We start from the raw sequence: 57,671 nt of genomic DNA on the forward strand, positions 1-57,671 counted from the left end.
GATACGGTTATTGATGGAAAAAAAGGACAGGTGCTCTTGCTCAACGACCATGCCCAAATCTTTGTTGATAACAACGCAACACTCACATTGCGCAATGTAGTTGTACGCAACACAAAAAATAATCCCCTTAATCCCTGCTTAAAAGTTGGTGGTAATAGCGGCAAGCTGGCACTTGATAACGTCGTCCTTGCAATGGCAAATGATATTACTTTTGCTCAGGGGCAACTCTACATACACAATGATGTTCTTTTTTCCGGAACTTCCTCATTTATTTATCGTTCACCCGCTGCAAGCTTTGTCGCTCCATCTGGAATTTTAAAATTTGATATTAGGACGACATTTTCATTTGCACCAACATCGACAACAGACCATCTCTTTCAGTTACAAGACAGAACCTCTACCATCTACTTAAACGGCTGCACGCTCAAAACAACAAACTCTGGCATGCGCCTGACCAAAGGCAATTTAGTTTTAAATAACAAAGTAATCTTAGATAGTAACGCCGGCGGTGGCACATTACTTTCAACGCTTTCAACATTAACCAGCGCTGATTACTGTGATTCATCAAACAACCTTTGGCCTGTTTCATGGTCACCCGATGGTAAAACACTAGCAATTGGGGGAAGCGCTACGGCAAGCGGAATCGGTGGATTTGCTAATACCGACAGAGTTCGCCTCTACACTTTTAACGGTTCAACACTGACCGCGCTAACCAGCGTACAATATACCCCTGGTGGCGTTGAATCATTAGCCTGGTCACCTGATGGAAAATATCTTGCTGTATCTGGAAATATTGCGACATCAAGCACCGTGAATGTGATTATTTACAGTTTTAATGGTTCAACGCTGACACTTGAAGCTTCAGCTACCTATGGAAATAACAGCAATAACATTCTCATCGTCTCATGGTCACCTGACGGCAAATATCTTGCTGTAGGCGGCGATGGAGCTCAAGCTGTAGACGGTTTTGCCAACACCGATGTATTTAGAGTATACCAATTTACCGGTAGCTCTTTAACGGCGGTAGCAAGCCAACCTTATGGAACAACACTGTCAGGAGGTTTTGGTGCTCAAATATTTCAGGCATCTTGGTCTCCTGATGGCAAAGTAATTGCAATTGGAGGATATGCTCCAACCGCAGTTGGCGGTTTTAGTGCGACCGAAATGGTACGACTCTACAGCTTCAATGGCTCAAGCCTTACAGCACTCACGGCACTTGAATATGGAACTCCTGGTGGCATTATACGAGCACTTTCTTGGAATCCAAGTGGAACAGTTCTAGCAATTGGAGGTGCGGACCCTGTCAGTGGTTATGGCGGATTTGCTAATACCGATGAACTTCGACTCTATAAATTTAATGGAACAACACTATCCCCACTCATCAGTCAGGATTATGGAAGCCAAATTTATAGTCTTGCATGGAACCTCGATGGAACCATTCTTGCCGTAGGAGGAACTGGCGCAACAAGCAGTGGTGGTTTTGCTAACACTCATGAGCTTCGCCTCTATAGCTTTGACGGGTCTTCTTTAACACCGCTCACGAGTAAGGCTTATGGATTAGCTGGTGCTGGATTAATTTTCTCAGCTAAGTGGAATCCAAATAGCCAAGTACTGGCGCTTGGTGGATCTTCTCCTGCAAATGGTTCTGGTGGTTTTACCAATTCAGATGAATTACGCTTATACGGTGTTAACTATACGGCCACCACATCACCACAATCTTTTTCCCGCTCAATTGTTTTTGGCAATAGCGCAGTAGGCGCAAGTGCTAACTTGAATGTCGAAATTCTTGGCGCTGCGCACGTAACCATTAACGGTATTGTCAATGACGACTCGGTGTAGAAAATAATTTTTTAGGAGAATGGAATGACCCTTTGGATAAAAACAATGAGCACCCTGCTTTGCTTAATGCTTGCACCTTACGCATATCTTTCATGCTCAAACTTGGACGGTACATCGTCACTTGTATACAAAAATCAACATCACGTTTTTTCAGATGGTGAAAGTGCTCGTGGATATGTCCGCATGAATGGCGGCTTTACCATCAAGCCTGGAACAACAGCAACTCTTGATACGGTTATTTCTGTTTCAGGGAGCATCGATTTGCGTGAGACTGGCCAGATGCAATTGCTCACAGATTTAGAACTTGATTCTGGTTTAACATGGTCAAGTGGTGGCTCCATCAAAGGACGTGGCCATGCGCTCATTTTAAACGATACCCTCTCAATTCCAGCATCAAAAGTAATCTATATCTCGAGCGATACTGTTATTGATGGGAAAAAAGGCCAGGAGCTCTTACTCAACGACTATGCCCAAATCTTTGTTGATAACGACGCAACGCTCACGTTGCGCAATATAGTTGTGCGCAACACAAAAAACAATCCCCTTAATCCATGCTTAAAAGTTGCTGGTAATAGCGGCAAGCTCGCACTTGATAATGTTGTACTTGCAATGGCAAATGATATTGCATTTGCACAGGGACAACTCTACATACACAATGATGTTCTTTTTTCGGGAACCTCGGCATTTATCTATCAATCAACCGCGCCAAGCTTTGTCGCTCCAAGATCTAAGCTTCTTTTTGACATTGGAACAACATTTTCATTTGCTCCAACGACCACAACTGACCATTTATTTATCTTACAAGATCGAACCTCAACGCTTGCTTTGAACGGAAGCTCTCTCCTAACAACAATTTCTGGAATGCGACTTACTCAAGGAAATCTGCATCTCAGCAACAAAGTTATATTAAATAGTAATGCAGGGATTGGTAATCTTTCAACAATGTCAACACTCACAAGTGTTGCATACGGAAATTTATCACATATTTACCGATTGGAATGGAACCCTCAAGGAAGCTTTTTGGCTATTGGAGGCTCTTCTCCTGCAAGCGGAGCTGGTGGTTTTGCCAACACTGATGAGTTTAGAGTTTATTCATTTGATGGAAACAACCTCGCACCAATCGATAGTAAAGATTTTGGTACTGAAGTTCAATCACTCGCTTGGCGACCCGATGGAAAATTTGTTGCAATTGGAGGAACCGGTGCTGCAGCAGTTGGAGGATTTGCAAACACCGACGGATTTCGTATTTACGGTTTTAATGGAACAACATTAACCCCTGTAACAAGTGTTCCTTATGGTACAACGGTAACATTTATTGACTGGTATCCAGATGGATCAATCGTTGCCATTTGTGGAACAGGAGTAGCTTCTGGTGGTGGATTTGCCAACACCGACGAGATCAGGCTGTACTCATTTAATGGAGTAACACTCTCTGCTTTAACAAGTGTCGACTATGGATCAAACGTCGAAGCTATACACTGGAGTCATGATGGAAAATTTTTAGCCGTAGGTGGTTCTGGTCCAGCCGCAACCGGAGGCTTTGCAAACACAGATGAAATACGCATTTATTCATTTAATGGGTCAACATTAACCCCGGTAACAAGTCGAGATTACGGAAGTCGAGTTTTCTCTCTTCGCTGGTCACCCGATGGCAAAACATTGGCAATTTCTGGCGAAATTCCAAGTGCAACCGGTGGATTTGCGAATACTGACGAAGTCCGCATTTACTCATTCAATGGAACAACACTGGTTCCTGTAACAAGCCAAGATTATGGGTCAAGAGCACTGAGCATTGATTGGACCCCCGATGGAAGAATTCTTGCCGTTGGTGGAAGAGGACCAACCTCGGGAGCCGGTGGATTTTCGAATACTTATGAACTCCGCATGTATTTATTCGACGGAACATCGCTTATCCCTGTCACCAGCAAACAAATATCAGACGGAGTAACTGGATCGGTAGATGCATTAATTTGGCATCCCAATAACAACGTTATTGTTATTGGGGGTAATGCACCGGTATCAAACCCCAGCGGCGGTTTTAACAACACGGACGAAGTTCGGTTGTATTCAACAAATTATACCACCTCAACTAATCCTCAAGCCTACTCACGCTCTTTAATATTCGGCAATAGCACCCTGGGCGCAAGCGCCAACTTAAACGTCGAAATTCTTGGCGCTGCACATGTAACGATTAACGGGATTGTCAACGATGACTCTGTGTAAAAGTAATCCAATTTAAACCAACTCTTCGCAGCATCCATAACAAGCATACTTTTTTGACCCCAAGGAAAACAATCTCCTTGGGGTTTTTTTATACCCATTTATTTAATTATTGCAAAATTGAAAATATACAAATTACAATAATAATAATGAGTAAGAAAATATTATTTAAATATATAAAGCATTTGTAAAATGGAGCGTTTTATGAAATTTTTTAATACGCATGTAAAAAGTCTTTCGATTTTTGCAATCATACTAAGCATTGGGATTTTATCTCTTTATGCATTCGATCCATTTAATGCAATAAAAGAAGTATCCGATTCTGTTATAAAAACAGGTGGCGAACAGATAAGCGAATTAACCAAAATAGCAACTCCCGCTACCGAAATAGTCGGTAAAGCTGCCGATGAAATTGGCAAAATAGCAGCACCCGTTACTAATCTTGCGCTACAGATATCGAATGAGGCGATGGGTGAGCTGGCAAAGCTTGGACTTCCAACTGATCCACGAAAGCTGATCGAATTTCTCTTTAGCCAAATGTCAGACCTGCAAATTAAAGAACTTGCAAATAATATTATGAAAATTGTGATAGCTCAAATGAGTGATTTCTCAAAAATGCAAAGTATTATTTTACAACCTGTTCATGCGGTTACTGAGTTGATACCGCTTATTCCATCAACCGATATGATCTCTGATTTTGTCTTAGACTTTACAATTGCTAAGTACCAACTCCAAACATTTGCTCAGATCAAGGCATTTCATGAAACGACTAACTATCGATACGTCAGCGAGAAAGAACAAGAACTGATTAAGTCCCGTGAAGAATTTGAAAGCGCCAAGGGACTTGTTGGCCAAAACTTAGACCTCAATCAAGCTCGCGAGATTTCACGTCAAATATCTGATTTGATCAAAAAATTCATTAGTCCTCTTCAGCAACTCCTCAGAAAACTTGAAGATCTTGGTTCTCCTGTACTTAAGCCGCTTGAAGCACTTATTCGAGAGTTTAGACCAACACCATTTGCTTGCTTGGTCAATGGTGGATTCCTTTATAATCGCACCATTTTTATATGCCATATCAAAAAAATTGAAGGTTTATTCGAAGATAATCAGTTTATTTTTAACCGTAACCTTGATGACGTTCATCTGGATAAAAGCCGTTATGCATCGCTTGTTGATTGGGAAAAAGAACCTATCGCAAGTACTTTTATGAAAGTTTTGCGAACAACACTCTCTCCAGCCAACACACTCCTTGAACGTTTTGATAAAATGTTTGTTGACCCAATTGCCGACCTTCCATGGGGGCTTAAAAGCATCTGCACGATGACGGTAACACTCGCTAAACTTGGAACTAAAATTGCTGGATTTGTCATCAAAGAAATTATCTCACAAATGAGTTCTGCTGGAACCGGTGGAACCGCAGGTACTGCTGGAGGAACTGCTGGAAGCGCTGCTCCTGCTGCTGGAACAGCTGCTGGCGGAGGGTCATCTGGGGGCTCGAGCTATGCAACCGCTCAGGTAATTACCAAAGTGCTTTCTCAAATCATCAACGAAAGCTTTGTTGTTGATATGATTGCAGAAACCTTCTACTGGTCATGGATTCGATATATCGAAAAACGTTTTGATCGCATGAAAGAGTTGATTACTCAAGCTCGCGCCGATGGAGTTGCTTTCGACTCAAAGCGCTACAAAGAAGAGTTTAAAAAGATTATTGAGTTCAAAGAAGATTACATTACAGGCAAGCAAAGCCAACCAGCAGCTTTAACTCAACAACCTCCTGCAACAAGTGGGGATTCTGAACCTACTTCAACTGATCTATTCAGTGATGGCATGCAGGAAATTAATGAATTACTTGGGGATCTTAATTCTTAAATGTAACGCCAACTCAATGCTCTAAAGGGTTTGTCATTCCCGCGAAGGCGGGAAAAAATAAAAGATTCCCGACTTCAGCCGTCGCTAAAGCTCTGGCCGACAGGCGCCCTCTTAGGCTCCCTGCCTCGTCGTAGCCTTGGCGTAGACGGGTCGAGAATGACAAACCCTTTTAAAATCATTTTTTTATTGTGCAAGTAATTTGTCTAAGTACGCAGGTATTGCCTCAATTGCAATGCGCTCTTGCTTAAGCGTATCGCGATCACGCACCGTTACTTGGCCATCGTTGACACTATCAAAGTCAAACGTGAAACATGCAGGTGTTCCAATTTCATCTTGACGGCGATAACGCTTACCAATTGATCCTGATTGATCGAACTGCACGCTATAACCCTTTTGCTTGAGCTGGTGATACAACGGCAACGCTTGATCACTTAACTTGTTGCTCAACGGCAAAATTGCAGCGGTAATAGGTGCAACTGCAGGGTGAAATTTTAATGAAACACGTGTTTCACCTTCAACTTCATCTTCACAGTAAGCATCAAAAAGAAGTGTTAAGAAGAGGCGATCAACACCAACCGAACATTCTACAACATGCGGCATGAACGACTCTTTTGTTGCCTCGTCAAAAATAGCTAAATCTTTACCAGAATGTTTTGAGTGTTGCGAAAGATCAAAGTCTGCACGGTGTGCAATACCTTCAAGCTCTTTCCAGCCAAATGGAAATTCATATTCAACGTCGTAGCAAGCTTTGGAATAGTGAGCAAGCTCGTCGGACGCATGGGGACGAATTCTGATCCGTTCTGGCGTCAAGCCGATCTGCTTGAAAAACTCTTGACGGCGAGCAACCCAAACATCAAAAAATGCATCTGATTCATTTGGACGACAGAAAAATTCCATCTCCATTTGCTCAAATTCACGCATTCTGAATAAGAATTGCTTTGGCGTGATTTCATTACGAAATGCTTTACCAATTTGTGCAATACCAAATGGAATTTTTACGCGCGTACTGGACATAACATTTTTAAAATTAATAAAAATTGCCTGGGCTGTTTCTGGACGCAAGTATGCTTTGCTTGCAGCCTCGGTCATTGCACCCAAATTGGTTTCAAACATGAGCTGAAATTGACGTACATCAGTCCAATTTTTAACGCCACATGAAGGGCAGCTTTTTTCTAAATTGATATCGGGATCATCCGCACGATAACGCTTTTTGCAGTTCAAGCAGTCAACCATCGGATCACTAAAGTTTGCCAAGTGACCGGACGCTTCCCACACTTCTCGTGGTCCCAAAATTGAACCATCAACCAGCACAACATCTTCTGGGAAACTGGTCATGGCTTTGAGCCAAAGGTTTTTAATATTTTTTTTGAGCAGAGCACCCAATGGACCAAAGTCATATACCCCGTTCAAACCAGAGTAAATTTCTGATGATTGGTAGACAAATCCACGTCGCTTACAAAGCGCAACAATTTTATCAAGCGTCACAGTACTAGCCATAGATATCCTTTAAGCTTCAAAATTCAACGAGTATCCGTTCATAAGAACGAACACTAGTTTAGCCAAAGAATAGATTTTTCGGAAATGGGACCTCATATTTAGTCAGAAACAGTAACCAAATCTTCCAGGTGACCAAAAATAGTTGCCCAGGCAAGCAGACCGTGGTGAAAAAACTTATTGGTTATGCTTTCTTCAAAATGCTGATTTTTGAGAATATAGTCAAGCAACAAGTATCCCGATTGCCGAGCATACTGATTTGGAGATTTATTCTTATTATCAAGCGATGAATGAAAAAGCATTTTACTGATCAAAAATTTCATAATCTGAGCTCGATGAGAAATATTTAAGGTGTATTGCTTGGTCATTTGATTGACCACTACAGAGCTCAGTTCTATTGGTTTCCAAGGCGATAAAACAATAACTCGAGCAAATAAGTGAAGACCATTAATTATGGATAACGGCACGATTGTTTTATAGGAAAAATCCTTATGTTCTCTGACTTCTATAGTCGTAAAATCATGCTGCAAATTTTTTACATAATGGGGAACAAGCGTGCCATCGCATCCACAGGCATAATGGTGGGCATTTGCATTATTACTATCTACAGCTTGAACATGTGCACCAGCAGCAACAAGTTGATCAACTAGCCAAAAGTACCCATACCCCGCAGCATAATGTAAAGCGGTACGAAATAGCACTGGACCACGAGCATTAATAAAACTGCTCAAACGTTTTGCTTTGCCTCGATCCGCTTGATCATCCTCATCATCTTTCTTTTCAGGAACTTTTATCAACAGCTCAGCTGCCACACGCACCAGCTGTTCATGAGAACCACAATGGTGCAGAAGATACAAGAATGGTGTAAACCCATCAAACCGCTGCGTACAATCTTCTTGCTCAATTACCCGCCGAAGCTCTTCAAGCACTGCAGCTTTTTGATCTTCTTGATCAGAAGAATCAAGAACTTGATGACATCTTTCAATTTCTTGAAAAAGATGTGGTTTTACTGATAAGTCAGATTCCATACCCAAACAACATGAAATCTGACTTATCAAGATTACTAATAAATGATTAATGACTTTAATGTTCACAACTCCCCCCTTTTCCCCTTTACATTTTATTCAGTGTCATCACTAGCATCAGAAATAACAAGTGACTCAAGAGCTAAACATTCAGGCACAGAGACCAAACTTGAACCTCTCAGTTTTGAGCGACCAGGCGTTCGCGGTGTTCGAGGTGATATCAATTCCCCAGCAATCTCAGATCTAATTTCTTCATACAATCGCATATCGTGCTTTTTATCTTCTTGAGTAATGCCATCAAGAAACCTACATAAAAGATCATTTTGTGCATATGCTTGAGGAAACTTTCCATATTGATCATGAACACAACGAACTTGATTATCAATAAAAAATATCTTAAGCATTTCAAGGCGACTGATAATTGGATCTTGAGAGACGCAAAGTTGAACAGATTTCAAGACCGTTCCCTCTCCTAGATCAGCAGCCTTGAATATAGATAATCGCTCTTTTAAATCTCCTGAAGATCCTGAAAGACTTAAACTTTTTCTTCTTTTTTCTACATCACTAACAGGAGCTTGCTTCATATCTTTGTACATGCCAACAGCACAGTGAGCTACAGAAGCCCCATCAGGAGTAAGAGCGCTGATATCTGCTCCTGCTTGAAGCAACCGATTAAATAAATCAAGATATCCATACCCTGCCGCATAATGCAAAGCGCTAAAATTTTTATACAAACTAAGATCTGCCCCTGCACTCAGCAGCTCCTGCACCACACTGGCCATAAAAGACTTGTCTCCTCCATGGCATGAAAATGCATACTCAAGCGGGAATATTCCTGCCCCCGACTTCACTTCCTGATTAACGCAGGCTTGATTACGATTCAAAATTGTCAGAATTGCTTTTAAGCTCTTTCCTGAAATTGCTAAGCCCAAGTCAGTAAGCTCATCTGCAGAGTAACTCTCCCCTCTTGCACAGGTAAGATCAAAACTTTCCATGGGCTGAACAACACCATAACTCAAACTAATAACCAAAAACCCAACATAGAGCAATAACTTCATACAACTCCCTTTCACAAAAGTGTATCTGTAGTAATAATGGCAAAAATTACTCTTTTTTTTCAATACATTGCACGACGTACAGGCTTTAACGGCCTACGAAATAGGCTGGTACATTTACTGATCTCTTTGGAGATGTTAAGATATAGACTCTTATATCTATTGGTCAATATTTTAAAAAACAAGACAAGGTGTAAACCATGAACTCATTTGAAGTTAGAAAAAAATTTCTCGATTTCTTCGTTGAGAATGGGCATACCGCCGCTCCAAGCTCATCACTTATACCAGCTGAAGACCCGACTCTTCTCTTTACCAACGCAGGCATGAACCAGTTTAAAGATCTCTTTCTTGGCAAAGAAAAGCGATCATATGTTCGCGCCACCACAAGCCAAAAATGCGTTCGCGCAGGCGGCAAGCACAATGACCTTGATGCGGTTGGCTTTACCGAACGACATCTCACCTTTTTTGAGATGCTTGGGAACTTCTCATTTGGTGACTATTTTAAAACAGAAGCACTCCGCTTTGCTTGGGATTTATTGACCAAAGGATATAACATTCCTGCTGAAAAGCTCTTCGTTACCGTTTTTGAAACCGATGATGAAGCCTACGAAATTTGGAACAAAGAGATTGGCGTTCCTGCTGAACGTATTTTCCGTCTTGGCGAAAAAGATAACTTTTGGGCAATGGGCGATACCGGACCATGCGGCCCTTGTTCAGAAATTTATTATGACCGCGGACCTGAAAAACAAGGAGCTTTTGAGACCGCAAGCCCAGGTTCTGATAGCCCACGCTATATCGAAATTTGGAACAACGTCTTCATGCAGTTCAACCGAGATGCTAATGGCACGCTCAACCCACTCAAGCAAACGGGTGTTGATACCGGCATGGGACTTGAACGTTTGTGCATGGTATTGCAAGGCAAAGATAACGTCTATCAAACCGATATTTTCCAAACACTCATCCAAGAAATTGAGCGCTTAACGGGAGTTTCATACCAAAAGAGTACTCCTGACGTTCAAGCAGCATTTCATGTGCTTTCCGACCACATCAGATCAACATCACTCTTGCTTGCTGATGGCTGTTCTCCTTCAAACGACGGACGCGGTTATGTACTCAGAAAAATAATCCGCCGAGCTGCCCTGTTTGCACAAAAACTTTCTGATGATCAAAAACTTTTTTCAAAGCTTGCTCAAAAATTTATCGAGTTCATGGGCCCAGTATTTCCTGAGCTCGTCAGCAGCAGAAGTTTAATTCTTAATGTCCTTGATAGCGAAATCGAGCGATTTTCGGTTAATTTGATTCAAGGGCAAAATATTCTTGCTCGCTACATCGATGCTCACACCAAAGCGAAAAACTCAGTTATTCCTGGCGAGCAAATGTTCAAGCTTTACGACACCTATGGCTTCCCGCCTGAGCTCACGATGCTCATGGCACAGGAACAAAAGTTCACCGTCGACATGCAAGGCTTTGAAGAAGAAATGAAAAAACAGCAAGAACTTTCTGGTAAAAAAGCAAAAGACACAGAGCCTGATTTTATTGTGACAGAAAATCTGACCACTAAGTTTGTTGGTTACGAAACATGCACAAATGAAAGCACCATCTCGTTTATCAGCCCAACCGATACCGGTGCTTGGATTATTACTCACGAGTCACCGTTTTATGTTGAATGCGGTGGTCAAGTCAGCGATACCGGGCACATTGTGATCAATGGCTACATGTATGATGTGGTTGACTTACGCAAGACCGGTGAAACATTTGCTCCTGCAATTGCCGTTAAAATAAGACCACGTGATGCAGCGGCTGCAAAATATTTACCGTCAATTAAAGTTGGTGATGCGATCACAAGTGTTGTTGATGAGCTTGTTCGTATGGATACCGTACGCAACCACACAGCAACTCACTTGCTGCAAGCAGCACTCATTCAAGTTCTTGGACCTCAAGTTAAGCAAGCTGGATCATTGGTACATCCTGACTACTTGCGTTTTGACTTTAGCCATCATGAACCGATGACCAAAGAGCAAATTGAACAGGTTGAAGATTTAGTAAATGAAAAAGTCCAAGCAGCAATCCCAACCAATATTTTTCATACCACGCTCAAAGATGCAAAAGAAAAAGGAATTATTTCTTTCTTTGGCGAAAAATATAATCCTGAACAAGTTCGCGTTGTGCAAGTTCCTGGCTTTTCAGCTGAACTGTGCGGCGGAACTCATGTGAGCAATACCGGCGTTATTGGATTGTTTAAAATTACATCTGATGCGGCACTTTCAACCGGTGTACGACGCCTTGTTGCACTCACTGGACGCGGTGCAATGAAAAGCTTTCAGCAATCATTTACCACCACCAAAAAACTTTGTGAGATTTTTAAGGCTCAGCAGAATGAAGTTTTTGAAGCGGTTGAAAGACAACAAGAAAACCTCGGCACTGCCCTTTCTGAAATCAAGCAGCTAAAAAAGCAGCTGATCAAATTCCAGATCCCATCATGGGCTGGAGCATTTACCACCGCTGGCTCGGTACCCTTTTTATACAAAGAGCTTGATGATGTGAGTGGTGATGAAATTAAGGCGATCGTCAGCGAACTTGAAAAAATCAAGCCTGGCTTTTATCTGCTCATCAACAAAATGGCCGATCGCTTTGGCTTTATTGCTTACACGAGCAAAGATTTTGGAAGCAAGGTTGATTTGAAAGCGCTTTCTGCTTTCTTGAAAACTACTTTTGATCTGAAAGGTGGCGGAAGTGCTCAGCAAATTCAAGGCGGTGGCGTCAGCGTACCGACTAACTTTGCAGCTACTCTGCAAGAGTGGGTCAAAGCTCAGACAGCATAAGGCGCTTTAATATTTGAATGTAATGAGGGGCGGTAAATTACCGCCCCTCTCTGTATCCTACTCAACTCTATCTCTAAGAAAATAGTTCACGCGCCCACAACCGTGCTCAAATTCTTAAGGTTTCCCTGCAACTCTTTGACCTGCTTTTGGATAGACTTAAGCGCATCACCCACTCCTTTGAACTCTTTTTGAATATCTTCTGGCGCTGTAGGAATATCACCCTTGAGCAAGTCAACCATCTTTTGCGCCTGCTCAACAGCACTTCCTCGAGCAAGGCGAAGCTTTTCTTGCGCAAGCATAAGCGGCGTCTTTTTAAAGCTATCACCAACATCTACTCGAGCACCATTTTTCAGCAACACTGCAATGGCTTGAAAGAGCAACTCTTGCACATCAGAATCTTTACTCGTCGCCTTAAAATATTCTTCCACTCCGACGAAAAGAGCTGTTTTGTTTGCTTTATTTTGAGCATCAATATCTGGTTTACAAGCAAGCACGGCCTTAAGAATTTCAAGATCAGGATTGAGCATAACAGCATGAAGACACGTTGATTTTTCAGTTACATTTGTTTCAGAAGCAACTTTTGGCCGTATCGAAAGCAAATCTTTAATAAGCTCTCTTCTTTGAGCTTGCAAAAGTTTTTGAAAGCGATCGATGGTAATTGACGCAAACAGATCTTTAATATCAGCATTAGTTGTTAAATCAGCGGGTCTTTTTCCATCTGCATCCACCCAATAGCGAAGGCCAAGCCCACCTTTTTTAAGCAGCAATACCACTAAATCTCGATTGCCCACTTGAGCTGCGTAATGCAGAGCGGTTTTTTTATCACTACTTTGAATACCGATACTTGCACCATACTCCAAAAGCAAATCTACAACTTCAATACTCTGCTGCTGTGCTGCAACCATCAGTGGAGTAAGCTTGCTTTCACCGGCTGTTGTATCAAGAAAATCTGGTAACGCTTGCCCCTTACGACGAATAATTTTACAAGTTTCAACCGAATTTTGCGCTGCAGCATAATGCAAAAGCGTAAAATCTCTGGTATCAATTTGATCTTTTGCTGGAGGCTTCTGTTCATCTTGCTGGTCAGCAATGAGTGTTACATTTCGGTCAAGCAATCCTTTAAACTCTGTCAGCTCAGAAGAATCCTTTTGAGGATTTCTATCAATTAAAACAACTGCTCGTTTAAACTCGTTAGATGCACAAAATAATGGTTGCAAAAAAATTGCGCTCGCCAAAAGAGCTATCAGCCGATAATTCATATATTCCCCTTTCACAATAAATATATTTACTGTACCTGGCTCATTTAAGCAAGGTCAATAACTCATTCTAAAATGGGGACTATGTCTGAATCATCACGATCGTAATGACGAACACGCTTACCAGTAACCCAATCGATGCAAATTTCGTGCAACGAAGGGTCTTTGTAAAAATGTTTTGATGCATGAGTAAGCGATTTATTAAAACTCTTCCAAATAGGGAATGCTGTTTTGCTTGCAAATACTTGGCTACCAAGCGGCTTATTGTCGTCATATCCAAGATAAACTGCCGTTGTTAAGCTTGGCGTAGAACCAACAAACCAAACCGATGCAGCTCCGTTGGTTGAACCCGATTTACCAATTGTTTCCGCATCAATCCACTGCCGGGGGCTCTGACGACGGGTCAATTCCATCCGCTGCGAAAGTGCATTAACCATTTGACTACACAATCGCACAGGAATAGCACGATGCGTCACCTGCTCAACCTGCCATACCTTTGTACCATGACTATTTTTAACCCATTCAACCATCGTTGGCTGAATATAAATTCCATTATTTGCAAACACATTAAACGCAGCAGCATTTTCTTGGACCGTTGCTTCTGCAATTCCTAGTGCAAGCGAAGGATACTCAAGCAATCGCCGATGAATACCAAAGCGTCTTGCCCAATCACAAACACGAACAATGCCAACCTCCATCAGCAATTTAATTGAGACAATATTATTTGAGCGTGCAAGCGCACGGATCAGCGTCATTGGACCTTCAAATTTGCGATTCCAATTTCGAGGCTTCCACGATTGCTCACCTGGAAGTTCAATTTCAATCGGTTCATCAACAAAGACTCTATCCATTCCTATCCCCTGATTGAGCGCATAAGAATAAAGGATGGGCTTAAATGATGAGCCCATTTGTCGATATGCCTGAAACGCACGATTGAATTGAGACTGCTTAAAATCAAAACCTCCAACTGCAGCCTTAATAAAACCGGTTCCCACTTCAAGACAAACCATTCCTCCGTTTAAATTATCACCCATCTTTTCACGCATGGGGCCAACAACTGCGCTGAATGATTTTTCAGCTTTTTCTTGGGCCGCAGAGTCAATGGTTGTTTTAATTTTTAAGCCACCACGATACAGAGTGTTTTTTCCAAACGTTTGCTCTGCCCACTGACGAACCCATTCGTAAAGATATAATCGCATAGGGCTACCGGGCAGATGGTCATGCAAGATGAGCTCTTTACCTTGGGCTATTGCACATTCCTCTTGAGTAATAATTTTTAAGTTACACATGCTGCGCAAAATGACATTACGCCGCTGCTTTGAGCTGCGTGGTGCATTAAGTGGGGAATAAAAACGTGCAGATTTTGCAACTGCTGCCAACGTTGCTGCTTCTTCAAGGGTTATTTCGGTTACCGTCTTATTCCAAAAGCGACGCGATGCTGCTTCGACCCCATAAATGCCACGGCCAAAATAAATGTTGTTGAGATAGAGTTCAAGAATCTGCTCTTTGGTAAGCTGCTGCTCAAGCTGAAGCGTAAAAAAAAGTTCTTTAAGCTTGCGTGTTAACGTTCTCTCACTTGAAAGAAAAAGAAGGCGAGCAAGCTGCTGGGTAATGGTGCTTGCACCCTGAACAGCACGTCGATAATACAAATTCACCAGCATTGAACGAATAATTCCTTTGAACGATACACCAATGTGTTCAAAAAATTTGTGATCTTCTGCCGCAACAAATGCTTCAACTAAGTGTGGGGGAATTTTTTCGTAAGCTACCGGTTCACGCTTGTCTTGCTCAAAACGCATGAGTTCATGACCTTGATCATCAAGAAGCACCGAAGGGGTAACAATGCTCTGTTGTTCAACAACCGAAAAGTCGATTTGTGTCGCGTTGAAAAGGTAGAGAACTGTGCCGCAGGCAACTGAAAAAATAATAAAAAAAACTGAAATCAAATAGCGCACGAATTAATAACCCTGTAAGCTCAATAAACTGTTACCTCTTGAGCCTGCAGTCTACCAATAAATGAAAAATTTTGCTGATTACGTGCAAGAAATTCACCAAAAAGAGCTTAAATTTATCTTGAAACCCAATTATTTTCAGTGTTTTCTTGCGATTTTTTCTATGGTTATGCTATTTTAACATTAGATATTAAAATAGCATAACCATAGGATTTAGCCATGTTTAAAAGAGATCTTGAATCGACACTTCTAGAATATAGCCGCTTCCCGGTCATTGCCATTTTGGGTCCTCGACAATCAGGAAAAACCACCCTTGCTATTGAAACTTTTAAAAATCACAGGTACACCTCTCTTGAAGACTTGAAAACTAGAGAACTTGCACAAGATGATCCAGAAAAATTTCTGCGGCTCTATGAAAATGAGCATGGCATCATCATTGATGAATTCCAAAATGTCCCCAAAATACTTTCCTACATACAATTGGAAGTTGATACAAAAAAAAGGCCTGGATATTTTGTACTCACTGGATCCCAAAATTTTTTAATGAATCAAGCCATCAGTCAATCGCTTGCTGGGCGCGTTGGCATTTTAACACTTCTTCCGTTATCTGTTCACGAAATGGGTGTAAATAATCTAATCGGCAAGTCGGTTGACCAAGTTATTTTTAATGGATTCTATCCTCGTGTTTATGCTGAAAATTTTCCTCCACTCCAATTATATCCGTCATACATTCAAACGTATGTTGAACGTGACGTTCGTCAATTATCTAATGTTGGCGATCTGAATACATTCAAAAAATTTGTAAAATTATGTGCTGGTCGTATAGGACAACTGCTGAATCTTTCTGAACTTGCGATGGTATGCGGCATGAGCGTGCCAACCATGCAGCGTTGGATTTCAATTCTTGAAGCAAGTTATATTATTTTTCTTCTGCAGCCCTATGCAAATAATTTTAGTAGACGAGTAATTCGTCACCCAAAAATCTATTTTTATGATACAGGACTCGCTTGTAATCTGCTTGATATAGAATCTCCTGAACGACTAGCTATTGATAGACTTCGTGGCAGCATATTTGAAAATTTCATTGTAGCAGACCTTTATAAACAGTATTTCAACTTTGGTAAGCAGCCACCAATCTATTTTTGGCGTGATAAAAATGGAGCAATAGAAGTCGATTGCGTTATCGATGAGGGACGACGATTATTTCCTATCGAAATCAAATCGAGTGAATCGATAGCATTAAATTTTTTTACCAATCTTGAAAAATGGAATGCTCTTGCGCAAGCGGCCTCAATTCCTCTTGGTAAAAGCCACATCATTTATGCGGGTGAAAAATCACAAGGGTGGGAAGACTGGGGAACACTTGGATGGAAAGATATGGGATTATTTATTGAACAAATTCGAAAAGAAACGTAAGTTTTTTTAATCTATTGCCCCGGTGTTGATCGTCCAGATATGAACAATCAAACACTCGGGGCTCAATTTTGATTAAAAATTAAAAGCTATCTGTCCACCAAATGCATGAGGCTGAATAACGCCTTTACCTGCAAGCGGTAGCTTATAAAAAATGCTGAATTGAGGTTTTAAAACCCAATCGCGTGTTTCTTTAAACAGATCATAATTCACTTGAAAAACAAGGTGATGCATATTCCATTCAAGCAGTGAGTTTGCCGAATTCACCACGGTATAGCTAAAATCATTAGCTGATGGCAATAAACGATCATCATCATGTTTTACGTAATGATAGCCGGCTTTGACCGAAAGTCCGCGCCAGAAATGATACCACTGCGCATACAAATTAAATTTCCAGGTCAAGCCATGTTCTTTGGTTGCTTCACCTTTGTTGAGCAACAAAAATTCGGTTTGATGAATTTCTGTTTTTAATCTGCGGTTATGCGTGCGATCAAATAACACCAAAAATTCAGCGTCTAAACCGAGGTGAATGTTGTAAATAAATTCAAGACCAAGGCCTAATCCAAATGGAACACCCCACGCACCATCATTACCAAGCGACATGCTGAATGCATGATCTTCATCACGCATGCTGGCGGTTGGCAATGAAAGTCCAAGCTTGGTAAAGATATTCACATTTTTAAGATTCTCTTTTTCTTGTCGATAACTATTTTGCCACTCAAGCAGCAAAACTAAATCTCCAACACCTGTTCGACTCCAGGCACCAATATCAAGATTCCCCAGCTCCTTAAGCGTTTGAGCAAACACCGCCGCATCGGTAAGTCCTTGTTTGATATCAAGATCAACGGCAAAAATTTCTTTGGTTAAATCTTCAAAGCGAGGATGCTCAATTTGAGCCCGCCTGATGGGCAATGCAACGCTCAACGAAACATAGCCTGGAACAAAGTCTATCGGCAACCAGTAGCGACCATTCAGCGTGACATCGGCAATATCAAAATGACCAAAGAATTTTACATGTCCACGTGTACCATCATCAAGTGGCTGGCCAGGATATGCAGCAGTCAAAGATTGTAGAATAGCAGTTGCTGCAGAATTTTTTGAATTCATCAGCATAGGAATAACTGCTTGCGTTTGATCGTACAATTGCAAAACATTTGCTTTGTGGTCATCAAATGCTCGACCGTTGCTGGTGCTTCCAAACTCAAGGTTGGCACCCAAACGCCAGGCCGATTTTTTCCAAAAATTTCGATCTTCCCACGACGGCAACCGCAGGTTTGGATCGTACGGTGGAAACAAGTTATGTGGAGCAAAAGCTCGTGCAGCAGTTCCTGCCAAAGTTGCGGCAAAAACAAGCAGCGCAATTCGTCGCATATTCATGAATGTCCTTTCAAAACGATGAAGCTTTTTTTATAAATTCGCCCGCACGCCCCAGTCACCTGGTGCATACAATGCTCCGGATGCGCTGTCACGAACAACTGCACCGATGTTCGTATTAATTGCTGTCAGTGCAAGCTGCGGCGTAAGTGGTTTAGACGATTTAAAATCCATAGTTGGTATAGCAGCAAGATAATTGGTATCACCAAAATGTCTACCTCGAGTATGCAAAATTGTTGAACCATCTGCAAAAAAGTTACTTCGAAATTCACCCAAATCTACAACAAGTCCCGCAGGTGTTACATTGTTTGAAGGAATAGGAAGCACCGACAGAACAGGTGTTGTTGGATCAACAGCAAAGCGATATATTTTTGTTCTTGCAAGGCTTTTTGCGGTATCAGCAGCAAGAACATACAAATTTCCAAAAGCTGCAAAAGTAGCGTTACTTGACGAGATATATTGCATTTGAATAACAGGGCCCAGCGACTTACCACCAACTTGTATTTCTTGAGTTACATAATTAACTCCATCATGTGTTATGGTAAATAAACCATGAGTTGTTGCAATAAGCGCTTTGAAATCTGGCATGCCTGCTGTTCCATCGAGCATAATAAAATCAAGCAGCGTGGCCCCAGGAATAGTCGCAGCATTAATAACTATTTGCTCATCAAGGTCGACAACACCTGGAGCATCCTGAAATTTATTTGCTGCAAAAGCGACTGAATACAATGTATCATCGGTTAAAACATAGAGAAAACCGTTTAAGCATGCCACCTTACGAACATGGTCAAACAGGCCTCCGTTTGATGGCTCTAACTTTTTAAAGCTATAACCAGTACCCGGATAAGCTCCTGCTTCCAAATTATCCAGTCGAGCAGCTGAATCAAATCCTGTCCCATTAATTTTACGTAATACCGCAACACCAGCATATCCACCAACAAAAAGCCATCCTTCATTAAGTTTGGTAGATCGTGCAAAATCCGCAGTGCAGATTGGACCAATATCTGAAAGAACCTCACCTATGAATGAGAATACATTTTGTGTTGCACCAGCAGTTGCTATAAAATTTTTTTCTGGATGTAAAATTAGGCTTGTACTATCAGCTTTTCCACTTTGAATAAGAGCAACTCGATCAAGGCCAACCGCAAGCATGACATTTAATGAGTCATTCTTAAAACCAGGAACTCGCCGCTCAAAAGCAATAAGCTGATGAACTCCTCCAAGATTCTGCGGAAACAAAGCTTCAAGAACTTCAGTTAAATTATTGACCGTATCTGTTTTACCCCAACCAGATAAACGCACTGAGCTGATGTTTTCTGCTAATTTATTTGGATTTGCAGGATCAAAAAATGGTTTGGTACTATCAATTTCGTTTGTTTCAGTCACAAATAAATACTCACCTGTTCGACTATCAAGCCCAGCACCATAAACACGTTCGATTGAGCCCATAACTCGAGTCACTGCCGTCCAACTAACAATAATTCCATGGTGATCAAAGAGCGCCGTACTTTGAAATAATCCTAAAGCACTGCTAATATCATGACCATTCTGGAATAGTGAATAATAAACCGAATCACCCTGCACAAAAAAATCTATAAAAGTACCAGAATCAATAAATCGAACTGATGTATTTCGCTTCAAAAATTGCGGCATATCACTCATCACTGTCGGCGGGCCTGAAAAGTCCGGCTTCGCCAAAGTTCCAACAAGCTGAGGATTTTTACCATCAGCATTTACTGCGGTTCCAAGCAATGGAATTGCGCAAATATATTTGGTATTCAATCCTCCCGTTGCATAATCTAACCCACCGGCAACAATTAAATAATCCTTACCCGTTGACGTATGCATGGAACGAATCATATCTATTGCAAGCGATCCATCTTCGGGCGAATAAAGAGTGTTATGGTCATAGTAAAAACCAACCACATGATCAAGATTATTTGGATTCGCCTTGGTAACATCATAAAAAAGTTCTTTTTTTGGATTTGCAACAATTGGAGAAATCGTTAAAACGTCTGCTGTCGTAGCAGCGGGGATTGCAGGGTCTTTTTCCAATCGACCTACAGCAAGATTCAATACTCCTCCTGCCTTATTGGTCATATCGCGCTTTACGTTCAACCCAATAAATAAACGCTCAAGCGTATCATCCCAAAACATTGCTGCCGTGTTACCAACTTTGGCACCACCAATCGCATCTGCAGTATCTGCATGATCAACAAAAGCGAATTGTACATCTTTGAGATTTGTACTCAAATCGTACGCTTTGACATCAATTTTTGAGGCCTTGTTATTGAGCACAATCACATCATCAGCAGTAGGACGGAGTACCGCGATTCCACGATGATCGCCCGCAGGGCTTGCGGCATCAAAAGATTCCCCTCTTGCAGGAACTGCAGCGAAAATCTCCTGGTTTGAAGCACTCATCGCAACAATTGATGTATCAATATCATCGCCATCAGAATCTTTAATTGGTGTTTTGTTTTGAAGCAAAGAGCTTCCGTTTGCACTATCTGTTACCACAGTCACGTGAGTTGCTTCGGTTGTAACTACCGCATTCTTTGTTGCATCAACCACTTGAGCAGTCACAACAGGTATTCGATGCTTCAGTAAAGTTAAATTCGTGATATTTGTTCCATGTGGCATATTTGGCATAGCCTGTACCAATGGATTTTCTTGATCCTTCTGTCCATTGAGCGTCACCTTATCCGGAGCAAGTGATTGAATCATTGGAGCTACAGCACCAGCGCTGTTCATGCCAAGAATAGCACGCGCAAGAATAAAATTTTTCTTATCGGTTCCTAACACTTTTGATACAGCGGGTATTACCGTTGAATCGATACCTAAATTTTCAGCACCCAGGTACAAAACATTCTCATTTGCCATAGCCGCATACGCTGATTTGATAAACCGCACTTGATTTTTTGCCAAAGCAGCTGGGTCTGCAGCGCTCCCTTGCCCAGCTGGATCGGAGCTCAATGCACGCGCATACACATCTGATAGATCGCCGGTTACGGATGGCTCCATGTCTTGTTGCGCTTTATTACTTTCTTCTTTTTTTGAATGTACAACGAAAATCTTTTTATCGTCAAACCAATGGTCGCCTGTGGAAGCAGAGTACGCAACTGGCACACAACAAAATGAATAAAAAAAGAGACTACTTAACAAACTTTTTCGTACTTTCATCAATGTCCTTTTATACGTATACAGTTTTTATAAATTCGCCCGCACACCCCAGTCACCTGGTGCATACAATGCTCCGGATGCGCTGTCACGAACAACTGCACCGATATTCGTATTAATTGTTGTCAGTGCAAGCTGCGGCGTAAGTTGTGTAGACGATTTAAAATCGGTAGTTGGTACAGCAGCAAGATAATTCGTATCACCAAAATGCATACCGCGCGAATGCAAAATTGTTGAACCATCTGCAAAAAAGTTACTTCGAAATTCACCTAAATCAACAACAAGTCCCGCAGGAGTTACGTTATTTGAAGGAATAGGAAGAACGGCACCCGCGTTCACCGCAAAGCGATATATTTTTGTTTCTGCTGGGTTTTTTGTAATGTCAGCTGCAAGAACATACAGATTGCCGAATGCTGAAGGAGCACCTTTGGTTGAAGAAAGATACTGCATCTGAATCACTGGGCCGAGAGATTGACCTCCAACCTTTACTTCTTGTGTTACATACTTAGCACCACCGGGAGCAGCACCATCATACTTTACAGAAAATAAGCCCTTGGTTGTTGCAAGAAGTGCTTTAAAAGTATTTACTTCGGCTTTGCCATCCAACACAATAAAATCAAGCAGTGCAGCACCCTGCAATGCTTTCTCAGCATCAACGACAACCTTTTCGCCAAGGGGAGTAACTCCTGGTGCATCTTTAAATTTACCGGCCGCAAATTCAACTGAATATAAATTATCTTCGGTCAAAACATAGAGAAAACCATTCAGGCATGTAACTTTGCGAACGTGTTCAAACAGGCCGCCGTTGGATGGTGCTAATTTTTTGAAGCTATAACCAGTACCGGGATAACCAGCCGCAGTCAAATTATCAAGAAGGGGCGCTCCGTTTCCATTTGCCAAACTTAGCACCGCAACACCTGCATAGCCGCCAACAAATAGCCATCCTTGGTCTGCCATACCTGTTCGTGAAAAATCTGCCGTGCACAGTGGACCAACACCTGAAAGCGCCCCACCCGTGAATGGAAAGACATTTTGTGTTGCGCCTACTGCTACCGGAGGGGCTATAAATTTTGTTTCTGGAACAAAAAGACCATTAACTTTACCCGTCTGGATAAGTGCAACACGATCAAGGCCAACAGCAAGCATCACGCTCAGATGAGCAGCATTAAATCCGGGAGTCATTTCATCAAAAGTCATTAACTGATGCACGCCGCCTTGGCTTTGTGGAAATAAGTTTTCAAGCATTATTCCAAGATCATTTGCAGTGTCAGTTTTACCCCAACCGGACAACCGAACTGAACTGATGTTATCTGCAAATTTATTTGGATCTGTTGGATCAAAGAATGGTTTTGTGCTATCGCCTTCATTTGTTTCGGTAACAAATAAATACTCACCCGTTCTGTTATCAAGCCCTGCGCCAAAGACGCGTTCCATCGAACCCATAACACGCGTGAAGGGTGTCCATGCATTAATAGTACCATTTTCATTAAAAAGTGCTGTACTTTGAAAAAGACCAACTTCACCAGCTTGATCAGGATTAATGCCGTCTCGTCCTGCTAAACAAAGATAAACCGAATCACCGCTCACAAATAAATCTGCAATGTTTACATCTTCTTCAAAATCTCTTCCACCAACCAGAACTGAAGGATCAGCTTTACCGGGCATTTCACCAAGCGCTGTAGGCGATCCTGAAAAATCTTTTTTAGCTAATCTTCCAACACGCTCCGGATTTTTTCCATCAGTATTGACCGAATTTCCAAGTAATGGAATTGCATAAATTTCTCGCTTAACTCCAGCGCCCATGTTCTCATCAAATCGTCCTGCAATAATTAAATAATCTTTACCTGTTGTTGTATGCATAGAACGAATGATATCAGTTGCAAGAAAAACATCTGTAGCAAAAGTTGCATCAGAATAAAATCCGACAACTTTTTCTGTCTTATTTGCATCATAAAAAAGTTTTTTTTCGGGATTTTCAACAATTGGTAAAATTTTAAGCGCATCGGCTGTTGCCGCAGTTGCAGGATCTTTTACCAAGCTTGCCACCGCAAGATTCAATACTCCACCCGCTTTGCTCGGCATATTACGCTTTGCATCAAGCCCAATGAACAGACGTTGAAGGGTATCATCCCAAAACATCGCTGCAGTATTGCCAAGTTTGGCATTAGTAATGGGAGCAGCAGCATCTGCCATGACTGCCCCATCAAAAAAAGCAAATTGAACTAAAGGTTTCTTTACAGGATCGTTAAGGTCATACGCATTTACATCAATCTTTGCAGCCTTATCATTGTTAATTATCGTCAGATCATCAACCGCACGACGAAGTACTGCAATTCCACGGTTATCCCCCGCAGGACTTGCAGCATCAAAATCTTGTCCCATCGCAGGAACTACTGCAAACATTTCTTGTGTTGATGCACCTATTGCAATAATTGATTTATCAATGGCATCGCCATTTGCATCTTTAATTGGATTTTTATTTTGAAGCAAAGAAGTTCCATTTTGAGCATCAGTAACCGCAATCACTTCAGTTGCTGGCTTAATAGTTCCACTACCATCATCCGCCTCAATGGTCAGTACCGGCGTTGTTTTATTTTGCAAAATCAAATTCGTAACATTTGTTGCTTTTTGAACCAGTGGATTGTCCTGATCTTTCTCGCCATTGATGGTCACCTTGCTAGGAGCAAGCGATTGAACCATGGGAGCAAAAGCACCAGAACTGTTGTAACCAAGGAATGCTCGCGAAAGCGCAAAGCTTGTTTTATCCGTTCCTAATTTTTCAGCACCCAAGTACAAAACATTGGTCGTGCTATTGACGCCTGGAGCATAAGCAGATTTGGTAAAACGCACTTGGTTTTTTGTAAGAACAGTTGGATCTGTTGTACTACTTTTTCCAACGGGATCGGAACTCAGGGCACGCGTCAGCACACTTGATAAATCGCCCGGGACTGAGGGCTCCATATTTTCTTGTTCTTTACTTATTTGTTCAACAGCTTGAACCGAAGTCTCTTTTTGTGCAGTTCCATAAGCAAACCAACCATCTCCCGTAGAAGCTGAATGCACGTGGGGTAAAAAACAGATAGACGAAAGAAATAAACAACCTAACAGATTTTTCATTACATACCCCTTGTCATGCTAAAATGTAAATACTCACAATTCTCATTTTCAGACTATTCATTAACCGCTACACCAAAAAGTCCTGGAACATACACGGCGCCCGATGTGGTGTCGCGTACAAACTTTGCAAAGCGATCGTTAAATCTAATTTTTTGGTTAAGATCGATAGCACTTTTATCTTGATTTGCTTGTAGAAAATAGGATGGGTTAGGCCGCAGAGGAATCGCCTGTACATTAAAACCAGAAGGTACATTGAGCGGATCGTCAAGCCCTGTTGCCACGCCAGCATCCAATGTTCCGATTTTATAAAATTCTTTGGTTCGCTTGGTTTCTTGCACCACTTTGTTGTAATCAAGAACCGTGTCGGTAAAATAAGGCTCTTTAAAAGCTTTTACAAAAACTTTTGAACTTCCTTGTTTTTGTGGATCATCCTGCTTTTGAACATTAAAGCGATAGACCGAAAGATTTTTATTTGCTTCGTCGGCAGCACGGACCTGTAAGTTTGTATCAAGTATATCACCATTAAAGTGGCTCCCTCGACGCGCAGCGATGAGTTGCACATCAGTCACCTGCCCGAGTGGAAATGGAATATCTAGCGATGAACCGGTGCCTGCAGCGTTGCCAATTTTATTGGTCCAGGCAAGGTTTTCAAGCGCAGAACCGGTAGAGCTTTCCAACATTACATCACCGTTATCGGTCAGCGCATTATTGCTCAGCCATAACCCCTTTGATGTTGCCAACAAAAAACGTCGAGCATTGGTTGTTTTATCAACAACCAGAAGATTGGAGAGCTGAGCATTGGTTAAAAATTTATTACCATTTTCATCAAGTGACAGATCTCTGTTGATAATTTCTTTTAACCGCTCTTGAGCAATTTTTCCGGTAACAAAGTCGGCTGCATTTATTTCATAACGAAAGACTTTGTTGCTCGTTACAATGTAAAGATACTTTCCATCCGATAGCAAACTACGCGTATCGTTAAATAGATTTGTGTTGGAGCTGTCTTTGAGCTGTAAAAAGCTGTACCCTTTACCAGGAAAAATGTTGGTAAAAACTTGATTTCCTGTGCGCAGTTGATCAAGCCCTTTACCCTTATTTGTTTCCCAGCCAGCACCAAATGAATCTTTAAGCACCGCAATACCCTGGGTCCCACCAACAAATATCCAACCGTTACATTCCGATGTAAATGCTTTATCCGAAAGCGGAATACGCGAAACTTCTGCGGTAACAATTTGCCCAATACCTTGAGGTAACTTTGCATCTTTTGCTGCGTTACCGGTTTTTTTTGCGCCCTTAAGCGCTTCGTCGTTAAAAATAAAAACATTGTTATTTGTCAGCGTTTTTGTATCACCTGCTATAAATTGCTCGGTCTGCTGAAAAACATTGGTACCATCACGCACACCGGTCTGTACAAGCGCAACTTTTTGATTTCCTGTTGCAACCATCATCGAAAATGGAGCAAACTCTTTTTCTTTTGCATAAGCTTTAAAGCCTGGTGTTTCATCATCAAAATTAACAATGTTATACACCGGCCCAAATGTTGCTGACATCGTCAAACTTTGAGTAAATCCGTCAAGCACGGTTGCAAGCGGACTGGCATTATGAATGCCGCCACTTGCCGAAATTGTAAAATCTCCACGTCCCCATTGCGTAGCTTTGATTGATTCCTTGCTATCATCAAGATAAAAAATATTTTGCGATGCCGTATCAACACCAAACCCATACACAGGCTCGATGCGCCCCATTTGTCGCTCCCATGGAGTCCATGCACGCACCGTTCCCTGCTCATCAAAAATTGCTGTACTTGCAAAGATTCCTTGCTCTTCGCGTGACATTCCATCACGCTGCCCCGCCAAGCTCACGTAAACAGTGTCACCAACAACATTCATATCAATAATTTGTGGTTGGTTAAGAAAACCTCTGTTGCAAACAGGGGGCGCAGGTGGCTTGTCTTTCTCAAATGCAGTCAGGTTATGCCCCAAATATGCCGGGCTCATGCCCACTTGAGTTTCTAAATCATTTTTGGTGAGGAGTTGTGCTGCGTTTTTTGCAACCAACGAACGATTATTTTTATTTGCAAGCAACCCAATATCTTGAGCATCATTATCTTTGGTTGGAGTTTTTTTGGTTGGAACAAGTGGGAGTGCCGATACCAGCGGATTGAGCCGCGCAGCATTTGCAAGCGTATCAACACCACCATTCACAATAAGATAATTTTTTCCGGTACTGGTATTCATAGTGCGAATTTTAAAAGCAGAGGCTTGTATCTTGCTTGCTTTATCACTCTGAAAGCCGACAATGCGGGTGAGATCATTAAGGGGTAAAAGCTGTGGGGCTGTATCAAACGGAATAATCGGATTAATAATCATGGTGTTTGTTTTAGGGTCAATGCGTCCGACCAGTACGCACAGAACACCACCTTTTTTTTCCATGTCACCCGCAACTTCACCAAGGCCAATGTATAAACGATTGAGCGAGCTGTCCCAGTACATATCAACATCAGGACCAACCGCAGCACCGGTTATAAACTGGCATTTCATAGGATCAGGAGTAAAAGAAATTTGTACCTGCTCAGTATTTTTGAGCGGCGAAATTGGATAAGTTTGACCAAGCGTATGGGCATCAAGATTTAATTTATAAGTAAAGTCTTGACCTATGGTGCCATCTCTTTTTTGCATCTCTAAACCATTCGCTTGGTCGGTTGCTTTTTTAAGCCGAACAAAGCCTGAATTGTCCGCGCCAAAGTCTGCTGCACTTGGAGGTATTGCCAGAAAAATGGTGTCGCTTGATGCTGCAAGGGCTCCAACTATTTGCTTATCTTCAAGCAACGTATCGGCAGCATCTTTAAGCTCATGAGTTTTATTGGTTAAAACATTTTTTCCGGTAACTTCATCGGTTACAAGCACTACCTTGTTGAGCGTTGATCCATCACTTACGGCAATGGTTGCAACCGGATATCGCTTACCCATCAAAGTCAGGTGATCAATAATCTGCCCTTTGAGCGGGTGAGCCTCTTCAACACCATTAACTTTGGTGCCTTCATCTTGAGCCAAAGCAACTACTTCTACGTGATTGACAAGCTTACCATCAGTACCGCGTACCGCTTGCACCGTTGCTCGAGCAAGTGCATAGGTTTCATCAGGCGGCATTTCATCTGCACCAAGGTATAAGTTGTTGTTAGAAAAGGCGGTCTTATTAAATTTGACACCAATCGGCTTGCTTTCACTATCAACCGCTTGACCGATAATTGAACGCAAACCAACATCAGCAAGCTCTTCGATTTCTTGAACTTGTGCTGCTGTTTTTGCGTGCAATCCCAAATCAACACAATCGTCAATAAATTGTTCTGCTTGCCCAATATAATCTTGCTCAACATCAATAACGCGAGCGTCAATTATGTGATCATCAATGATAGGAATGTCAGGAATATTTGAATATGAAAAAAGGGGATGATAATTTTTGCTTATTAATAGTACAAGCAGCATACAGCCAGAACGAATGTATTTCTTCACAACCACTTCTCCTTTTCCTGCCAATGTACCGATACATTGGACTTAACCAAACAAAAAAGCCAGCGTAGTGCTTGCGCTCCCTTGCTGGCTTAGATTAGGAAACTTGACGTTAAAAGTAAAGAACCTTGTCGCTCAGATGAATGACTGAATGAGGAGGATGAAGGTGCTTGTAATGTGGTTCAAATTAAAGAACTTCTTTTAACTCCAAGAAATAAACTTTGATGCCAAAAATCTTTTTGGTGCGATGCATCAGCAACATAATTGCAAGCGCTAAGCCGCCGGTCAACGGCCAATAACCAAGACCTGTTGCAAAAAATTGTGCCCAGGCTGTTGTAGCAAAATAGCATTGGGCAAGTGAATAGATACAATAAAAAAGAGCCGTGCCCATGCTCAATTGCACGAGATAACGCCATAAAAAATTGATAAAGTTACCAAAGTAAAAAGTAAATTGATGACGTACTTTTAAAAATGAAAAACAGCCCATACTCAACGTTGCACCGGCAAGCACAGCAGTTGCTGCAATCCCGTACGGGCCGACATTGGTTAAATCATATTTAAAGAAAATATAAATCCAAGCAAGATCACCCAGCACGTTTACGCCGGCAGATACACCGGAAGCTATGGTTGAAGACCAGGTATCTTTCATTGAATAAAACAGGTTCAATAAAATTTTATTCATGCAAAAAAACCAGAGACCCATAATGTAGATCATCAAAATAACAACCGCTTGATCGATCTGAAATGCAGTCGCTTTTTTTGACAAAAGAACATGCTCAAAAAAGTTACGTGAAACAAATAAAAAATAAAGCGTTGCAGGCAAAATAACCCAAGAAACAAGTTTGGTTACTTCAAGAAGATAAAAACTCAAACGCTTAGGAGCATACAAAACAGTGCGTGAAAAATGAGGCAGTAAAATACTTGAAAGTGCTACGGCAAAAATTCCAAGCGGAATATTCATAAAACGGCTTCCGTAGTAGAGAAGTGATACCGATCCTTGAGGCAAATATGATGCAACCATACCACCAATAAAAAGGTTAATTTCAAAAATACTTACCCCAAATAGGCAGGGTAAAAATTTAGTTAAAACATTTTTAAAGGCTTTGATTGCTCCAGGAGTTATCGCACCAAAGAAGAAACCTTTTCGTATAAAAAAGTAAACATGCATCATCATCCACGCGATACCACCCATCAAAATGCCAAAGCACAAAACGGTTGGCGGCAACTTGTATGCCAAGCATCCAATTAACGTTACGACATAGAACATGTTCATAAGCGACGGACCAAAGGCCGGTGCAAAAAAATGATTCACCGCCTGCAAAGCACCTGCGAGCAAGGCACTGCTTGAAATAAAAAGAAGAAACGGAAAGAGTATGCGTAAAAAAGGAATGGTGTAAGCAATTTGCTCTTCTGAAAAACCTGGCGCAATAAGCTTTGCAATAAATTCTGTGTTAAAGAGCACGCCAACGTACATCAGTAAGATGATGCCTTCAAAGAAAAGAAACGAAAGCGTCATGAGACCGTTTGATTCTTCTTGTTTGCCTTGCTTAACTGAGCCCACAATTGCAGGAACAAACGAAGCACTCAGTGCTCCCTCTGCAAAAACGTGCCGAAAGAAATTGGGCATTTTAAATGCGGTAATAAATGCGTCTGAAACAGCTCCAACACCAAAATAGCGCACTTGGAGCGTTTCGCGAATAATGCCAAGAATTCGACTTAACAATGTAAGACTACCAACTTGAAAAGTCTTTTTCAGAATTGATTTTTTACTGAGATGTAGGTTCATGTAATCCGTCTCTTGATAAACAAAGTAATGTAATAAAAACTCCTGCTGGAGTGTAGATCAATCACTTGGCTTTTTCAAGGCTGAGAGAACAGATTCATCAGGCAATAGATTTATTGCTCCTTGCGTTTTTTACGTATCTGCTGCAATGATGACCCACCCACCACTTTTCTTTTATTTGCGCCGCTTAACTGTCGCTGAGCCCTCTGCAACATTTCATCAAGCCTTGTTCCTAAACTTTGAATTTTTTTGTCCTGGTGTTGAATTGCACTTTGAGCTGACTGACCTATTTCAGTAAAGATAATCGCAATACGGTCTGGTTGTAATTCATTTGACCTACAGGTGATACTCTCAAGAATCTTTCTAAAAAGTGCAATAGCCTTGGTACGGATTGTTATTGATTGATCAAGCAGTGCATCGTGCGCAAAAGCACACACATTATCAATATATCCTTGCTTATCAATAACTTTAGACAACAAATGAAGTGCCTCTTTTCGAACACCAATAATTTCATCGGAAGCACAATAGCGATAGGCTACTTCTAACGCTTTACTCAAAAGATAACCTTGAGGTGAGGGCACGCAAACAAGATCTTTAAAAAAGTTTATTTGTTGTATTTTTGATGATGTATTCAAAAATTCCATCCCTGTAATAACATCGAGAAGCTCGTTTCTGAGTACATTTTTACGCGCAAGCTCTTGAGCTGCGATCAATGCTTGCCCTGTAAGCGTATGATCAATACGCTTAAGAGCAGCTTCAACTCTGACATGGGTAAGCTCAACAAGTTCATTAAAGCCTGCTTGATGATCTTGTTGAATTTGTTGAATGCTCCAATTCGCTAAAAGTTCTGCCAATATCATGACGCCATTAGTTTGAGTTGTAATGGCTTGAGCATTACCAGACTTTACCGATTGCATGCACAAATCAAAATCTTTACCCTTGTATGCTACAGTTTGTATAAGCGAAAAAAGCTCTCGCACATTTTGTTCATTTTGAAGGTTATCAAGAATGAGCTGTCGAGTTTGGGCATACGAATAAAAGGGATAATCATACTCAACTGAAATCTTATGAAGATTATACAGAGCTTTCGTGTTTTCCTTCTGCTCTATTTTTTTAAATAAATCTGTAATCAAATTCTTAATTGCATCACATTGAATCATTTTTTTTGTTTCAAGTAAACTTCTGAGCACACTTATTAAACCCAAACAGTTATCATGGCACGAAAGACCCTGAGTAAGCATGATAATAAGATTAATAACTGGGGCAAATGCTGATAACTCTTGAGGAGCGAAAATTTTTTCATCTAATCGTGCTACTGTTGAGACAATGAATGATATAAGCTTGTTATGTATATTTATATCAAAGTTGTTTTGGTCGTTATCCAGCTGCATCTTTGCAATCTGGTTGTAAAGGCTGTGCAAAAAATTGAATACAACCGGCCTGAGATGAGATGTTGTCAAAAAAACATCCAAATTTCTATGATTATCAGAGCACAAGAAGAACAGGTTTGATAAAGAAAAAATATCAGTATCACTATATTCTAAGTCACGACTTAAGATACTTGAAAAACTTCTACCTAAAGCAATAATAACATTACTTATCGGATTTCCACCAACGCCCCAATTTTTTGCAAGAGCCCATCGAGCATGTTTTTTACTGAAGCCAATTTCAAAAGGCGCCCCATTGCTTGCTGTAATCTTAATACAACATTCTGCCTTATTGGCCTTTAAATCAGGGTCCAAAAGACTTGTATCTGCAACAGTCCAACCAAATATATTGCATAACAAAGAAAAGTATTTTGAATTAAAATTTTTATCAAAAAAAGAATTGGTCATATCACCAAAAAGGTTCCCGCCCAAAAGCGAGTTTAGAACAATAACAATATTTTTTAATGATGGAGCTACCTCGACAGCATAATATTGTTCAGGATCATAAACACAATATTTTTGACCTGCATAAACTATTTTTGCAAATGTTGTTTCATCAATTTTTTTTGTTCCAACTGTTGTAGACGGAAAAATATACTCAAGGCCTTCGGTTGATACAATCGCATTTCCAGCACTATCTCTACACGAAATAAACCCATTAAATATCTGAGGAGCATTAATTACTTCAAAACTTTCCTTATCTACAAGTCGCTTGTAACAAACCCATGGTAAATTTTCTACTACTGGCGCCCATGCAGCATGTACTCCATATCGCCCAGATCGGTCATTACGGATAGTGTCAGAAATAAGACCATCACGATGCTGCTCGGCATAAAATTTTAAAAATGCTGGATTAAGATTTTCTCGTTTAATTAAGGGGCAAGTATTAAGCATGTGATCAAGTAAGAAATTTTGACTCTGTTTGTCATACATCAAAATATTGCACAATGCTCTTATGACGGTTTCAGTACAATCTGGATATTTTGTATGAAACGATGGAACTGTTTTAAAAAGTGTTTGATTGGGAAGGTCTAATTTTTTTGAAAAGAGATACCCAAACATCCAATTTTCATAATGAGTCATGCAATCATCTATTGAGAACTGGGTACTGGTTGATAATGTTTCAAAATTTTTTATTATCCCCTCAGCCTCAGCTTGAGTAAACAAAGAAGCCTTCCAAATATTTTCATCTATGACATAAGAAAAAAGAGATATGTTTAGTGTTTTTTCAAGGCTGGTAAAATAATGCCACAAATCCTCGCGCGATTCAGCTTTTTTGTACAAAAAGGCAAGAAGCTGCGCGTAGGGGGTTAGTGGTAAATACCCCTGCGAATTCTGAGTTGTAAAAAATCCACACTGATCCAAAGACGCTATGAGCGTTTCAACAAAAATAGTTGTTTGTTTTTTTAGATCGTTTCGTTTGATATTTTCTGCGTCGTTATTAAGTTTTGTAATTTCTCGTTCAAGACTTTTTATAGCTTGAGTAATTGCTTGATGATTGTAATGACGGAGCTCATTTTCAGAGATAGAAAAAATGGCAAGATCACCCCACTCTAATTCAGGTATTTTTTGCGATTCATCAAAAAGTTGCCCGGGAGCAAGTTTCCCAATCTCTTTTGGGCTCATTTTACAATTTTTAATCAAGTGCCCTTTAAATTGCCCTAAAGCTTTCTCAATAATATTTTTTTGGGAAACTAAATGCTCTTTTTCTTGTATCTTGTGATCCAAAACTTCACAATGTTGAGTAAGCGCAAAAAGCGCTTCTGATTTCCAAATTTCTTTGCAGAGAGTTTCTTGCAGAAAATTTTCGTTAACAATATTTGAACAACGAGCAACTTCTAAACATCCTATTATCGAACCAATAACCGCAGGGGTTAAATAGCGAGCAATCTTTTGATCATGCTGAGCAATATCCAGTATCCCCTGGATATCGTGAAACAAAAGGCGAGCTAGACGCTTGGTTGCATCAGGATTGGCAAGCTCAGTGTAATGCTCCAGAATAAGGCCAGATTCCCACCAAATCACTCCATGAATGGGAGAAAGGTGTTTAAATTCTTGTTTAAGGGGCTGAAAGGTTCCTTTGAGTTCTGTAATATCAAAACAATTTGCCTGATTGGCTGAAAGCAACAAAATTGGTAGTAAAAATAGTATTAATTTTTTCAAAAGTTTCATAAGAATAACCCCCTCATTTTTAATGGCGTATTACAGATTAAAGTACCAAAGATAAATAATAAGTCAAATTGAATTAAAAATTGAGAAATTATCAAGATAAAGGCTTTAAATAGGTACTTTATGGCCTTTGTCGACTTCAGATAAATATTTTATACTAGATAATATAATTTATTTATTGGCTCTTCACGCATAACCGCGTTACCGAATGGGCACGATCAAAACAATGGAGGTTGTTGCGATATGAGTATTTCTTTCTGGCAGCATGCCATATTCTTTTTCACGACGCTCTGCGCATCTGGGCTTCATGCAGATGTTGCAGCTCCATTACCATTGCTCAATCATGCGGCACATCATAATTTTAGTAAAAGAGAAGTTGTAAAAACACCACTTCTTCAAAAATTAAATCTTGATGTTGTTCAACATTCCGCTCATGAACGTTTTGGCTCAAAAACCGCACATTTAATGGAACTTGAAAAAATTCTTAAGCCTGTAGTTTTACCGCACAACTACAAAGGACTCGTGCCGCCATTTCTAGGAGTCGCTGATGATGAAATGGTATCATTTTTAAATTATGACGAAGTCTGTAACATTGAAGAAGAATGGCAAGAAAAAATTATTCCACTCAACCAGCAAGTCTTCGATAAAGAACTTTTTCTTAAACGGGTAGGAAAAATTGGCAGACTAATTTACACAATCTTTTTTGACTATTCTGAAGAGCGCTTCTTTGAAGAAACACCACTTTCAAGAAAGCTCAAAAATTTTATAGAACCTCGTGCAGCTTCTGGAAAATTCATCACTGTACGCAGCTCAGGGAAAGAAGACACCGATACGGTTACTAACGCTGGCGGCAATGAAAGCAAAGAAATTGTCAAAGCAGATATCTCTTCAGTTCTCAAAGCAATGGGCGCTGTGCCGGCCTCTTACTTCAGTCAAAAATCATTTGCCCAACGTATTGCTGAGAAGGATGATCAGCTCTTTCAACGCCCACTCCTCTCTGTCCTTATTCAAGAAGTTGTTGGTGAATTTGATGGCAACATGGTTGCCGGGGGTGTTGCATACACCCAAGAGAACCTAGGCAACACTCCTGGTGTTGCACTGGTACAAGCGACACACGGTCACTGCAAAGCCGTCGTCGATAGCGTTTTTCCAAGCGATACTTTTTATCTGCACAACGATGGCACCGCAGTCAGCCTGCTTGCGCGTAAGCCTGCTCGGTTTGCACCTGAAGCTGCAACTGCACAATTAAATGTTGTTACTAATGACAAAGCTCTTACCAAATCGTACTCACTTGACCACGAAGCGCTGGAAGCACTTTCGGTTACGCTTCAAGCTATTCATGAATTTTACGGCAAGCCAATGGACGTCGAATTTGTAATCGATCAAAAACAAAAAATAGTATGGATTGTTCAAGCTCGACCACTTAAACAACTTAATCCAAACACTATTCCAACATACATCAATCCAGCAACTATTGCTCAGCTCGAGCACAACAAAATAATCAGGTGTACAAAGGTCAATCAAGATGATGGAACGGTTCGTCATATCACCGATCCAAAAAAAATTATTATTGCGCACAAGCTCGACGATGCACTCATGCTCTATCTTGATGAGATGAAATCTGAACAAGTAAAGGCAGAAATTGTGATTGTACAAGGCAATGCTCAAGCAACATCACACGCCGCAGCGACGCTCAAAGGATGCGGCGTTGCAATCTTATGCACGCCAGAAATCGATCAAATCAAAGAAATGTTAGCATGCGAAAAGCTATCACTCTTTATCGATTTACAACAGGCACTTATTATCAATGGATTATCTGAAGAAACTTTGTACCATCAAGATCTTGAATCACTAACACACCAAGGCGTTATCTCTCTTGGCAGGTTCAATCACCCTATTCCAAGCATACTTTCTGTTGCTCCTCTTCAGGGACCCTTAACACGCTTTGCAACAACTGATGCGTCGCTGTGCAAGCAAACGTTACAAAACCTTGTGGAACAACTCAAAGATGGCGATGCGCCGCAAGCGCTTGAAGCGCTTACTCAAATCCAGACGATCGTTCAAAACGAAATTGATAATTTATACACGTTCACCGAGCAACGCGGACTCGCGGCAACACAGGCACTCAAAAAACTGTATCCACTTGCTCTGAACCTTGAACAAATCTATCACCTTGTGCATGAAAAAATTGGCACCCCACCTCGGTCGCTTGAACGGCTGTATCCCATTGCATTACTTGAAGCGCTGCTGTTTCAAGAAAAGCGTATTGGCCTTGTAAGAAATTATTCTTTTCAAAGTGTTATGAACCAATTTCAAGAGGATCTGGATTTTATAGCAAAATATAACAATCAAACATTTTGTAATTACACAGCAGTTAAAATTGCTCGCTTAGGATCACAGCAGGCACTCACGTCAACCATTGCTGACCAGTGGGTACAAGTGATTGCCCAGCAATCCGAACACAAGCTTGCTCAGAAGGCACCTGTTATTATGTTTTTTGAAAAATTTAAGATACTGCCGCTCTTTATCAATATGATGTTTTCTACGACTAAACCAAAAAAATTTGATACGTTTTTTAAATCAATTGCTCATGAGTTCAAGAAGAACAAAGAGTTTTTTGAGCAATTAATGCTGGTTAAAAAAGAAATCGATGTAATTGATATCGACGAATGGCAAAAGCCTGAAAGTTTCACCCGCCTGTTTGACCAACTCAATAATGTACTTGTCCCCTTTTGTACATCGCAAGAGTTTAATACCCATGCAACACACAACGCGGAAAAACTTTCAGCGCTTGCAACACTATCGCTGATGGAAACAATGATCAGTTACGTTGACCTTGCAACCAAAGCGGTCAAAAGTCGAGTCTGCCAAAACGGCACCCAAACTCAGGAAAAATGTGTGCAGTTCAAGCAGCTCCTTGAGTCGTACCTCCTCCTGCTTGAAGCGTGGACCCCGCACGCCGAAGGGCTCCTTACATTGCACTCAAATTATCCACTTAAAAAATACCTAGAAGGCCTTAGGAGGATCTTCAACTGCATGATACCAAGTGACGCGCAATGCAACCCATCCAAAGATTTTAACGTTGCAGCCGCTGCGCTTGGCAGTGCCGCCGACTTTTCTCGCTGCCAGCCACAAACACTTGAAGATTTTTTTACCACGATACATCAGAGTCTTTTAAATATTTTGGGCGCATTGATACGTAATACCATCGATTGTCAGTGGGCACAATCCACAACTACTCCCTCCACATCAAATACACGAAAACTCAGTAAGCGTGATAATTTGATAGCATTTCTTACAAAAAATACAATTTCGGGTGGCTACTTTTCAAAGGTTGTTAATGCGTGCCTGCTAGGAAATCTAGTAGAATTCATTAAACCCCAGCCGCACAAGGAGCATGATGTTTCTCACAAGAGCCCTCTTGATGTCGGCTTAATTTTAGGGACCATCTTACGAAATATTGAATGTTTTGGAAGACTTTCTCCATCACTCACCGGTATTGCATGCACCGCTGATACAACTGAGTACACGGTTAATATACCTCTGCGAAACCATAGCTTATCAATAAAACTTGTGACTCCTCACCAAACGGACACAATGCGGGTTAATATACGTTTTTATGGCATTCGCGAAGAACGGTGGCACCACATTAACACGTATGTTAATCTAGCTTCAAAGATTTATGACTACGCACTGGATGAGACCGCAACAATACTTAACAAAAATGGCATCTCATTTTCACTGCTTCTTAAACCTGGAATTGATTCTGAAAAACTTCATGTAATGATAAAAAACACCGTCTTGATTACATTTAATGAAGATGAGGTTTTTTTACAACACTTGATTAAAGATCTTTTATTAAACAATATTCAGAAGCTTGCATCATTAAATTTATTGAATGGAATGTTTATTAAATGCTGCTTACCTGAATATTCTTCTTACTACTCAAGCACATTAATAAAGCCTGAAGAATCTATTGCTCAAATCAAACGCATGTTCAGCATATATGCAGACAGCACACCTTCAGATGAAGAAATTCTTCATGAGTATATTCAAGCTCTCTGCAGCACTGGCAGATATATCAACGAACGCGATCTCTATCAACTTGTGCTTCTGGCTCAAGAATATCCAGAAATCAGCTCAGAAAATAAAACGCTCATCAAGAAACGTATTTTAAAAATTATGAAAGAAAATCGTTTTTATTTTTATTCTGGCAATGGCGAAATGTCAAAGATTTTCTCTCAACTGCTTGACTATATTGCACTCAACACAGGCGAAGATTTTACAGAAACTCGAGAAGCATTTTTTGAAAAATTCTTATTAGATAACAGCCTTTCACGCAAAACATGTGAATTTCCGGAGCTCTTTGAGCACTGGATATTTGAAAGACATTTCAAAAAGCTCGCCGCGTTTCCAGAATTGGAAAAAGAGTTTTATCGCTATGTTTCTTGTGATGACCGTTGCAAAAAGCTCATCAAACTCTTTGTAGAAAGTGGAATTTATGACGAGGAAGATCCGCATAACACCCTGACTCGAATGAAGCCCATACTTGCCATGAAAGATCTACACACAATTAGCATCGATCCACAACCAGCATCAGAGCAAGATATCTTGCACGAGTATATTCAAGCACTCTGTTCATCGCAGTATAATTCGTACGGCAAACTTTATCAGTTATTTGTGATTAACCAAACATGCCCTGAAATCAGCCAAGAAGATAGAAAGCTCATCAAAAATCAGATAATTTACCTTGCTGATAGAAATTACTATTATCATGAAAAGAAGGCTTTCGACCTACTGCTCAGTTTCTTTGAAGCAAATTCAGATGAAGATATGTCATGGGATCGAGAACGTTTTTTCAAGCGCTATTTTTTAGAAAAGATAAACTTTAATCAGAAACTTGGACAAAATGCTTTAGAAAAATGCGCCATTAACCTTGCATCTACTTTTAGTGTTTTTAAGAAAAATGTAAAAAAGCTCAAAAAATTTCCTGCACTCGAGCAAAAGTTTTTCGGTTATATCAATCGAGAGTTAATCAAATACATTCTGCATAACAGTAAAACTAATAGCATGCTTCCGCGTGAAGTCCTTGCTTATATTAAATCTTTACTCGATTTGTTCCCAAATTCACCATCGCAAGAAGAAATTCTTCACCAATATATTCAAGAATTATGTTCACCAAACCAAACCAGTTCATGGTACCACCTTTATCAACTTCTTATCCTTGATCAAGAATTTGCTGCAATCAATGCGGGCGATAAAGAGCTTATCAAAGAACGTATTCCTCAACTTATACGTTCTGATATGTATTTTGTCCTTTCGCCAGAAATTCTTAAATATTTTGCAGATAACGTGAATCCTGAAACTTTAGAGCTTCGCCAAAAACTATTTGAGAAGTACTTTTTAGACAAAGAACTTGCAAGAAAAAAGTCGGTTCCTAAAAAAAGACTCTTTTCCCGTAAGCCCTACGCAGAAATTGAAACACTGAGCCCTCTTGATAAAAACATGCTTGAACTTGCAAAGTTCCCTGAGCTTGAAAAATATTTTTATCAGTACGCTTTTGAGCACCAAATGGCAACAGAAGGTTGTACAACAGATTTTATATCTGATCTTTTCAGGCAGTTCCCCTGGGCTCATTTCTTAACTCAAATGCTAGAATCTGAAAATGCAATTAACAAGCTTCTTGAACATACACACGGCAATGACCAAGCAACCTTTGAGCTCTTTGAGTACCTCTTTAAAGCTGATTATCCAAAAAGCCAGGGAGTCTGCGGCAACAGGTACCAAATACGCCTGGGAACTGGAGCAGCTGCTTGAACAGCATGCGTATGTGCTTGCATAAATTGACAGCTAAACTCAACTACGCGCTTGGTCGAGGTTGAATATTTAATACGGGGCATGGACGAGACTTACTAGTATTGTTCCCGCAACTTACAACATGTCGTGCCGCTTGGGCAATATCATCCGTAAAAATATCACATTGTTCACAGTAATGAATATTTTTTTCTGGATGCATCTTCCCTGCATGCAAAGCAAAAAACTTCTTATTTTCTACATCAAAAAGACCCTTTGCTTCAAAATCAATACACCATGGACATCGTAAATGCTCGCCAAAGCAATGCACCTCAAGCTCAGTTGCTCCTGGAAAGCTTGTAGAACACACTGCACAAATATGCTCATAGCACTCAGACGCTTCATCTAAATTTTCACCAGATAAGAACTCCGTAAACATCAAACTCTGATCATTAAATAACTCATCCAAACAATTCGCCTGCGGTTGTAATGGATGAACCTGAGTGTTATGAAAATTTTGTTGGAATATTGAAGTATAAAACTCTTGCTTAATTTGAATATTAACCACATTTGAAGAGTTATGACTTTGTTGCAACCTTGGTTGCTGCATTTCTGGCCTAAATTGACAGCATGACTTATGCCTATTCAGCTCATCAATACTCTTAGTCTTAATGCTCTTACAATAATCACAAAGCTTATTACCATGGGTTGTTCTACATCGCATATGACTTGCAAGTTCAAATCCTGAACTAAACTGAATAACACAATCAAGGCAAATATAATGAAATATCATCAAGTGACTTCTCAACGATTCTCTCTGTGTAAAGGAGCGATTACAACACTCATATGAGAATTCTTTCCCCTCTGCAAAATCATCATAATATTCTTGTAATTGGTTGCAAATTTCAGTGTTATAATGCTGCATGGAAAAGAGTGGTGATGAACTAAGAATAACAATAAAAAAAGAAAGTGCTTTTATAAAAGAGGTTGCTTGCATATAATCCTTATTTGATATTTTTTATTTAACGGGATGCAAGAATACTATGTTTTGAGATGATATACAAATTCTATTTGACTCAACCGCAACTTTATCGTGAGTATTGTTACTTTTTTTTCTTGATGATGCTTTTTCTTGCTTGAGTCACAAAAGAACCCCAGCGCTTTTCAAGATGCTTATCCAATGACTGTATCTTCAAATCCTTAGTCATTACTTTGAGCAAGACAACTTCCAAAGCCTCAAAAACCAAACTGAATGTTCCAAGTTTCTGATCTAAGTAAGCGATATATTCTCTTTTCTCAATGCTTTGTTTTTTAGGTGCTTCTTTTCTTGCAAGCTCTGCTACTTTTGACACATCAAAACTCCATTTTCCAAATGGTACACAACTTCCATTTTTTCAAAGACCGCTTCGTCGTGCGAGCAAATAATCAACCCCATACCCCATTCACGCTGGCAACGCAGAAACAATTCAACAACTCGAACAACATTTGTAGCATCAAGGCTCCCAGTTGGCTCGTCGGCAAGCAGAAAGGCCGGTTTATTAAAAAGAGCTCGGGCAATTGCAACCCGCTGCTGTTCACCACCAGATAATGTTCCAGGGAGTGCATTATGCTTATCTGTAAGACCGCAGTAGTCAAGCAACTCATCCGCGCGTTTTCTAGCAAGCTCCTCAGACATGCCGGCAACAAGGCCCGGAAGCTTAACGTTTTGTATCACTGATAATTCTTTAATTAAGTAATGAAACTGAAAAACAAAGCCAATGTGCTGATTAAAAAATGCGTCACGCTTTGAACCCTTGAGTGAAAAAATATCAGTTGGGCCATAGTGAATAGTTCCAGAAGTTGGAGTATCAATCCCTCCAAGTAATTGGAGAAAGGTTGACTTGCCACTCCCCGAAACACCGGTAATGGCGTATGACTTGCCTGATTCAAAGTGAGTCGTTACCTCTTTGAGCACAGGCAGGACGCGATCGCCCTGCTTATATTCCTTTACCAGCTTGTGCACGCTTATTTCAAATTTTTGATTATTGTCCATTTTTCAGTATCCCTTACGTCTAGTCACCCGCCAAGTAAATGCTTATAAGTCCAGCCAGATCTTACTTTAGTTTTTTTCCACTTGCCTTGTCAAACCAGCATCCCCTATTCTTGAAATAGAATGACAGCGAAGACTTTTATTTTTCAGTAGATCGACCCAAAGATACCTTACAACAACTCAAAAATAAATATTTTCCTCGATTTATTCGACTTGTTAGTCGCACAGTCTGTCAAGGGGGAAGGGGACATTCATGGATAACAAGAATCAACACGATTTCGTGTCACAGGAGCAAATTCCACTCGTGATTCCGGTAATACCAACGATTGATGTCGTTGTATTTCCTCACGCAGTGGTACCATTACTTATTTTGGATGAAAAGATTGCCAAAGGCGTTGAACTTGCACAACAAGGGTCAAAAAAGATCCTCTTGCTTGCTGCTCGACCACAGACTGAAGGCTATCAAGGTCCGATCGGGATCCAAGATTTGTATAAAGTTGGAACGGTTGGTAACATCATGCGCGTTATGCAATTACCTGAGGGGGGAATAAAGATTTTAACGCAAGGCGTTTGCCGTGCACACATCGAAGAAATTATATCAGACCAAGACCTTTTACAAGCACGAATCATTGAAGATTCACTGGTAAGGCCTTCGTATAACAAACAAAAGCTTGATGCACAGATGCGCAGCTTGCTCATGTTTATCGAACAACTCGCGTCAGCAGGCAGAATGTTCAGCCCTGATTTTCAGGTAATTTTGTCTCAAATAGAAGATATAGAAAAAGTTGCGGACTTTATTCTTTCACATCTCAACCTTTCGGTTGTGGATGCGCAAAATCTTCTTGAACGTGAAAACTTAAACGATTTGATCGATGGAATTTGTGAATTTCTTAACAATGAACTTGAAGTAAGCAACGTTCAAAAAAAGATCAGCGAAACAACGCGCAATTCAATTAACCATTCACAACGAGAATACTATTTGCGCGAACAAATCAAAGCTATCCAAAAAGAGCTGGGCGAAGATGTCGATAATGAAACCAATGAGCTCAGAGAAAAAATAGATAAGCTCCCTCTTACTGAAGAAGCTCGTACCGAGGCGCATCGACAATTTCGACGCCTTGAAAAAACGTCTCCTGATTCAATGGAAGCATCGGTCATTCGAAGCCATCTTGAATGGCTTGTTAATATGCCATGGGGAATTCAAACCAAGGACATACTCGATCTTGAACATGCAAAGAAAATTTTAGATGAAAACCACTACGGCCTTGAAGACGTCAAAGAACGTATTCTTGATTACCTTTCTGTTCGATTTTTAAAAGAAGATTGTAACACTCCTATTTTGTGCTTATTTGGTCCTCCTGGCGTAGGAAAAACATCATTGGGAGCTTCAATCGCAGAATGTTTAGGACGTAAATATTTTAGAATATCACTAGGCGGCGTCTATGATGAATCTGAAATTAGAGGTCATCGTCGCACCTATGTTGGGGCTCTACCAGGACGTTTTATTCAAGCAGTAAAAAAGTCTGGGAGCACCAACCCGCTTATCATTATCGATGAGATCGATAAGATTGGAATGTCAAATCGAGGAGACCCATCAGCGGCGCTTCTTGAAGTACTTGATCCAGAGCAAAATGCAACATTTTATGATAACTACTTAGGCGTTCATTTTGATCTATCCAAGGTGATGTTTATTACCACTGCAAATGATCTATCAACAATACCTGGTCCACTACGTGACCGTATGGAAATTATTCAAATCAGTGGCTACACCCCTGATGAAAAAATGAGCATCGCTCAAAATCACTTAATCAAAAAGGCAATTAAAAACTCCGGTCTTGAAGAAAAAGGTTTTACGCTCAGTGAGGAAGCAATTACCGAAGTCATTAATGGCTACACACGCGAATCTGGCGTTCGAGACCTTGAGCGACAAATTCAAAAACTCTGCGCAAAGTATGCTCGTGCCCTTGTTCAAAATAAGCAGTCAACCATTTTTAGCAGCACAAACATCGCTGAACACTTGGGACCTCGCAGAATTCCGCTTGAAACGTATCTCAAGGCAAACCGTATTGGCGTCTGTAATGGTCTTGCGTGGACTCCCTACGGTGGTGAGATCTTGCAAATAGAAACGGTCCTTATGCCAGGAACGGGCAAGTTACTGCTTACCGGTCAACTCGGAGATGTGATGAAAGAGTCAGCACAGGCAGCGTTAACCTATGCTAAGTCGCATGCGGAAATGTTTGGCATTAGTCCAAAGGTTTTTACAGAATTTGATCTGCACATTCACGTTCCAGCGGGAGCTATTCCAAAAGATGGCCCGTCTGCGGGAATATCATTGCTTTCATCAGTTCTTTCTGCATGCACCAAGCGTGCAATTAATGGTGACTTTGCAATGACCGGAGAGCTCAACTTACAAGGGCTTGTTCTTCCTATTGGCGGCGTAAAGGAGAAGATTTTGGCGGCTAAGCAAAACGGCCTCTCAACGGTTATTCTGCCAAAGCAAAATGAAAAAGATACTATTGGCTTAGATAAGGTTTCAGCGGGAATCAAAATTGTCTTTGTTGATAGTGTAGAAGAGGTACTCAGTCACGTCCTTATGCCTATTATTACTAACGGTTAATACGACAATCTCTTAAAAACGCGAGCGGCTTGTTGTACAGCAAGTCGCTCGTACTATTTTATGCAGAAAAAAATTTTTAATATGGCGCCTGTGATTGATACGCTAATTGAAAATAATGCAAAATAAAGCCTCTTTTGCTTGTATCTAATTATTTGAAAAAATTGACTTCGTATAAATAATTATTTATTATAAAACGCTTTAATAAACAACTATTTATACTTAAGGAATGCTTCATGAATTATTTAAAAACTATTACCTGGTTATTTATAATACCTGCAATAACTTTTTCTTCGGCTTTTGGAGCCCCCCGAAAAACAGTAAAAATTTGCCCTCAAAAACGCCCACTTAACAACCCGATAACTACTGCTCAAAAGCGCGTTTTTCTGGAAGTTAACCAACAGGACGAAGATGGCAATACTGAACTTCATAGAACAATTATGAGTTATTGTCCACCAGAAGAAGTTCCTGCAATTCTTAATAAGACAGCTGATCTTATACGCCGCGGCGCTGATCTGCTCTTAAAGAATAATGATGATAAAAATTGCCTGGATATCATTATCGATCAACTGAAACTAAGAAATGACAATATTCAATACATTAAAGAATATAAGTATAGAATCAACGCAGTCTCAAAATTATTGGGAATCGAAATACCTCAAGTGATTGCTGAAGCTTTGGACAATCTTGAGAATAAAATCGTTGATGTTGATATAAACGAGCTTTGTAGCGATTTAAAAAACTTATTTTCAGGCGGCATTGAAGTTGAACCAAGCGCTTTTGATTTTAAAAATCTAGATTTAGGTGATTAATAATTTTTTGCAGTCACAAAAAATTACAACTCTTCAGAGTCATAAATTAATGAGGGCGAGTTCTTGTACAAGAACTCGCCCTCATTAATTTATGATGAAAAAATCTTTTTAACTCGCTCAAGATCCACAATATTCCGTTGAATAACATTCATATAATAATCAAGCGAACGTCTCTTTTTTATAGAAAGCCCTTGCTTAGCAGACCCTTTAAGCTCAGCAGCATAATGCTTAAACGAAGCTCGTTCTTGGTACAATTGTTTAAGTAAGTCTTCAACTTTTTGACGATCAACTTCCTTGACTCGAGCAAAGTGGGGGGTGAAATCTGCATAAAAATCGCGTTTGATCTGGTCACACTCCTCTAAAAGCCCTACAAGACTATTAAAATCGTAATCAAGCGCTTTATCATTTTCATTGAGCACAAGTGGAAATGAAGCTGCTGCATTAAAATCAATCAGGGATGGCTCTTGAGGTCGGCTCAGGGTAATAGGGGTTCCAAATGATACAAAGCGATAGATCTTCCTTCCCATAACGACGGCAAAGAGTACTCCGACTATCAAAAGAATTATTTTGCCTATTTTATATCTCATATCAAACTCACTATCTACCTTGAGCACACATGCTCCTTGGTTTCTTAATATCCGTCTTGTCTCCACAACCAGACACTCCCCTAATTCTAATAGTAAATTAATTTCAGCGTGAAAAGCAATAACTCTCGCCTTGCGTACCCATTTGACAGATCGCATCCTTCCGGTAATTCTTGAGTGACTTTTCTCAAAACAGGCTTGAACTTCAAAATTTTATAAGGAGATTACCTCATATGGTCCCACTACTACTTATTATCAGCTTTTGTTTGACCATCTTCACAACGGTAACACTTGCTTATGTATCAATGGTTTCCATGCTCGGGCCATGGCTTGCACCAACTATCGCCTTGATTGGCAATTTTATAACCAGAAGACTCTACCTAAAAAGATCCGATCATGCAACAGAATACCAGGTTGCAGCGCTCCAGGCTATTGCCGCAGGCGGTGGGACTATCGCAGTAGGTGTTGGCTTTGCCCTGCCAATGCTTTATTTTCTTGATGCCGCACTGTTTACTCAACTCCTAGCTCAACCGCTGTATTTTTTTCTAGCAATGGGACTTATCACCCTGTGTGCAGGTTCACTGGGCATCTTTCTTGGTTGGATTTTTGCAAACCCGCTCATTGACCAGCACAAGCTTCCCTTTCCATCAAGTCGACTTACCTTTAACGTCATTCATTCTGCAGGAAATAGTGAGCAAACAAAAACACTTGCCCTGGGCTTTGCTCTGACCAGCATTATTTGCACAATGCGCGATGGAATCTGGCGCTTTGCAGGATTCATTCCAAAGTCGATTTCTATTGCAAGCATCTTTGGTTGTGAACTGGCGTTTTCGCTTTCACCAATGCTTGCTGCAGTAGGTTTTTCTGCAGGAGTTCGTATAGTCCTGCCCTTGCTCGTTGGCTTTCTTTCAAAGCCAATACTGACACTCTTGATTCCACCAATTATACAGTTTTTTTGGACAACCTCTGCGGTGACCCCATCGGCAATTTTAATGGGGTTTTGTAGTGGACTTATTCTTTCTGAACTGATTTCAGGAATCTACTCAACAGGTATTTTTGCCAAAATTTATACACTGGTAAAATCACTCTTTTCATCCTCTATTAAATCATGGAAATACGATTTGTTCCTGAAAAATTTAATCTGGGGATGTCATCCTCGCGAAGGCGGGGATCCAAGCAAATCATTTATTGCGTTCATGCAACAGAATAAATCGACCGGTCTGTACGGGGCAGCAATAGGACTTTGTAGTCTAGCCCTTCTCATAACAGCAGGTTTTAGCCTCTTTGCAGGACTCTCGTTCCTGATCCTGAGTGGCATTGCAACCTACCATATTTGCGTGATTAGTGGGCATATTGGCATGGTACAATTTGGCCGATTTTCAACATTTATCATGATCCCAATGCTGCTATTTTTTACACTATTACCGCAACACCTCACGTTAATTTGTATTTTTTTTCACATATGCGCTGCCAGTGCTTCTGATTACCTATTCGACTATAATATTTTTCATATCGGTCGCTATCCCAAAAAGCACTTAGTTGCTTATCAACTTATTGGCTTGGTCGTGACAGCACTCAGCATTGGAGTTATTTTTTGGCTTTTATTCACCAATTTCCAGCTTGGAAGCCCTGATCTTTTTGGTCAACGAGGGAGAACAAAGGCGTTGCTTATTCAAACCCTATCCTTCGATTATTTCACCCTAGTTTTTGGCTTCTTTTATGGATTTCTCCTCAAAAAATTTCGTATCAGCCCTGCAATGACACTTGGCGGGCTGCTCATGCCTGCAAGCCTCCTTTGGAGCCTTGTAGGAGGCGGACTTATTTCTGCTCTTCCAGTCAATAAAGAACGCTATGCGCCCTTTTGCGCAGGTGTCCTTACCAGCGAGTCTATGTGGGTAATCGTAACTATTGTAAGTAAAATTTTTTGAAGTTTACTTTCATGCTCATTGGCTATAGGATAAATCCCTACAAAATTTTACCATCTATAAAAACTAAGAAATAGAGCCATGAAGAAGTTCCCTCTCATCATCATTTTTGCAACATTACTCATAAGCTTAATTGTTATTGCAAGACAGGCTTATTCACCTTTTATGAGCAATAAATATCGTGTTGTTTGTACCACAACATTTCTTGCTGATGCACTCAAATATATTGCAGGTGATACGATCGAAATCATCAGTCTTATGGGGCCTGGCATCGACCCCCACTTATACAAAGCAACAGAGCAAGATATGCATCACATAGCTCATGCAAATCTCATCATGTATCAAGGGCTGCACCTTGAAGGAAAAATGGCTGAACTTTTCAAAGGGATGAAGAGTTATAAGCCAACCTATGCCGTGTGCAAAGCCCTGCACCCTGATGATCTACGAGTAACAAGTAATACAGAATGCTACGACCCACACGTCTGGTTTTCGGTTCCCCTGTGGATTAAAATTGTTCGTTATACAGCACAAATTCTTGATGAAAACAATCCTGGATACACCGATTTTTACCATGAGCGCTGCGAAGAATATTGCGCTGAACTTGAAAAACTCGACCAGTATGTCTGCGCCAAAGCCGCTGAACTGCCAGCCGAACAACGCATACTCATCACCGCACACGATGCATTTGGTTATTTTGGAAAAACGTATGGTTTTACCGTTATCGGGCTTCAAGGAATTAGTACCGATTCTGATATCAGCACCGCAAGTGTTGAGCATTTAGCTCAGTACATTGCCACCAACAACGTCTCGACCATCTTCACAGAGTTGAGCGTTCCCCATAAAAGCATTGAAGCTCTGCAACAAGCAGTAGCTCGCTATAATAAAAAAGTTGCTATTGGACCAGAGTTGTACACCGATTCTTTGGGTGATGAGACATCACCAGCCGATACGTACCGTTCAATGATACAATACACCATTCAAACGCTTGTTGAATCACTCAAACAAAAGGAATAAACCATGACGGCAGCCCTGGAAGTTGACCACCTCACTGTTGCTTATAAAGACACTGTCATTTTGCACGATCTTTGTGCACGTATTCCACAAGGAGTGGTTGCTGCTCTGATTGGTCCAAATGGTGCAGGTAAAACTACTTTTTTAAAATCTATCTTATCTATCGTGCAGCCACGCGCTGGTACTGTAAAATTTCTGGGAACTCCGTACAACACAATACGAAATCAAGTTGCCTACATTCCTCAACGTTCATCAATCGATTGGGACTTCCCTGCCTGCGCACGCGATGTTGCTATCATGGGTAGATATGGTTCACTTGGATGGTTCAAACGACCTGGAAAAACTGATTGGGCTCAAGCTGATCAATCACTCGAACTTGTTGGGCTCAGCAACTATGCAGCGCGGCCTATTCAAGAACTTTCTGGAGGTCAACAACAACGCCTGTTCCTTGCTCGAGCACTGGCTCAAGAAGCACAAATTTACTTGCTTGATGAACCCTTTGCAGGAATTGATGCTCACTCTGAAAAGATGATTATTTCACTACTACACACCATGCGCGACCAGGGAAAAACAATCATCATCGTGCATCACGATTTAAATACCTTAAGTTATTTTGATTGGGCATTGCTCATTAATAAAAAAGCGGTTGCTTGCGGCCCTGTTAGCCAAGCTATTACTCCAACAACGCTTGCTCAAACCTATGGGTTGGTAGTACCATGTTAACAGCATTTATTACACATCTTGAACAGATACATCCTCTCATTCCACTCGTTATCACCATGGGAATGCTGGGACTCTCTGCCGGAGTTCTGGGCTGCTTTACACTCCTACGCGGACAAAGCCTTTTTGGCGATGCAATGGCACATGCATCATTGCCAGGAATTGCACTCACATTTATGGCAACACAAACAACCAATCCTCTTGTACTCTTAGCAGGAGGCTCATGTGCAAGTTTAGTTGGAGCATTTCTTTTACATTGGATTAAGGCGAATACTCGATTAAAAATTGATGCAATTCTAGGATGCATTCTCTCTTTTTTCTTTGGCACAGGACTTGTGCTTTTAGCAATTATTCAACGTTCATATTCGGCACAACAAGCGATACTTGGACGGTTTTTATTCGGTAATGCAGCCCTTTTACTCTACAGCGATATGTTCACCATATTTTTTACTGGTGGATCGATTGTTGCTTTAGTGCTCCTCTTTTGGAAAGAGTTTTCCGTCTTTACCTTTGATTCTACTTTTGCTCAGAGCATTGGCTACTCAGCTCGCCTTCTTGATATGCTGCTCACTCTTTTATTTATTGTTTTAATTGGTATTGGAATACAAACGGTTGGGGTTCTTTTAATTACAACGCTGCTGATAGCACCCGCAGCGGCTGCTCGACAATGGACTTCATACTTACACAGCATGGCGTTGCTCGCAGCAGTTTTTGGAATTTTTTCCACTACTGCAGGAACTATTTTGAGCTATTACTATGAAACAATACCAACGGGTCCAGCAATGGTTGTTATTGCCACGACGTTGACCTGTGTATCACTACTCACCACATCACGCAACACCTAGGAGTCAACATGCTACATTTTGAGATTGCGCTTATTGCAACACTTACCGCCATTACCTGTGCTCTACCTGGAACACTCTTGGTACTACGCGGAGCATCACTTATGAGTGATGCAATCAGCCACTCGGTACTTTTAGGAATAGCGCTTATGTTTTTGTATGCACAACGCCTTGACTCACCACTTCTTTTACTCGGAGCAGCCCTCTCTGGCCTTGGCGCAGTCATCGTTGTAGAAAAAATTATCGCATCAAAAAAATTAAAAAAGGATGCTGCTTTGGGCCTGATCTTTCCACTCTTTTTCTCACTGGGCGTTATTATCATTAGCAACTACGCCAGAGACGCGCACCTTGATACCGACATGGTACTTTTGGGAGAACTTGCCTTTGCTCCATTTACTCGATTGAATCTGTGGAATATTGATTGTGGCCCGTATGCTGTATGGGTTTTACTGATTGCCTGCGCCATAAATATCTTGATAGCAATGATCTTGCATAAAGAATGGCACGTTACCCTTTTTGACGCTCAATATGCTCATCTTGCCGGTTTTTCACCTGCAATTTTGCATTACCTCCTCATGACGGTTACGAGTATCAGCGCTGTCGCAACATTCAATATAGTCGGTTCAATTGTTGTTGTAGCACTTATGATTATTCCTGCTTCAACCGCCTACCTCTGCTCTTCCAATTTTTCAACGATGCTCATGCTCAGCTGCGGGTTTGGCATTGCAAGCTCACTGGGTGGCTATGCACTTGCCATCATGCTCAATTCATCTATTGCAGGCTGTATAGCTATGGTTTCAGGCATATTATTTGGGATTGTACTCTTGGGATCACCAGATCACGGAATTATTACTCAAATGCATCGCCGCAGTCGATAAAATCAAACTCTTCAAAAGACTCACCTTAAAATCCTGCTTGAAAAACCCATCGCAGGCTTGCCCCACACCCGTTTGACTAACTGAAACTATTTGGTAGGCTGATGAGTAACAATAGGAAAATAATGTCAATATTTTAAATCCTATTGTAAAGAATTGAACTCCTGAAATGCCAATTATGTAAAGGTTCATGATGAACATGGTTAAAAATGTAATTTTTTTGATAATAAGCTTACATGGTTTTGTCTATTCTGCTTTTGCTATGCAGGATAATAACGATAAATTATGGGTAAAAAAGGCTGTTGTTAAAACTGAACAATCAAGTAGTCAGCGCTCCATACAAAGGACGTTAAACAACAACAATAATAGCAATAACCATCAAAGACAAAATAACCTGCAAAAAACTCCTGCGAATCGAATATCAACACTTGTAAGTGCACTCTTGAATCAAGATTGTAGCGATCATGCGCTCACGGCAGAACTTCTCTGGAATGATTATACATTAGAAGAAATTAAAAACGCTCGAATTGCACTTCAAGCAAGTCAAACAGGTGCTTACTTAACCTTTGATGAAGTTACAGCTGCAATAGGAAACCCGAATGCTGTACTCACCGTGCTTATCACAGCACTCAGAAAAATACTCAATGAACAAAAATTAGGACACCTATCTACTCGAGTTAAACATCCAACAGATGAGATGGTGATCGAGTGGCTTCAAAAATATTTGTATACACCAAAGCTATCTGAGCAAAGCGTAGATCAAGTATACGAGTACTACCAAAATGGTAGCTTTATTCAAAAGCTCAGGCTTTTCCAAACAAGAGATCTTGGCCGCTATGTTTTTTACAATACACAAGCTCGGTTAAATGGCACATATCAAGAATGTGCAGAACTTGACCAAGAATATGTAGAACCCCAAACTCAGCCAAAAAAAAGAAAATTTGAATTCCTAAATAACAACAACAATAATCAAGTTACTGAAAAAAAGCCTTATCACAACAAGAAAATTCGTACCGAAAAAGAAGAGGCTGCATCTTTTAAATCAACGGCTGAGAAGATTCCTTGTAGATTTGATGGTTGCAATATCACTGCGACATTTGGGTCTAATCTAAAATTGCACTATCTCTCGAGCAATCACCGAGCCTGCCCATACGGCAACTGCGATAAAACTGACGTACAACGTATGAATATAGCTGAGTTAAAACAACATTTACACGATGCCCATTCAAATGAATCACAAGAGGTCTATTTCTGCGAAACATGTAATTTTGTAGGAATTATTGGATCGTGTAGTAGGCGACATGAAGAAGGTAAAAAACATAAACAATTAAACTAAAAATTAAATTAAGAAATGTCGGTTATTAGATACTAAAACAGGGGGGTTATATAATGATCACTACTCGCTTACGCGTAAAAGAATTGTTACGCGAACGTCGCTGGACCATGAAAGTACTGGCTGAAAAGACCGGTATCTCGGAAAGTTACTTGACTCACATCAAGAACGGAACACGTCGTTGGAACGAAGACGCGCTCAAAAAGCTTTCAGAAGCTTTTGAACTTGAGCCTGTTGATTTGTTTGATCTTGGAAAAGACCGGACCGATCGAGTTTCAACGCAAATCCAAATGCCAAAGTCTGATGATGATAACAATTCGCCGCTTAATCTTAAGCTGAAAATTGTTCCTGTTGTTGGTGAAATTCCAGCACAACCATCAGAGTTCAATAACCAGGCAACACAAATTGCAACTGGCTTTAAGGACCAATTTGTTCCTGTTATTGCAAACGAAGACAGCCCAATGTTCTGCCTCAACGTGCAAGACAGTGGCTATGCTCCAAACTTTGTTAAGGGCGATCTTTTGATTATTGCTCCTGGCATGTGGACAAGCTCTGGGGACACCGTTGCAGTTGAATATGGCAACGAAAATCCAACACGCGCAATTATGCAAATCAACTTCATGGATGAATTTATTGTCCTTGAGTCGGTTAACCATAAAAAAGCTCCGCTTGCTCTTGTTAAAGGTAAAGATCATTGTCGAATTATTGGCAAGGTAATTTACCGCTACCAAAAGCTTTCGTAAGCTTATCAGGATTTCTTATTTCACCTGAAATCAAAAATATGCTTGATGGATGCTTCATTATTCATCAAGCATATTTTTTTAGACCTAAAATAATGGGGGGAAATGTCGTGAAAAATTTAAAAATAACCAAAGCACTTTTACTCACAGCACTGCTGAGTGCATCACAACTTGCTGCAATGGACAACCCAGAAGAAGATTTCTTAGATAGCTCTTTTTGTATGGATATAGATCTAGAATTGGATTCGTTTGATTTTTATTTTCATCAAAAAAAAGAATCAAACCTATCTGAATATTCGCATAACAAAAATCCTAATATTATTATCCAAGACGATACAGAAAATAAACTCCCAACTTCAGGACCTGAAGAAGAGCTCATTGCTCACATGATAAGAAAATTGGCGTACAGCGCCGATATAAAACAACCGATCAACCAAATCCTCAAGAATTTTAATACACCAAAAATTCTTCTTAATCGTGATATTGGCGTAGCAAAACCTTTGTTAATCGAAAGTTATTTTGAGAAAATATCAGCGTTAAGCCAATATTTTTCTGAATGCATGTATCACTCACATCAAGTGAAAAATTCTATTTTCTACCTACCGCCTTTTCGAAAGTTTATTCAACTTCGCGATGGCTCATTGGCTTTTTCCAGCTTATTCTCAGATATTGAAGAAAATGGAACCATCCAAATCAGACAAGTTGATACTCAATCAGAAGCACCAGAACTCGTACATTTACTTTCAGATAGTCGTCAATACGGAGAAGAATGCGCATACATGGTTCAACTTGATGACAACCGCCTTGCATCTTATTCTGCTGATGAAATGATACGAATATGGGACATTATCGCAGGAAAGTGCTTAAAAAAATTTCACGCTCACCATATTGGCAACGTTACAGGCCTCATTAACCTACCAGATGGAAATCTTGCAACCTGCTCAAAAGACCGCACAATAAGAACTTGGGATGTCAAAACAGGAACTTGCTTAGATATAAAAATTCATACAGACGAAATCACGTCGGCTCTACAGCTTCACGATGGCCGCATTGTTTACAGCACAACTACAGGCTGCATAAGAATCTTAGATCTTCAAACCGGTAAAAACTTAGATCTGATCAACAATACTCATGAAATAATTTGCATGAAACAGCTTTACGATGGACGCCTTGCTTTTGGCTCAGCTAACGGTTCCATTAAAATTTTGAATATGGACACCAAACAGAGCATAAAGCTTAATGAACATACCGACCAAGTCACGAGCATAATTCAACTCAAAGATGGCCAGCTTATCTCGGCTTCACATGATAGTACTATAAAAATATGGAATATTAACACAGGTAAATGCCACTCAACACTTAAAAACCAATGGGTCAATAGTTGTATTACTCAACTGAATGATGGAAATATTCTTCTATACCCAATCGATTACGGTATACCCAAAATAGTAACGATGCACCCCCAAAATTTATCATTAACACAAATAGCTCTCATAGTTCAATTACAGCAACATCGCAACACTCATGAAAAAATAGAGCTGCATAGCGACTGGCACGAAGTCTTTAAAACCATTCCTGAAGAATTTAAAGAACCATTTTTGAATAGAATTAACCAATAACAGAAACCAAAATAATGAAGAAATATTGCATGAAAAATTTAAAAATAACCAAAGCACTTTTACTCATAGCACTCGTGTGTGCATCGCAACTCATAGGAATGGACAACCCACACGCCGGCGTACCCAATAACAAGAAGCAACAACCCAAAAAACGTAACCGATCTAATTCTGACGATGAGCTTGACCTCATGCAATTAAAGCATCTTAAGCTTGATGATAATGATCATGATACAGAAGAATCTGATACTGACATGGATAAAGATACCGACATTGAAATGCTTAATGAGGTATTTGCTCAAATAAGCTTTAATACTGAAATGAATCATAATATTATTACGATGGAAGAAATCGATCTTGTAAATAAAGCAAAACAACTAGTTTATGAAGCTGATATAACAGAGTCAATCAAGAGCGAGCTTTTAAATTTTGAAGATAGGCTTGATTGGGATTACCGATTCACGCAAAACGATCTATCATTAAGCAAACACTTTCCAGCATGCAAAAACAGCAGCATCTCTGACATAGCAATAAAGAGCCTTAACCAACTCCCCAAAGATAAAAAAATTATCTTATTGCATAACCAAAACCCATCGTCATCGTTAGTTGCTTTTTATGATCATGATAACAGTAACATGATAGAAATTTGGCGACTCGATGGTGAATTAGGAGAATGTAAACATCTAAAAACTATTAATTCTAATCAATTCATTGATGAAAAGATTACAACAATAACACAACGTGAAAATGATAGTCTCGCAGTATGTTATTGGAATTCCCATATAAAAATAAGCTCTATAAAATTGATCGATTTTAATAATAAAAGTAACGATACCATTTTTAGAAGTCGTCAACTCATAACGTACGCTACTTCTCTTGAACATGGAAAACTAGCTTTGAGCCTTGAATGCGGTACTGTAAGGATTTTGGATTTAGCCTCAGGAAGTACATTTGATCTTATCGATACCAATCTCAACTCTTCATGCGTTACCAAATTGCACAACAGTTTTATTGCATCGGGTTCGGATTCAGGAGTTATACAAATTTGGGACACCAACCGCAATAAGTGCATCGCCCAGTGTGACACCTCTTATCAAAATACTTTTACAAATAACGCAAACTTAGATACCGAAATGTCATCTCAAGATCCCTGCGCTCATTCCGTTACAAGCATCATTCCTCTGCATAAAAGTAATGGCAACCAATTTGCTTCACTGCTCAGCAATGATATCATCAAAATTTGGAATTTTAATGATATTTTACAAACATATGAATGCTCAAAATCGCTCCAAAACGCGGATACCAAATACATTCAATCGATTGCTCAACTTTGTGATGGAAATATTATTTCATCTAACCTTTACCCTTCGCAAAACAAAAGCTCTATAAAAATTTGGGATATAAAGACAGGTAAATGCCTAAAAAGCTTTGAGTTCACAGGTTCAATTACACAAGTAATTCCACTGCATAACGGAGACGTACTCATTTTACGAAATTATCGCACACCAACGCTGCCTTCTGTACGCCCACCCTCTTTTACATTGGCGCAGATAGCCCTTATTGTAAAATTACACCAACATCGCTATACAAGCGAAATAATGGAGATGCATGATGATTGGAAGGCAATACTTCTAACGCTACCTCAATGTTTTCAAAGCTAAGATTAACTAAATTCTATGAGGGGGTCGCTCTCAGACCCCCTGCTCCAAGAAACTCCATCTTTTTGCCCCTAATCCCTACCCAGAACCCTCTTTATGGATTTTTTCCAAATACTAGCTGTCAAACTTGCAAAAAAACCGCCATCTGATAGGCTTAATTCTGATTTTCACGTTGAAAGTCAAAGGGTACCGTTAACGGTCATTGGCCGTTATCTCCCCCTGTTTTTAATACGAACGATACGGGAGAACCATATCTATGCTACGTTATGAAACGTTAATTCTGGCTCGTCCAGAAATCACTCAAGATGAGCTCACGCTCCTTGAACGCCAAATCGAAAAACTTGTTTCCACCGCTCCACAGGGCAAACTGAGCTCTTTTGACCGTTGGGGCAAGTACCGCCTTTGCTTCCCTGTTGCAAAAAACGAATATGGAATTTACGTTCTTGCTCGTTACGAAGTTGAAGCTTCCAGTGCAACCGGTGGTATGTTCAAAGAACTTGATACTTTCCTTAAGATCAAGTGCAATGACTTCATTATGCGCCATGTCCATATCAAACTTGCAAAAAATGCTCCTGCTCACTATCAAAAGCCAGACGCTTTGGATGCAAGCAGATCTGCAAACATCGACACATTCTTGAAAGAGAACAAAGTTGAAAGCCTTTTGAGCAGCGTTGATGCTGCATCAACAAAAGGTGAAGCAGAAGAAGGTACAGGCTTTGATAACTACGATGAACAAGAGTAATTTCTTGCACATTCTTGATAAGGATTAAACTATGTCAAAATTCAAATTAAAAGTAAGTTCACGATTGCTTAAGAAAAAAATTCGTAAACAATCTTACCTTACTCCTAAGCACTGCAGATTTTGCGGTAGCGACGAGCAAGAAGCAAATCTTGATTACAAGAACGTAAACCTTTTACGTATTTTCTTGACTGAACGTAACAAAATTTTGCCTCAGCGTGTATCAGGCAACTGCCTGTTCCACCAACGTATGCTTGCAACCCAAATTAAGGTTTCTCGCAGCATGGCATTGTTACCATTTTGCTCAATGCACGTATAAACAGATCCTTTTGAAATAGCACAAATAGTGGAAGGATGCTTGCAATTTCATGGTCCTTCCACTATTCGTTTCTTAACGTAACAGGATAGAACGCTTACAGAGGTTTTAAATTATGAGTTTTAAGCAACGCTTAGATATTCGAAATATCGCTATTATAGCACACGTGGATCATGGAAAAACAACCTTGGTCGACGAAATGTTGAAACAATCCGGCACCTGCGGGAGCGATACCGTTGATCGAGTCATGGACTCAGGCGATATCGAACGCGAACGCGGAATTACCATTCTTGCAAAAAATACTTCAATCCGCTTGCCAAACGCAACTATCAATATCGTTGATACCCCTGGTCACATGGACTTTGGTGGAGAAGTTGAACGTACCTTGCAAATGGTTGAAGGCTTCATGTTGCTTGTTGATGCCGCAGAGGGTCCACTTCCAGGTACTCGATTTGTACTGCAGAAAGCATTACAACTCAATCTCAAGCCCATTGTACTGATCAATAAAATTGATCGTAAAGATGCTGACATTGAGCGTACTGAACGTATGGTTCATGATC

General features: G+C 40.4%; 35 protein-coding genes (1 of these 35 running past the window's edge). 20 read left to right on the forward strand and 15 right to left on the reverse strand.

Annotation, left to right across the window (positions count from 1 at the left end; translation table 11 throughout):
• The 3 genes from JST56_03035 to JST56_03045 form a co-directional block, all read left to right on the forward strand.
• The coding region (locus JST56_03035) for a WD40 repeat domain-containing protein (protein MBS1987944.1) at positions 1 to 1,839 on the forward strand (1,839 nt) is incomplete at its 5' end.
• Positions 1,840 to 1,863: 24 nt separating this feature from the next.
• Positions 1,864 to 4,062 (forward strand): PD40 domain-containing protein, encoded by a 2,199-nt coding sequence (locus JST56_03040; protein ID MBS1987945.1) that lies wholly within the window; start codon positions 1,864 to 1,866, stop codon positions 4,060 to 4,062.
• Between the two features lie 201 nt (positions 4,063 to 4,263).
• A complete protein-coding gene (locus JST56_03045) occupies positions 4,264 to 5,928 on the forward strand; it encodes a hypothetical protein (protein MBS1987946.1) in 1,665 nt (554 codons plus the stop codon).
• 183 nt (positions 5,929 to 6,111) lie between these two features.
• On the opposite strand, the gene JST56_03050 is transcribed toward JST56_03045, so the two are convergent.
• The 3 genes from JST56_03050 to JST56_03060 form a co-directional block, all read right to left on the reverse strand.
• Positions 6,112 to 7,425: a glycine--tRNA ligase gene (locus tag JST56_03050; protein ID MBS1987947.1), complete on the reverse strand. Its 1,314-nt coding sequence runs from the start codon at positions 7,423 to 7,425 to the stop codon at positions 6,112 to 6,114.
• 98 nt (positions 7,426 to 7,523) lie between these two features.
• Positions 7,524 to 8,516, reverse strand: a complete 993-nt coding sequence (locus tag JST56_03055; GenBank protein MBS1987948.1) for a hypothetical protein — start codon at positions 8,514 to 8,516, stop codon at positions 7,524 to 7,526.
• Between the two features lie 26 nt (positions 8,517 to 8,542).
• Positions 8,543 to 9,505 (reverse strand): hypothetical protein, encoded by a 963-nt coding sequence (locus tag JST56_03060; GenBank protein MBS1987949.1) that lies wholly within the window; start codon positions 9,503 to 9,505, stop codon positions 8,543 to 8,545.
• A gap of 197 nt (positions 9,506 to 9,702) precedes the next feature.
• Here JST56_03060 and alaS point away from each other — a divergent pair, with 197 nt between their 5' ends.
• Positions 9,703 to 12,324 (forward strand): alanine--tRNA ligase, encoded by a 2,622-nt coding sequence (gene alaS / locus JST56_03065; GenBank protein MBS1987950.1) that lies wholly within the window; start codon positions 9,703 to 9,705, stop codon positions 12,322 to 12,324.
• An 86-nt stretch (positions 12,325 to 12,410) separates the two neighbouring features.
• Here alaS and JST56_03070 read toward each other — a convergent pair whose 3' ends face one another.
• Positions 12,411 to 13,583, reverse strand: a complete 1,173-nt coding sequence (locus tag JST56_03070; GenBank protein MBS1987951.1) for an ankyrin repeat domain-containing protein — start codon at positions 13,581 to 13,583, stop codon at positions 12,411 to 12,413.
• 62 nt (positions 13,584 to 13,645) lie between these two features.
• On the reverse strand, positions 13,646 to 15,535 hold the full coding sequence (locus JST56_03075; GenBank protein ID MBS1987952.1) for a PBP1A family penicillin-binding protein: 1,890 nt from the start codon (positions 15,533 to 15,535) through the stop codon (positions 13,646 to 13,648).
• 216 nt (positions 15,536 to 15,751) lie between these two features.
• Here JST56_03075 and JST56_03080 point away from each other — a divergent pair, with 216 nt between their 5' ends.
• Positions 15,752 to 16,948 carry an ATP-binding protein gene (locus tag JST56_03080; protein MBS1987953.1) on the forward strand — a complete coding sequence of 399 codons (1,197 nt, stop codon included), beginning with the start codon at positions 15,752 to 15,754 and terminating at the stop codon, positions 16,946 to 16,948.
• A gap of 72 nt (positions 16,949 to 17,020) precedes the next feature.
• Here JST56_03080 and JST56_03085 read toward each other — a convergent pair whose 3' ends face one another.
• The 6 genes from JST56_03085 to JST56_03110 all read right to left on the reverse strand — a co-directional run bounded on the left by JST56_03085 (position 17,021) and on the right by JST56_03110 (position 33,507).
• The gene (locus JST56_03085) at positions 17,021 to 18,322 is read right to left on the reverse strand and encodes a hypothetical protein (protein ID MBS1987954.1); all 1,302 of its coding nucleotides are present in this window, start codon (positions 18,320 to 18,322) and stop codon (positions 17,021 to 17,023) included.
• Between the two features lie 30 nt (positions 18,323 to 18,352).
• Positions 18,353 to 21,502, reverse strand: coding sequence for a hypothetical protein (locus JST56_03090; protein MBS1987955.1), 3,150 nt, complete (start codon positions 21,500 to 21,502; stop codon positions 18,353 to 18,355).
• 27 nt (positions 21,503 to 21,529) lie between these two features.
• A complete protein-coding gene (locus JST56_03095; GenBank protein MBS1987956.1) occupies positions 21,530 to 24,616 on the reverse strand; it encodes a hypothetical protein in 3,087 nt (1,028 codons plus the stop codon).
• 53 nt (positions 24,617 to 24,669) lie between these two features.
• Complete coding sequence (locus JST56_03100; protein MBS1987957.1) at positions 24,670 to 28,128, reverse strand: hypothetical protein; 3,459 nt, start codon at positions 28,126 to 28,128, stop codon at positions 24,670 to 24,672.
• Positions 28,129 to 28,312: 184 nt separating this feature from the next.
• Positions 28,313 to 29,911 carry a murein biosynthesis integral membrane protein MurJ gene (gene murJ / locus JST56_03105; GenBank protein ID MBS1987958.1) on the reverse strand — a complete coding sequence of 533 codons (1,599 nt, stop codon included), beginning with the start codon at positions 29,909 to 29,911 and terminating at the stop codon, positions 28,313 to 28,315.
• Positions 29,912 to 30,021: 110 nt separating this feature from the next.
• Positions 30,022 to 33,507, reverse strand: coding sequence for a hypothetical protein (locus JST56_03110; protein ID MBS1987959.1), 3,486 nt, complete (start codon positions 33,505 to 33,507; stop codon positions 30,022 to 30,024).
• Between the two features lie 240 nt (positions 33,508 to 33,747).
• Here JST56_03110 and JST56_03115 point away from each other — a divergent pair, with 240 nt between their 5' ends.
• A complete protein-coding gene (locus JST56_03115) occupies positions 33,748 to 39,321 on the forward strand; it encodes a hypothetical protein (protein ID MBS1987960.1) in 5,574 nt (1,857 codons plus the stop codon).
• Positions 39,322 to 39,364: 43 nt separating this feature from the next.
• Here JST56_03115 and JST56_03120 read toward each other — a convergent pair whose 3' ends face one another.
• From JST56_03120 to JST56_03130, 3 genes are all read right to left on the reverse strand, one after another.
• Positions 39,365 to 40,294, reverse strand: a complete 930-nt coding sequence (locus tag JST56_03120; protein MBS1987961.1) for a hypothetical protein — start codon at positions 40,292 to 40,294, stop codon at positions 39,365 to 39,367.
• Between the two features lie 106 nt (positions 40,295 to 40,400).
• Positions 40,401 to 40,649 carry a hypothetical protein gene (locus JST56_03125; protein MBS1987962.1) on the reverse strand — a complete coding sequence of 83 codons (249 nt, stop codon included), beginning with the start codon at positions 40,647 to 40,649 and terminating at the stop codon, positions 40,401 to 40,403.
• Entirely contained in the window at positions 40,637 to 41,329 is a 693-nt protein-coding gene (locus JST56_03130) for an ABC transporter ATP-binding protein (GenBank protein ID MBS1987963.1), read from the reverse strand. The genes JST56_03125 and JST56_03130 overlap by 13 nt, the downstream gene beginning before the upstream one ends.
• A gap of 250 nt (positions 41,330 to 41,579) precedes the next feature.
• Here JST56_03130 and lon point away from each other — a divergent pair, with 250 nt between their 5' ends.
• On the forward strand, positions 41,580 to 43,943 hold the full coding sequence (lon, locus tag JST56_03135; GenBank protein ID MBS1987964.1) for an endopeptidase La: 2,364 nt from the start codon (positions 41,580 to 41,582) through the stop codon (positions 43,941 to 43,943).
• Positions 43,944 to 44,176: 233 nt separating this feature from the next.
• Positions 44,177 to 44,752 (forward strand): hypothetical protein, encoded by a 576-nt coding sequence (locus JST56_03140; GenBank protein ID MBS1987965.1) that lies wholly within the window; start codon positions 44,177 to 44,179, stop codon positions 44,750 to 44,752.
• 89 nt (positions 44,753 to 44,841) lie between these two features.
• On the opposite strand, the gene JST56_03145 is transcribed toward JST56_03140, so the two are convergent.
• On the reverse strand, positions 44,842 to 45,405 hold the full coding sequence (locus tag JST56_03145; protein ID MBS1987966.1) for a hypothetical protein: 564 nt from the start codon (positions 45,403 to 45,405) through the stop codon (positions 44,842 to 44,844).
• Between the two features lie 164 nt (positions 45,406 to 45,569).
• Between JST56_03145 and JST56_03150 the strand changes: the two genes are divergently transcribed.
• The 12 genes from JST56_03150 to typA form a co-directional block, all read left to right on the forward strand.
• Positions 45,570 to 47,264: an OPT/YSL family transporter gene (locus JST56_03150; protein ID MBS1987967.1), complete on the forward strand. Its 1,695-nt coding sequence runs from the start codon at positions 45,570 to 45,572 to the stop codon at positions 47,262 to 47,264.
• Positions 47,265 to 47,342: 78 nt separating this feature from the next.
• The gene (locus JST56_03155; GenBank protein ID MBS1987968.1) at positions 47,343 to 48,275 is read left to right on the forward strand and encodes a zinc ABC transporter substrate-binding protein; all 933 of its coding nucleotides are present in this window, start codon (positions 47,343 to 47,345) and stop codon (positions 48,273 to 48,275) included.
• Between the two features lie 3 nt (positions 48,276 to 48,278).
• Positions 48,279 to 48,995 carry a metal ABC transporter ATP-binding protein gene (locus JST56_03160; protein MBS1987969.1) on the forward strand — a complete coding sequence of 239 codons (717 nt, stop codon included), beginning with the start codon at positions 48,279 to 48,281 and terminating at the stop codon, positions 48,993 to 48,995.
• Positions 48,989 to 49,837, forward strand: coding sequence for a metal ABC transporter permease (locus JST56_03165; GenBank protein MBS1987970.1), 849 nt, complete (start codon positions 48,989 to 48,991; stop codon positions 49,835 to 49,837). Before JST56_03160 ends, JST56_03165 begins: the two co-directional genes overlap by 7 nt.
• An 8-nt stretch (positions 49,838 to 49,845) precedes the next feature.
• Positions 49,846 to 50,712, forward strand: a complete 867-nt coding sequence (locus JST56_03170) for a metal ABC transporter permease (protein ID MBS1987971.1) — start codon at positions 49,846 to 49,848, stop codon at positions 50,710 to 50,712.
• A gap of 196 nt (positions 50,713 to 50,908) precedes the next feature.
• Positions 50,909 to 52,045 carry a hypothetical protein gene (locus tag JST56_03175; GenBank protein ID MBS1987972.1) on the forward strand — a complete coding sequence of 379 codons (1,137 nt, stop codon included), beginning with the start codon at positions 50,909 to 50,911 and terminating at the stop codon, positions 52,043 to 52,045.
• Between the two features lie 53 nt (positions 52,046 to 52,098).
• The gene (locus JST56_03180; GenBank protein ID MBS1987973.1) at positions 52,099 to 52,785 is read left to right on the forward strand and encodes a helix-turn-helix domain-containing protein; all 687 of its coding nucleotides are present in this window, start codon (positions 52,099 to 52,101) and stop codon (positions 52,783 to 52,785) included.
• 107 nt (positions 52,786 to 52,892) lie between these two features.
• Positions 52,893 to 54,401: a hypothetical protein gene (locus tag JST56_03185; protein ID MBS1987974.1), complete on the forward strand. Its 1,509-nt coding sequence runs from the start codon at positions 52,893 to 52,895 to the stop codon at positions 54,399 to 54,401.
• Between the two features lie 29 nt (positions 54,402 to 54,430).
• Positions 54,431 to 56,059: a hypothetical protein gene (locus JST56_03190; GenBank protein MBS1987975.1), complete on the forward strand. Its 1,629-nt coding sequence runs from the start codon at positions 54,431 to 54,433 to the stop codon at positions 56,057 to 56,059.
• Between the two features lie 253 nt (positions 56,060 to 56,312).
• Entirely contained in the window at positions 56,313 to 56,798 is a 486-nt protein-coding gene (locus JST56_03195; protein MBS1987976.1) for a 30S ribosomal protein S6, read from the forward strand.
• A gap of 31 nt (positions 56,799 to 56,829) precedes the next feature.
• Entirely contained in the window at positions 56,830 to 57,114 is a 285-nt protein-coding gene (locus JST56_03200) for a 30S ribosomal protein S18 (protein MBS1987977.1), read from the forward strand.
• 112 nt (positions 57,115 to 57,226) lie between these two features.
• Positions 57,227 to 57,671, forward strand: partial view of a translational GTPase TypA gene (typA, locus tag JST56_03205; GenBank protein ID MBS1987978.1) — the 5' end (the start) only. 1,355 nt of this gene lie beyond the right edge of the window; only the first 445 of its 1,800 coding nucleotides appear in the window; it begins with the start codon at positions 57,227 to 57,229; its stop codon lies beyond the right edge, outside the window.

Source organism: Candidatus Dependentiae bacterium (assembly GCA_018266175.1).
In the GTDB taxonomy this organism is placed as follows: Bacteria; Babelota; Babeliae; order Babelales; family RVW-14; genus JAFEAY01.

Excerpts from the sequence above, each read along its gene's own strand:
- JST56_03040 (MBS1987945.1), top strand. The coding sequence starts at position 1,864 with ATGACCCTTTGGATAAAAACAATGAGCACCCTGCTTTGCTTAATGCTT.
- JST56_03045 (MBS1987946.1), top strand. The coding sequence starts at position 4,264 with ATGAAATTTTTTAATACGCATGTAAAAAGTCTTTCGATTTTTGCAATC.
- JST56_03050 (MBS1987947.1), bottom strand. The coding sequence starts at position 7,425 with ATGGCTAGTACTGTGACGCTTGATAAAATTGTTGCGCTTTGTAAGCGA.
- JST56_03060 (MBS1987949.1), bottom strand. The coding sequence starts at position 9,505 with ATGAAGTTATTGCTCTATGTTGGGTTTTTGGTTATTAGTTTGAGTTAT.
- alaS (MBS1987950.1), top strand. The coding sequence starts at position 9,703 with ATGAACTCATTTGAAGTTAGAAAAAAATTTCTCGATTTCTTCGTTGAG.
- JST56_03070 (MBS1987951.1), bottom strand. The coding sequence starts at position 13,583 with ATGAATTATCGGCTGATAGCTCTTTTGGCGAGCGCAATTTTTTTGCAA.
- JST56_03080 (MBS1987953.1), top strand. The coding sequence starts at position 15,752 with ATGTTTAAAAGAGATCTTGAATCGACACTTCTAGAATATAGCCGCTTC.
- JST56_03085 (MBS1987954.1), bottom strand. The coding sequence starts at position 18,322 with ATGAATATGCGACGAATTGCGCTGCTTGTTTTTGCCGCAACTTTGGCA.
- JST56_03090 (MBS1987955.1), bottom strand. The coding sequence starts at position 21,502 with ATGAAAGTACGAAAAAGTTTGTTAAGTAGTCTCTTTTTTTATTCATTT.
- JST56_03095 (MBS1987956.1), bottom strand. The coding sequence starts at position 24,616 with ATGAAAAATCTGTTAGGTTGTTTATTTCTTTCGTCTATCTGTTTTTTA.
- murJ (MBS1987958.1), bottom strand. The coding sequence starts at position 29,911 with ATGAACCTACATCTCAGTAAAAAATCAATTCTGAAAAAGACTTTTCAA.
- JST56_03110 (MBS1987959.1), bottom strand. The coding sequence starts at position 33,507 with ATGAAACTTTTGAAAAAATTAATACTATTTTTACTACCAATTTTGTTG.
- JST56_03115 (MBS1987960.1), top strand. The coding sequence starts at position 33,748 with ATGAGTATTTCTTTCTGGCAGCATGCCATATTCTTTTTCACGACGCTC.
- JST56_03120 (MBS1987961.1), bottom strand. The coding sequence starts at position 40,294 with ATGCAAGCAACCTCTTTTATAAAAGCACTTTCTTTTTTTATTGTTATT.
- JST56_03130 (MBS1987963.1), bottom strand. The coding sequence starts at position 41,329 with ATGGACAATAATCAAAAATTTGAAATAAGCGTGCACAAGCTGGTAAAG.
- lon (MBS1987964.1), top strand. The coding sequence starts at position 41,580 with ATGGATAACAAGAATCAACACGATTTCGTGTCACAGGAGCAAATTCCA.
- JST56_03140 (MBS1987965.1), top strand. The coding sequence starts at position 44,177 with ATGAATTATTTAAAAACTATTACCTGGTTATTTATAATACCTGCAATA.
- JST56_03150 (MBS1987967.1), top strand. The coding sequence starts at position 45,570 with ATGGTCCCACTACTACTTATTATCAGCTTTTGTTTGACCATCTTCACA.
- JST56_03155 (MBS1987968.1), top strand. The coding sequence starts at position 47,343 with ATGAAGAAGTTCCCTCTCATCATCATTTTTGCAACATTACTCATAAGC.
- JST56_03160 (MBS1987969.1), top strand. The coding sequence starts at position 48,279 with ATGACGGCAGCCCTGGAAGTTGACCACCTCACTGTTGCTTATAAAGAC.
- JST56_03165 (MBS1987970.1), top strand. The coding sequence starts at position 48,989 with ATGTTAACAGCATTTATTACACATCTTGAACAGATACATCCTCTCATT.
- JST56_03170 (MBS1987971.1), top strand. The coding sequence starts at position 49,846 with ATGCTACATTTTGAGATTGCGCTTATTGCAACACTTACCGCCATTACC.
- JST56_03175 (MBS1987972.1), top strand. The coding sequence starts at position 50,909 with ATGGTTAAAAATGTAATTTTTTTGATAATAAGCTTACATGGTTTTGTC.
- JST56_03180 (MBS1987973.1), top strand. The coding sequence starts at position 52,099 with ATGATCACTACTCGCTTACGCGTAAAAGAATTGTTACGCGAACGTCGC.
- JST56_03190 (MBS1987975.1), top strand. The coding sequence starts at position 54,431 with ATGAAAAATTTAAAAATAACCAAAGCACTTTTACTCATAGCACTCGTG.
- JST56_03195 (MBS1987976.1), top strand. The coding sequence starts at position 56,313 with ATGCTACGTTATGAAACGTTAATTCTGGCTCGTCCAGAAATCACTCAA.
- JST56_03200 (MBS1987977.1), top strand. The coding sequence starts at position 56,830 with ATGTCAAAATTCAAATTAAAAGTAAGTTCACGATTGCTTAAGAAAAAA.